The 57109-nt window shown below is 72.1% G+C and carries 52 protein-coding genes (1 of these 52 only partly in view); 31 read left to right on the top strand and 21 right to left on the bottom strand.

Going from position 1 to position 57109, the window contains the following annotated elements; translation table 11 throughout:
* Positions 1 to 242 carry the start of an acylneuraminate cytidylyltransferase gene (locus BM076_RS11510; protein ID WP_093713341.1) on the bottom strand. It extends 967 nt beyond the left edge of the window, so 242 of the gene's 1209 nt are visible here — the first part of the coding sequence; the start codon lies at positions 240 to 242; its stop codon lies beyond the left edge, outside the window.
* Between the two features lie 367 nt (positions 243 to 609).
* Positions 610 to 1917, bottom strand: a complete 1308-nt coding sequence (locus BM076_RS11505) for a DUF6716 putative glycosyltransferase (RefSeq protein WP_245795971.1) — start codon at positions 1915 to 1917, stop codon at positions 610 to 612.
* Between the two features lie 212 nt (positions 1918 to 2129).
* On the opposite strand from BM076_RS11505, the gene BM076_RS11500 reads away from it, so the two are divergent.
* The 3 genes from BM076_RS11500 to BM076_RS35640 all read left to right on the top strand — a co-directional run bounded on the left by BM076_RS11500 (position 2130) and on the right by BM076_RS35640 (position 4945).
* Complete coding sequence (locus BM076_RS11500; protein ID WP_093713340.1) at positions 2130 to 3275, top strand: glycosyltransferase family 2 protein; 1146 nt, start codon at positions 2130 to 2132, stop codon at positions 3273 to 3275.
* Positions 3275 to 4642 (top strand): polysialyltransferase family glycosyltransferase, encoded by a 1368-nt coding sequence (locus BM076_RS11495; RefSeq protein ID WP_093713339.1) that lies wholly within the window; start codon positions 3275 to 3277, stop codon positions 4640 to 4642. The genes BM076_RS11500 and BM076_RS11495 overlap by 1 nt, the downstream gene beginning before the upstream one ends.
* A 153-nt stretch (positions 4643 to 4795) precedes the next feature.
* Positions 4796 to 4945, top strand: coding sequence for an SCO1431 family membrane protein (locus BM076_RS35640; protein WP_245795969.1), 150 nt, complete (start codon positions 4796 to 4798; stop codon positions 4943 to 4945).
* A gap of 48 nt (positions 4946 to 4993) precedes the next feature.
* Here the strand turns inward: BM076_RS35640 and BM076_RS11490 are convergent, their stop codons facing one another.
* Positions 4994 to 6574, bottom strand: a complete 1581-nt coding sequence (locus tag BM076_RS11490) for an acyl-CoA mutase large subunit family protein (RefSeq protein WP_093713338.1) — start codon at positions 6572 to 6574, stop codon at positions 4994 to 4996.
* Positions 6575 to 6798: 224 nt separating this feature from the next.
* Between BM076_RS11490 and BM076_RS11485 the strand changes: the two genes are divergently transcribed.
* Positions 6799 to 7719 (top strand): L,D-transpeptidase family protein, encoded by a 921-nt coding sequence (locus BM076_RS11485; protein WP_093713337.1) that lies wholly within the window; start codon positions 6799 to 6801, stop codon positions 7717 to 7719.
* 890 nt (positions 7720 to 8609) lie between these two features.
* Here BM076_RS11485 and BM076_RS11480 read toward each other — a convergent pair.
* Positions 8610 to 9287 carry an RNA polymerase sigma factor gene (locus tag BM076_RS11480; protein WP_245795968.1) on the bottom strand — a complete coding sequence of 226 codons (678 nt, stop codon included), beginning with the start codon at positions 9285 to 9287 and terminating at the stop codon, positions 8610 to 8612.
* Between the two features lie 160 nt (positions 9288 to 9447).
* Between BM076_RS11480 and BM076_RS11475 the strand changes: the two genes are divergently transcribed.
* From BM076_RS11475 to BM076_RS11450, 6 genes are all read left to right on the top strand, one after another.
* Entirely contained in the window at positions 9448 to 10248 is an 801-nt protein-coding gene (locus tag BM076_RS11475; RefSeq protein WP_177246409.1) for a DUF4253 domain-containing protein, read from the top strand.
* 200 nt (positions 10249 to 10448) lie between these two features.
* The gene (locus tag BM076_RS11470; protein ID WP_093713334.1) at positions 10449 to 11039 is read left to right on the top strand and encodes a 2-oxo-4-hydroxy-4-carboxy-5-ureidoimidazoline decarboxylase; all 591 of its coding nucleotides are present in this window, start codon (positions 10449 to 10451) and stop codon (positions 11037 to 11039) included.
* 59 nt (positions 11040 to 11098) lie between these two features.
* Complete coding sequence (gene sdhC / locus BM076_RS11465) at positions 11099 to 11479, top strand: succinate dehydrogenase, cytochrome b556 subunit (RefSeq protein ID WP_093713333.1); 381 nt, start codon at positions 11099 to 11101, stop codon at positions 11477 to 11479.
* 5 nt (positions 11480 to 11484) lie between these two features.
* Complete coding sequence (locus BM076_RS11460; protein WP_093713332.1) at positions 11485 to 11967, top strand: succinate dehydrogenase hydrophobic membrane anchor subunit; 483 nt, start codon at positions 11485 to 11487, stop codon at positions 11965 to 11967.
* 27 nt (positions 11968 to 11994) lie between these two features.
* Positions 11995 to 13749 (top strand): succinate dehydrogenase flavoprotein subunit, encoded by a 1755-nt coding sequence (sdhA, locus tag BM076_RS11455; RefSeq protein ID WP_093713331.1) that lies wholly within the window; start codon positions 11995 to 11997, stop codon positions 13747 to 13749.
* Entirely contained in the window at positions 13749 to 14522 is a 774-nt protein-coding gene (locus BM076_RS11450; RefSeq protein WP_093713330.1) for a succinate dehydrogenase iron-sulfur subunit, read from the top strand. Before sdhA ends, BM076_RS11450 begins: the two co-directional genes overlap by 1 nt.
* A gap of 115 nt (positions 14523 to 14637) precedes the next feature.
* On the opposite strand, the gene BM076_RS11445 is transcribed toward BM076_RS11450, so the two are convergent.
* Together BM076_RS11445 and BM076_RS11440 are read right to left on the bottom strand one after the other, a co-directional pair.
* Positions 14638 to 15480, bottom strand: a complete 843-nt coding sequence (locus tag BM076_RS11445; RefSeq protein WP_093713329.1) for a carboxymuconolactone decarboxylase family protein — start codon at positions 15478 to 15480, stop codon at positions 14638 to 14640.
* Between the two features lie 50 nt (positions 15481 to 15530).
* Entirely contained in the window at positions 15531 to 16067 is a 537-nt protein-coding gene (locus tag BM076_RS11440) for a MarR family winged helix-turn-helix transcriptional regulator (RefSeq protein ID WP_093713328.1), read from the bottom strand.
* 88 nt (positions 16068 to 16155) lie between these two features.
* On the opposite strand from BM076_RS11440, the gene BM076_RS11435 reads away from it, so the two are divergent.
* Positions 16156 to 17466 carry an MFS transporter gene (locus tag BM076_RS11435; RefSeq protein ID WP_093713327.1) on the top strand — a complete coding sequence of 437 codons (1311 nt, stop codon included), beginning with the start codon at positions 16156 to 16158 and terminating at the stop codon, positions 17464 to 17466.
* 53 nt (positions 17467 to 17519) lie between these two features.
* On the opposite strand, the gene BM076_RS11430 is transcribed toward BM076_RS11435, so the two are convergent.
* Both BM076_RS11430 and BM076_RS11425 read right to left on the bottom strand, forming a co-directional pair.
* Entirely contained in the window at positions 17520 to 19178 is a 1659-nt protein-coding gene (locus BM076_RS11430) for a sensor histidine kinase (protein ID WP_245795966.1), read from the bottom strand.
* Positions 19175 to 19909 carry a response regulator transcription factor gene (locus BM076_RS11425; RefSeq protein WP_093713326.1) on the bottom strand — a complete coding sequence of 245 codons (735 nt, stop codon included), beginning with the start codon at positions 19907 to 19909 and terminating at the stop codon, positions 19175 to 19177. Before BM076_RS11425 ends, BM076_RS11430 begins: the two co-directional genes overlap by 4 nt.
* A gap of 151 nt (positions 19910 to 20060) precedes the next feature.
* On the opposite strand from BM076_RS11425, the gene BM076_RS11420 reads away from it, so the two are divergent.
* The 4 genes from BM076_RS11420 (at position 20061) to BM076_RS11405 (ending at position 24888) form a co-directional block, all read left to right on the top strand.
* Complete coding sequence (locus tag BM076_RS11420; protein WP_093713325.1) at positions 20061 to 22835, top strand: MMPL family transporter; 2775 nt, start codon at positions 20061 to 20063, stop codon at positions 22833 to 22835.
* Between the two features lie 179 nt (positions 22836 to 23014).
* A complete protein-coding gene (locus BM076_RS11415) occupies positions 23015 to 23425 on the top strand; it encodes a hypothetical protein (RefSeq protein WP_093713324.1) in 411 nt (136 codons plus the stop codon).
* Positions 23426 to 23429: 4 nt separating this feature from the next.
* Positions 23430 to 24086, top strand: a complete 657-nt coding sequence (locus BM076_RS11410; RefSeq protein ID WP_093713323.1) for a thiol-disulfide oxidoreductase DCC family protein — start codon at positions 23430 to 23432, stop codon at positions 24084 to 24086.
* Positions 24087 to 24096: 10 nt separating this feature from the next.
* Complete coding sequence (locus BM076_RS11405) at positions 24097 to 24888, top strand: TetR/AcrR family transcriptional regulator (RefSeq protein WP_177246408.1); 792 nt, start codon at positions 24097 to 24099, stop codon at positions 24886 to 24888.
* Between the two features lie 18 nt (positions 24889 to 24906).
* Here BM076_RS11405 and BM076_RS11400 read toward each other — a convergent pair whose 3' ends face one another.
* A complete protein-coding gene (locus BM076_RS11400) occupies positions 24907 to 25212 on the bottom strand; it encodes an SCO4848 family membrane protein (RefSeq protein ID WP_093713321.1) in 306 nt (101 codons plus the stop codon).
* A 125-nt stretch (positions 25213 to 25337) separates the two neighbouring features.
* On the opposite strand from BM076_RS11400, the gene BM076_RS11395 reads away from it, so the two are divergent.
* A complete protein-coding gene (locus BM076_RS11395; RefSeq protein WP_093713320.1) occupies positions 25338 to 26693 on the top strand; it encodes a D-alanyl-D-alanine carboxypeptidase family protein in 1356 nt (451 codons plus the stop codon).
* Here the strand turns inward: BM076_RS11395 and BM076_RS11390 are convergent.
* Genes BM076_RS11390 through BM076_RS11375 form a run of 4 tightly spaced genes read right to left on the bottom strand, consistent with a single transcriptional unit; the run spans position 26575 to position 29647 of the window.
* The gene (locus BM076_RS11390) at positions 26575 to 27597 is read right to left on the bottom strand and encodes a YihY/virulence factor BrkB family protein (protein ID WP_143120552.1); all 1023 of its coding nucleotides are present in this window, start codon (positions 27595 to 27597) and stop codon (positions 26575 to 26577) included. The genes BM076_RS11395 and BM076_RS11390 overlap by 119 nt on opposite strands.
* Before the next feature lie 9 nt (positions 27598 to 27606).
* On the bottom strand, positions 27607 to 28053 hold the full coding sequence (locus BM076_RS11385; protein WP_093713319.1) for a GtrA family protein: 447 nt from the start codon (positions 28051 to 28053) through the stop codon (positions 27607 to 27609).
* Complete coding sequence (locus BM076_RS11380) at positions 28050 to 29117, bottom strand: decaprenyl-phosphate phosphoribosyltransferase (RefSeq protein WP_093713318.1); 1068 nt, start codon at positions 29115 to 29117, stop codon at positions 28050 to 28052. The genes BM076_RS11385 and BM076_RS11380 overlap by 4 nt, the downstream gene beginning before the upstream one ends.
* Positions 29114 to 29647: a phosphatase PAP2 family protein gene (locus BM076_RS11375; protein WP_093713317.1), complete on the bottom strand. Its 534-nt coding sequence runs from the start codon at positions 29645 to 29647 to the stop codon at positions 29114 to 29116. Before BM076_RS11375 ends, BM076_RS11380 begins: the two co-directional genes overlap by 4 nt.
* Before the next feature lie 211 nt (positions 29648 to 29858).
* Between BM076_RS11375 and BM076_RS11370 the strand changes: the two genes are divergently transcribed.
* From BM076_RS11370 to BM076_RS11360, 3 genes are all read left to right on the top strand, one after another.
* Positions 29859 to 31265, top strand: coding sequence for an FAD-binding oxidoreductase (locus tag BM076_RS11370; protein WP_093713316.1), 1407 nt, complete (start codon positions 29859 to 29861; stop codon positions 31263 to 31265).
* Between the two features lie 17 nt (positions 31266 to 31282).
* The gene (locus tag BM076_RS11365; protein WP_093713315.1) at positions 31283 to 32038 is read left to right on the top strand and encodes a decaprenylphospho-beta-D-erythro-pentofuranosid-2-ulose 2-reductase; all 756 of its coding nucleotides are present in this window, start codon (positions 31283 to 31285) and stop codon (positions 32036 to 32038) included.
* 386 nt (positions 32039 to 32424) lie between these two features.
* On the top strand, positions 32425 to 33771 hold the full coding sequence (locus tag BM076_RS11360) for an SGNH/GDSL hydrolase family protein (protein ID WP_143120551.1): 1347 nt from the start codon (positions 32425 to 32427) through the stop codon (positions 33769 to 33771).
* On the opposite strand, the gene BM076_RS11355 is transcribed toward BM076_RS11360, so the two are convergent.
* Both BM076_RS11355 and BM076_RS11350 read right to left on the bottom strand, forming a co-directional pair.
* On the bottom strand, positions 33710 to 34597 hold the full coding sequence (locus tag BM076_RS11355; RefSeq protein ID WP_093713403.1) for a DMT family protein: 888 nt from the start codon (positions 34595 to 34597) through the stop codon (positions 33710 to 33712). The genes BM076_RS11360 and BM076_RS11355 overlap by 62 nt on opposite strands.
* A gap of 21 nt (positions 34598 to 34618) precedes the next feature.
* On the bottom strand, positions 34619 to 35899 hold the full coding sequence (locus BM076_RS11350) for an FAD-dependent oxidoreductase (RefSeq protein WP_093713313.1): 1281 nt from the start codon (positions 35897 to 35899) through the stop codon (positions 34619 to 34621).
* A 69-nt stretch (positions 35900 to 35968) separates the two neighbouring features.
* Between BM076_RS11350 and BM076_RS11345 the strand changes: the two genes are divergently transcribed.
* Positions 35969 to 36592 (top strand): TetR/AcrR family transcriptional regulator C-terminal domain-containing protein, encoded by a 624-nt coding sequence (locus BM076_RS11345; RefSeq protein ID WP_093713312.1) that lies wholly within the window; start codon positions 35969 to 35971, stop codon positions 36590 to 36592.
* A gap of 94 nt (positions 36593 to 36686) precedes the next feature.
* On the opposite strand, the gene rocD is transcribed toward BM076_RS11345, so the two are convergent.
* Positions 36687 to 37877: an ornithine--oxo-acid transaminase gene (gene rocD, locus BM076_RS11340; protein ID WP_093713402.1), complete on the bottom strand. Its 1191-nt coding sequence runs from the start codon at positions 37875 to 37877 to the stop codon at positions 36687 to 36689.
* Between the two features lie 305 nt (positions 37878 to 38182).
* Here rocD and trpS point away from each other — a divergent pair, with 305 nt between their 5' ends.
* Together trpS and BM076_RS11330 are read left to right on the top strand one after the other, a co-directional pair.
* The gene (trpS, locus tag BM076_RS11335; protein WP_093713401.1) at positions 38183 to 39196 is read left to right on the top strand and encodes a tryptophan--tRNA ligase; all 1014 of its coding nucleotides are present in this window, start codon (positions 38183 to 38185) and stop codon (positions 39194 to 39196) included.
* Between the two features lie 83 nt (positions 39197 to 39279).
* The gene (locus tag BM076_RS11330; protein WP_093713311.1) at positions 39280 to 39852 is read left to right on the top strand and encodes a 2'-5' RNA ligase family protein; all 573 of its coding nucleotides are present in this window, start codon (positions 39280 to 39282) and stop codon (positions 39850 to 39852) included.
* Positions 39853 to 39883: 31 nt separating this feature from the next.
* Here the strand turns inward: BM076_RS11330 and dmpI are convergent, their stop codons facing one another.
* On the bottom strand, positions 39884 to 40066 hold the full coding sequence (gene dmpI / locus BM076_RS11325) for a 4-oxalocrotonate tautomerase DmpI (RefSeq protein WP_093713310.1): 183 nt from the start codon (positions 40064 to 40066) through the stop codon (positions 39884 to 39886).
* A gap of 147 nt (positions 40067 to 40213) precedes the next feature.
* On the opposite strand from dmpI, the gene BM076_RS11320 reads away from it, so the two are divergent.
* Complete coding sequence (locus BM076_RS11320; protein WP_093713309.1) at positions 40214 to 41101, top strand: LysR family transcriptional regulator; 888 nt, start codon at positions 40214 to 40216, stop codon at positions 41099 to 41101.
* 31 nt (positions 41102 to 41132) lie between these two features.
* On the opposite strand, the gene pdxR is transcribed toward BM076_RS11320, so the two are convergent.
* Positions 41133 to 42599 (bottom strand): MocR-like pyridoxine biosynthesis transcription factor PdxR, encoded by a 1467-nt coding sequence (gene pdxR / locus BM076_RS11315; protein WP_093713308.1) that lies wholly within the window; start codon positions 42597 to 42599, stop codon positions 41133 to 41135.
* 50 nt (positions 42600 to 42649) lie between these two features.
* On the opposite strand from pdxR, the gene BM076_RS11310 reads away from it, so the two are divergent.
* Positions 42650 to 43141, top strand: coding sequence for a carboxymuconolactone decarboxylase family protein (locus tag BM076_RS11310; protein WP_093713307.1), 492 nt, complete (start codon positions 42650 to 42652; stop codon positions 43139 to 43141).
* Positions 43142 to 43207: 66 nt separating this feature from the next.
* On the opposite strand, the gene BM076_RS11305 is transcribed toward BM076_RS11310, so the two are convergent.
* A complete protein-coding gene (locus tag BM076_RS11305; RefSeq protein WP_245795964.1) occupies positions 43208 to 44284 on the bottom strand; it encodes a glycoside hydrolase family 130 protein in 1077 nt (358 codons plus the stop codon).
* 209 nt (positions 44285 to 44493) lie between these two features.
* On the opposite strand from BM076_RS11305, the gene BM076_RS11300 reads away from it, so the two are divergent.
* The 5 genes from BM076_RS11300 (at position 44494) to BM076_RS11280 (ending at position 52116) form a co-directional block, all read left to right on the top strand.
* Positions 44494 to 45543, top strand: coding sequence for a LacI family DNA-binding transcriptional regulator (locus BM076_RS11300; protein ID WP_093713305.1), 1050 nt, complete (start codon positions 44494 to 44496; stop codon positions 45541 to 45543).
* The gene (locus tag BM076_RS11295) at positions 45527 to 46528 is read left to right on the top strand and encodes an ABC transporter permease (RefSeq protein ID WP_093713304.1); all 1002 of its coding nucleotides are present in this window, start codon (positions 45527 to 45529) and stop codon (positions 46526 to 46528) included. The genes BM076_RS11300 and BM076_RS11295 overlap by 17 nt, the downstream gene beginning before the upstream one ends.
* Positions 46529 to 46546: 18 nt before the next feature.
* Positions 46547 to 47434, top strand: a complete 888-nt coding sequence (locus tag BM076_RS11290; protein WP_093713303.1) for a carbohydrate ABC transporter permease — start codon at positions 46547 to 46549, stop codon at positions 47432 to 47434.
* Between the two features lie 95 nt (positions 47435 to 47529).
* Positions 47530 to 49101, top strand: coding sequence for an ABC transporter substrate-binding protein (locus BM076_RS11285; RefSeq protein ID WP_093713302.1), 1572 nt, complete (start codon positions 47530 to 47532; stop codon positions 49099 to 49101).
* 60 nt (positions 49102 to 49161) lie between these two features.
* On the top strand, positions 49162 to 52116 hold the full coding sequence (locus BM076_RS11280) for a polysaccharide lyase family 8 super-sandwich domain-containing protein (protein WP_093713301.1): 2955 nt from the start codon (positions 49162 to 49164) through the stop codon (positions 52114 to 52116).
* A gap of 79 nt (positions 52117 to 52195) precedes the next feature.
* On the opposite strand, the gene BM076_RS11275 is transcribed toward BM076_RS11280, so the two are convergent.
* Both BM076_RS11275 and BM076_RS11270 read right to left on the bottom strand, forming a co-directional pair.
* Positions 52196 to 52411 carry a DUF397 domain-containing protein gene (locus tag BM076_RS11275; RefSeq protein ID WP_093713300.1) on the bottom strand — a complete coding sequence of 72 codons (216 nt, stop codon included), beginning with the start codon at positions 52409 to 52411 and terminating at the stop codon, positions 52196 to 52198.
* Positions 52408 to 53220, bottom strand: a complete 813-nt coding sequence (locus BM076_RS11270; protein ID WP_093713299.1) for a helix-turn-helix domain-containing protein — start codon at positions 53218 to 53220, stop codon at positions 52408 to 52410. The genes BM076_RS11275 and BM076_RS11270 overlap by 4 nt, the downstream gene beginning before the upstream one ends.
* A 215-nt stretch (positions 53221 to 53435) precedes the next feature.
* On the opposite strand from BM076_RS11270, the gene BM076_RS36565 reads away from it, so the two are divergent.
* Positions 53436 to 53873: an ATP-binding protein gene (locus tag BM076_RS36565; RefSeq protein WP_093713298.1), complete on the top strand. Its 438-nt coding sequence runs from the start codon at positions 53436 to 53438 to the stop codon at positions 53871 to 53873.
* A 109-nt stretch (positions 53874 to 53982) separates the two neighbouring features.
* Positions 53983 to 57109 (top strand): tetratricopeptide repeat protein (locus BM076_RS37970; RefSeq protein WP_177246407.1); only part of this gene is annotated, 3127 nt, incomplete at its 3' end.

Genomic DNA, 57109 nt, shown 5'->3' with positions numbered 1-57109 from the left:
GCCGCCGGGCGCAGCACGACTTCCGCGCCGGCGGCGCGGGCGACTTCCGCGATGGCGGGGTCGTCGGTGGAGACGACCACCGCCGTGACGCGGGCCGCCTCCGTGCAGGCCGCTACGGCGCGGGCCACCAGCGGTACGCCGCTCACCGGGGCGAGGTTCTTCCCGGGTACGCCCTTGGAACCCCCGCGGGCGGGGATCACCGCCAGGACGCTTCCAGCGGGGGTAAGTGAGGGGTCGGTCATGAGGTGGCTCCTGTCGTCTTCCGGGCCTCCGGGCCCCTTGCGGCTCCTCCGCGGAGGAGGGCGCCCGCGCTGCGCATGCGGAGTACGTGCACCCCAGGGGCGCTGGGGGCACCCCCAGCGGTAGCTGGGGGAGGAACTGCGCGCTCAGCCCGCGCGGGGCTGCGGCTGACAAACCGCCCCCAGTGGGGCAGACGCTGTTGTTTTTGCGACCACCGGCCGGTGGGGGCTGAGCGCGCAGTTCCCCGCGCCCCTGAAAGACCTCGGTCACCCCCCGACGCAGAGGCGAGGCACAGGGGGCGCGCCCCTGGAAGACCTGGGGCACCCTTCGGCGGAAGGGCGAGGTAGACGGGCGGGCCCAGCGGCGGCGTCATAGCTGGCCCCAGCGGCGGATGGTGGGGGCTACGCGCTGGACGCCCTGCCGGTAGGCGGTGCGGGCGGAGTTGCGGACGAAGTCGCGGACGGCGCGGCGGACGGGGCCGGGGTCGCGGGGGGCGAGGCCGCCGGCGGGCTCGCCCTTGGGGTCGAGGCCGTGGCGGGCGAGGACGCCGGGGAGGTAACCGGGCGCGGTGCGCAGGGTGTAGTAGGGGGCGATCCGCGGGAGTTCGGGCTCGGCGAGCAGGGACTGGACGCGGGCGCGCAGGGCCGCGTACGGCGCGAGCGCGGCGACACCGTGGGCGGCGGTCCAGTCGGGATGGGCGCGCGGCACGTACCCGTCGTCCAGCTCGTCCCACGAGGCGAAGCAGCCGGAGCCGAGGAAGTGGTGGTTGCCGAGCGACTCGCGGATGCCGAGGTCGGTGAGGACGGCGGTCGGGATGCCGCGGTGCAGGGATTCGAGCGCGGCGGTCGAACTGACCGTCACCAGCAGGTCGGTACGGTCCAGGACCTCGGCCATGTTGCCGTAGACCAGGGAGAGGTTGTCCGGCGGGTCGAGGGCGGCGACCAGCTTCTGGTACGGGTGCTCCTCGATGTGCGTGGTGTGCTCGCCGGGCTTGCTGCGGAGTTTCACCAGGACCGCGCGCTCGGGGTGCTGCCGCGCGTGGTCGACGGTGCGGCGCAGCAGGTGGATGCGGTCCGCGCGGCCCTCGGGCGCGGACGGCTGCACGGCGAAGGTGACGGTGAACGGCCGCTCCGTGTCCGCCCTGTGGGGCCGGTACGGCTCGCCGCCGAGGAAGGGCAGCGCCGTCTCGACGATGCTCGCCGTGGGGTGGCCGACGCCTTCGTAGACGTCCCTGAACCGCCGTGCGTCGTCGGCGCTGTTGGCGAGGACGACATCGGCGCCGGCCCGCAGCAGCAGACCGTCGGCGAGCTTCTCGTAGACGACGCCGACGTAGCCGGTGACGACCAACGGCCGCCGCGGGCGGCCCTGCCAGGCCCGGGCGAAGCCGTGCAGGAGGGCCTGGACGGTGCCGCCGACGCAGGAGACGACGACCACGTCGCAGCTCTCCTCGTCGATCCTGGCCAGCATCTCGGCCGCGGTCAGCTCCGCCATGGAGTCCGCGGGGATGCCGAGTTCGGCCAGCTGACGGGGCGTCGGCGTGGCCCGGCCGCGCAGCAGGCGCGCGTCGAGACGGGCATCCGGGTCGATCCGGCGCGCGGTCAGCGCACCCCACTTCCACCGGGTGTCCGAATCGGCGATCACAGTGACCCGCAAAGGGCCGGGATTGCGTTTTGGCACGGACCGACCCTAGGAAGCGGCTGGGTTCATCGCGCCAATTCGCGGCCAACAGCAGGTAAACAGCGGAACGCGAGTTAGCCACCCACCCCGCCTGGCCAGGGAGTTCGGCGATCTTCCCGAATTGCCGCGCCACCGGTTGGCCATCTTCCGTTTACCCAGATGTACGCTCGACGCAAAGCAAAAGGACAGTCAAACGCCCTAAGGTACGGCGAGTGGTCAAGCTCTCCGTTATCGTGCCCTTTTTCAATGTGCAGCAATACGCACTGGATACCCTGCGCAGCCTGCGGGCGAATGCCTCGCCCGACTACGAGTTCGTGCTGGTGGACGACTGCTCCACCGACCGGACTCCGGCGATCCTGGAGCAGGCCCTGGACTCCGTACCGGGCGCCAGACTCGTCCGGCACGAGAAGAACGGGGGCCTGGCCACCGCGCGCAACACCGGTATCGACGCGGCACGCGGCGAGTACCTGACCTTCCTCGACGGCGACGACTGGTACGGGCCCGGCTATCTGCCGCGGCTGCTCGGGGCGATCACCGACCTGGGCACCGACTTCGTCCGCGTCGACCACGTCCAGTGCACCGGCTCCACCCGCAACATCATCCGGGTGCCGCACGGCCGCCGCGGCACGGTGCTCAAGGCCCGCGACGCGATCCTGCCCGCCGACCGCTCCACCTCGGTGGACTACCCGTACGCCTGGGCCGGGATCTACCACCGGCGGCTGGTGGACCGCGGGCTGCTGCACTTCCCCGACGGGCTGCGCACCGCGGAGGACCGGCCGTGGATCTGGCGGCTGCACCGCGAGGCGGACACCTTCGCGGTCGCCGCGGACCTGATGGGGATCTTCTACCGGCGCGGGGTGTCCACCTCGCTCACCCAGATCGGCGACGTCCGGCAGCTGGACTTCATCCGCAGCTTCGACCAGGTGATCGCCGAGACCGCGCGGGACCGGGACGCGGACGCGTTCATGCCGAAGGCGGTCCGCACCTACTGCGCGATCATCGCCCACCACCTGAACAACCTGGAGCGCTTCGAACCGGCCGTGGCCCGCCGCCTGAAGGCGATGAGCGCCGCCGCGCTGCGCAAGCTGCCGCAGGACGTGCTCACCGAGGCGCTGGACTCGATGGACCTGGAGCGCAGCGTGAAGCTGCGCCGGCTGCGCCGCCGACCGGGCCGCGCCGAGGACACCGCGGCCGTGCCCGCGCACCCGCCCGCCCCGCGGCCGGGGCGCGCGGCCGTGGGCCCGGACGCGGCGGACGCCGACGCGGCCGACCCGGCCGCCGACAATCTCGACGCCCTGGACGATCCCGAGTCCCTGGACGATCTCGACGCACGCGACAACGAGGGAGAGGTCGCGTGATGGCGCGCCGTACCCAGCTTTTCCTGGCGTCCACGCTCTACGGCGCCGCCACCCTGGCCGCCGCCCTGGACGCCGGCTCCTTCTCCCCGGCCGACCGCCGGCTGCTGGTGGTCTGCAACAACTCGGCCATCCCGGAGATCACCCCGCCGCTGGACGAGTCCCCCGGCTTCGCCGCGCTGCGCTCCCGCTTCGACCGGCTGGTCTCCTGGAACGAGGCCATCCACCCGATGCACCCCAGCGGCTGGCAGCCGCGCGCCGACGACGTGCCGATCTGGGAGCGCTACGTCCGCAGCCTGTGGGACCTCGGCGACGACAGCGTCGAGCTGGTCGTGGAGTCGATCCAGGTGCAGCCGGCGCTCGCGGTGGCGGCCGTCTTCCAGACCGCGCCGATCACCGTCTACGCCGACGGCCTGATGTCGTACGGCCCGACCCGCAACAAGCTGGGCGCGCTGGTGGACACCAGGATCGACCGGCTGCTGCACCTGGACCTGGTGCCGGGGCTGCGTCCGCTGCTGCTCAGCGAGCACGGCGTGGCGTCAGAGGTGGTGCCGTCCGAGGAGTTCACCAAGGTGCTCGCGGAGCTGGCCGAGTCCTCGCTGGCCGCGGGCGGCGACGATCTGGCGGGGGTGCCGGAGGGCGCCGCGCTGCTGCTCGGCCAGTACCTGTCGGCGCTCGGCCTGATCTCCCCGGCCGAGGAGGAGGAGCTGCACCTGTCGATGGTGCGCGGCGCGGCGAAGCTCGGGCACACCGAGATCGTCTTCAAGCCGCACCCCACCGCGCCGGCCGACTGGACGGAGCCGCTGAAGGCGGAGGCCGAGCGGCTGGGCGCGCGCTTCACGGTGCTCAACACCCCGGCGCTGGCGGAGGTGCTCTACCAGAAGTCGCGCCCGGCGCTGGTGGTCGGCTGCTTCTCCACGGCGCTGCTGACCGCGTCGGCCTTCTACGGCATCCCGGTGGCCCGTACCGGCACCGAGCTGCTGCTCGGCCGGCTCACCCCGTACCAGAACAGCAACCGCGTCCCGGTGACGATCGTGCACGCGCTCGTACCGGACCTGGCGGACACCGCCGCCGTACGGGCGTGGCAGCCGCCGTCGCCGGAGCGGGTGGCGGCCGAGCTGACGCCGCTGGTGCGGACGGTGGGCTTCTGCATGCAGCCGGTCGCGTACCCGAAGCTGCGGCCGGAGGCGGAGGCGTATCTGAGCCGGCACCTGTCGGCGCGGACCTGGCCGTACTTCAAGCGGCGGCGGCTGACCTCGCTGGGGCTGCCGGGCGCGGTCCCGGCGCGGCTGGCGTTCGTGCCGCGCAATCCGACGGTGCGGCGGGTGGCGCGCCGGGCGCGGGCGCTGAAGAAGGCCACGATGGGGTGACTCCGACGCCTCGGGCCGCGATGGGTCGCGGTGAGTTCGGTCACGATCGCCGCCGGTGAGGCTTTTGTCCCTTTACCGGCGGCGCGGGACAGCGCATCGTGGAGGCTTCCCCGGGGGCCCCAGCGCCGTACACGCACGATGAGGACTGACGCCGTGAGCGATTTCGCCGCACCCCGCCCGCACACCGAGCCCGTGACGGGCACCGGCGGGCCCAAGGACCGCAAGCACCTCGTCGAGCAGATCGCGGGCTGGACGCTCACGGTCGTGGTCGCGATGCTGATCGTCCAGCTGCACCTGATGTGACCGCCGGTCCGGGACCGCAGAGCCCCGGACCCACCTGCCGGAGGAGCCTCAGAAGGCGTCGGACGGGACGTAGGTGCCCCAGACCTCGCGCAGCGCGTTGCAGACCTCGCCGACCGTGGCGCGGGCCCGCAGCGCCTCCTTCATCGGGTAGAGCACGTTGTCACTGCCCTGCGCGGCCTTCTGGAGCGCTGCCAGCGCCGCGTCGACGGCCGGCTGGTCGCGGCGGGCGCGCAGTTCGGCGAGCCGGGCCGCCTGCTGGGCCTCGATGGCCGGGTCCACCCGCAGCGGCTCGTACGGCTCCTCCTCGTCGAGCTGGTAGCGGTTGACGCCGACCACGACGCGCTCGCCCGAGTCGGTCTGGAGCGCGATCCGGTACGCCGAGCGCTCGATCTCCTGCTTCTGGAAGCCGTGCTCGATCGCGGCGACCGCGCCGCCCAGCTCCTCGACCTTGTCCATCAGCGCCAGCGCCGCCGCCTCGACGTCGTCGGTGAGCTTCTCCACCACGTACGAACCGGCGAACGGGTCGACGGTCGCGGTGACGTCCGTCTCGTAGGCCAGCACCTGCTGGGTGCGCAGTGCGAGGCGGGCGGACTTGTCGGTGGGCAGCGCGATGGCCTCGTCGAAGGAGTTGGTGTGCAGCGACTGGGTGCCGCCGAGCACCGCCGCCAGGCCCTGGACTGCGACCCGCACCAGATTGACCTCGGGCTGCTGCGCGGTGAGTTGCACGCCTGCGGTCTGGGTGTGGAAGCGCAGCATCTGCGACTTGGGGTTCTTCGCGCCGAACTTCTCGCGCATCACGCGCGCCCAGATCCGCCGGGCGGCGCGGAATTTCGCGACCTCCTCCAGGATCGTGGTGCGGGAGACGAAGAAGAAGGACAGCCGGGGCGCGAAGTCGTCCACGTCCATCCCGGCCGCGACGGCGGTGCGCACGTACTCGATGCCGTCGGCGAGCGTGAAGGCGATCTCCTGCGCGGGCGAGGCGCCGGCCTCGGCCATGTGGTAGCCGGAGATCGAGATGGTGTTCCACTTCGGGATCTCGCGGCGGCAGTAGCCGAAGATGTCCGCGATCAGCCGCAGGCTGGGCTTGGGCGGGAAGATGTACGTGCCGCGGGCGATGTACTCCTTCAGCACGTCGTTCTGCACCGTGCCGGTCAGCGCGGACGCCTCGATGCCCTGCTCCTCGGCGACCAGCTGGTACATCAGCAGCAGCAGGGCGGCCGGGGCGTTGATCGTCATCGAGGTGGAGACCTGGTCCAGCGGGATGCCGTCGAAGAGGACCTTCATGTCCTCGACCGAGTCGATCGCCACGCCGACCTTGCCGACCTCGCCGTGCGCGATCACCGCGTCGGAGTCGTGGCCCATCTGGGTGGGCAGGTCGAAGGCGACCGACAGGCCCATCGTGCCGTTGGCGATCAGGCCCTTGTAGCGGGTGTTGGACTCGGCGGCGGTGCCGAAGCCGGCGTACTGCCGCATCGTCCACGGACGCCCGGTGTACATCGACTTGTAGACACCGCGGGTGTACGGGTAGGCGCCGGGTTCGCCCAGCTGCTCGGCCGGATCCCAGCCCTCCAACACGCCCGGCCCGTACACCGGCTCGATCGGCAGTCCCGACTCCGACTCGCGTGTCATGCTCACGCCTCCGCAATGGTCATTACTGGCGGGTAATCAGCTCCCCCAGACACGGACTGTAGTGGCGGCCGTGCGTGCCGTGGAGAGCGACCGGCTGGGACCTTCCTCACAGTCACCTGGCCGTGCTCACAGTCTTCCCCCAGGTTGCCGCAACCGCGCGGCCGGGAATCGGTGTCTAGGGAGGAACAGACCGATGCTTCAGGGTGACCCAGGGGGATGAAGAGATGAAGGCCATACGCGGCAGATCACCGGTGGCGGTGACCGTGGCGACCGTCACGGCGGCGCTGTCCGCCGCCGTCCTGGTCGGCTGCGGACCGCAGTCGTCCGACGCGGCGGGCAAGGGGAAGGCGACGGCGACAGCGTCGCGGACCACCACGGCGGCGCCGTCGCCGAGCGCGACGACCGGCGGACCGACCACCCAGGCCCCGGCCACCACCGCCCCGCCGACCACCACCGCGCCCACCACGGCGGCCCCGACGACGACGGCACCGGCCACGACCAAGCCGCCCGTCCCCGTCGTGGTCTCCTACGGCGAGACCAGCGCCAAGGTGCGCGAACTCCAGGCCCGGCTCGCCCAGCTCCACCTCTTCAGCCAGTCCCCGACCGGCTTCTACGGCGCCGTCACCCAGCACTCGGTCAGCGACTTCCAGGAGCGGCACGGGCTGACCGTCACCGGCAGGGTCACCGAGGCCACCTGGACCAAGCTGCGGGCGCTGACCCGCACGCCGACCCACAAGGAGCTGTACCCGGTCGCCAAGCCGCAGCCCGCGGGCAAGCTGGACGCACGCTGCATGACCGGCCGCGCCATGTGCGTGAGCAAGACCTCGCGCACCCTGTCGTGGGTGGTGGACGGCAAGGTGCTCGCCACGATGGACGTCCGCTTCGGGTCGCAGTACACCCCGACCCGGGAGGGGCTCTTCCACGTCAGCTTCAAGAGCCGTGACCACGTCTCGACGATCTACCACACGGCCATGCCGTACGCGATGTTCTTCAGCGGCGGCCAGGCGGTGCACTACTCGTCGGACTTCGCCGCCCGCGGTTACGCGGGGGCGTCCCACGGCTGTGTGAACGTCCGGGACAAGGCGGCGATCGCCGCGCTGTTCGACCAGGTCAAGGTCGGCGACAAGGTCGTCGTCTACTGGTGAGGCGCGGCGCCGCCGTCCCCGGATGGAGCGGGCGCGGCCGGGCAGGGGGAATGCGCCCGGCCGCGCCCTGTGCGCGGACCCCGATACGGGGAGAACCTGGGTCCACAGGACCGATGACCAGTCGGTCCACTTCCTACAGCGCACCGGCCCGCGGAAGTGTCACCTGCCGCGCCCGCGGCCACCCCGCCTGGCGTGCCCCTTTTCCCATTCCGTGCCGCAATGCACCCGATGCGCGCCCGCCGTGCGGCACCTTCCCCACGACCTCCGGTGCCCCCGGTCGTGCCCGTTCCGGGCAGCGGGTACGGGCGGGGCGGTACGTACGGACGGGGCCGTCGATACGGTGGCGCCGCTCCTGCGGACGCGGGAGGCACGGGAATCGTCGGAGGTCTCGCCCGGCGTGGGCGGCGTACTCGGTACGGCGCCCACGGTCGCGGCGGGCGGCCTGACCCCCGGTCCCTCGCCGCCCACGGCGTACCTGCCGCCGGCCACCGCGACGGCCACCCCGGCAACGGCGAGCGCGGCCCCGACCGCAGCCGACACCCGCCGACCCCGCTTCTTGCGGAGAACGGTTCCTCCAGCTACCGCTGGGGGAGGAACTGCGCGGGCAACCCCCACCGGCCCGGTGGTCGCGAAACCAACAGCACCCGCCCCTTCGGGGCGGCTTGTACGGAAAGCGGCGACAGCCGCTGCCTCACGCGCCGGATCAGCGCCCGAAACGGGCGCCGCGGCGGCGGACAGCAACCGCGCCAGCCGCGCCGCACTCATCAGCGCCCGCCCGTCCGGCGGCGCCGGACACCCACCGGAGACGAGCGCTTCGGCGGCCTCGGCGTCGAGCCAGTCCACGGCGACACCGCCGCCGAGATCCCGCCCCGCCCCGCGGCGCACCCGCATCACACGGCCTCGGAGGCAGAGGCAGGAGCGGGCGCCGAGGCAGCGGAAGAAGCGGAAGCAGCCGCCGAGAAGGCCACGCCGACATGGTCGGCGTCCCCCGCGGGATCGCGAAAAGCCGCGTCCTGCTCAAGGAGTTCGGCCAGCCGCCGCAGCCCGCGGTGGGTGGCCATCCGGACGGACCCGGCCCGTTTGCCGAGGACACGGGCGGCGCTGGTGGAGTCGAGCCCCATGACGACGCGGAGCAGGACGGCTTCGGCCTGCTCGCGCGGCAGCGCCGCTATCGCGGCGAGCGCGCGGTCGGTGGCGACCGCGTCGAGCGCCTCACCGGCGGTGTCGGCCCGGTCGGGCAGCTGCACGAGTTCGTCGACGCCGGCCCCGGAGACCGGCCGCCGGGCGCGCGCCCTGATGTGGTCGAGCGCCCGGTTGCGGGCTATCCGCGCGGCCCAGCCGCGCACGGAGTCGCCCGCGCCGCGGAAGTTGGGCAGGTCGCGGGCGATCTGCAGCCACGCCTCGGAGGCGACGTCCTCGGCGTCCACCGGACCGACCAGGCTGCGCACGTATTGCAGCAACTGCGGCTGTACGGCGCGGTACACCACGCGGAACGCGGCCTCGTCGCCGCGCTGCGCCCCGGCTACCGCGGTCTCCAGGTCCACCTCTGGCCCCACCCCCTCGAACACTGGCCCCATCCTGCCTCATGTGGGAGCGGTGACACTTTTGAACGTGGATACGCCGTACAAGACGGCGGCCGGGGACGCTCCTGTGGGGGGAGGCGGCCCCCGGCCGTCGTCAACTCCCCCCATGCAGGTGCTTCATGAAAAGCCGTTGAGGAGTCCTCCGATGTCATTGGACCGTCTCCTCGACGGGCTCCCGGGCGGGCTGCCGCCCGGACGGCTGATTCCCGGCTCCTCCCCCGGTCTGTGGCTGAGCGACGAACCCGTGGTCGCCCCCGGCCGGTTGTGGGCCCGCTACCAGGCACAGCAGTGGCGTACGGGCTGGCTGCCGGTGCTGATGGCCTGGCCGTGCGCCGACGGCGCCGGGCACACCGCCGAGGAGATCGACGCCGTGGACGCGGGCGCGTCGCTGCGCGAGGCGTGGTCGTCGTACCAGGAGGCGCGTTCGCTGCGGCCGCCGCACCCGGCGATCGACGAGGTGTGGCCGGACGAGACGGCCGCCCTGCTGGCCGCCGACCCGGGCCCGCCCTTCACCCGCTTCCCCGGTCTGGCCGCCGCGGCGGACCCGCACCCCGGCCCGGCGCCCGACGCGGTGGCCCGCGCGGCCGTCGGCCAGATGCTGCACTACTTCACCACCCGTTTCATCGCGCACATCGCGCTGGTCCGCGCCGGGCGCACCGCCGACATCCCGGCGCTCGCGGGCTGGCAGACCGAGGCGCCGGCGCTGGACCTGTCGGCGCTGCTGCGCACCTGGGAGGACCGGTTCGGCGCCCGGGTGATCGGCTTCGAGGGCTCGTCGGTCTTCGTGTCGGTGGCCTCGCCGCCGCTGTCCTCGGCGCACGCCGCGCACGTCGCCCTGGAACACGTACTGACCGGCGCGTCCAATCTCAATGACGGCACCTTCCCCTTCCCCGACTACGCCGAGGCGCTGCGCGGCGAGCGGCTGTGGTCGTTCTGGTGGGACTGACGTCACCCGACAGACGTCACCCGACAACTGACGCCACCCGGCACCGACCGTCGATCAACGTCAACACCCGACCGCCACCCTTCCCGTACGGGTGAAGTTCAAGCGGCCGACCGGACACCTCGGGCCCGGGCGTAACCGAGTGCCCCTACAGTGGGCGCCATCCCCTGCCGTACCCGCCGTATCCCTCCAGGAGCCCCGCGCTGTCCAGTGACACCCCGCCCAAGGGGCTGTACCTGCTCAACCAGGCCCCCTCCCTGGCCGCGGAGGCGGCGCTGCGCACCTGCTGCGGCAGCCACCGCTGGGCCCGCCGGATGGCCGCGCACCGCCCGTACCCCACGGTCGAGGCGCTGCTTGCCGCGGCCGACGAGGCGGCGTACGACCTGACGTCCGGAGATCTGGCCGAGGCGCTGGCCGGCGAGGCCACCACCGCGCTGCCCGACCGCGGCGGTCTGGCCGTGCACACCGCGCTGCGCGCGGCGAACGCGGCGTACGAAGCGAAGTTCGGCCATGTCTTCGTGCTCGCGCTGACCGGTCTCGACGACCCGGACGACCCGGCGGCGGTGCTCGACCAGACGCTGGCGAGCCTGCGCGAGCGGCTCGGGCACGACGAGGACGAGGAGTCGGTGGCGACGGCGGAGCAGCTGCGCCGGATCTGCCGTGACCGGCTGCGACGCCTGGCGGATTCACCCGACCGTGCGGGATCGATCACACCTGGCCTACCCCGCGGTACGGAGCCGACATCGCGTCGCTACGATGGCCGGGGCCGGTGGACCGTACCCGGCCGGGCGTGACCGACTAGCAAGGAAGCGACAGCCGGCACCCCTCGCCCCGCTCCCGGAGGGTTTTTTCCGTGCCGGCTGGAACGCTGTACCGCGGCCGGGAAGGCATGTGGTCGTGGGTGGCTCATCGAGTCACCGGTGTCCTCATCTTCTTCTTCCTGTTCGTCCATGTCCTCGACACCGCCCTCGTACGGGTCTCCCCCGAGGATTACGACAAGGTCGTCGCGACCTACAAGACCCCGATCGTCAGCCTGCTGGAGTACGGCCTCGTCGCCGCGATCCTCTTCCACGCGCTGAACGGACTGCGGATCATCGCCGTCGACTACTGGACCAAGGGCCCGCGCTACCAGAAGCAGATGCTCTGGACGGTGCTCGGCCTGTGGGTCCTGCTCATGGTCGGCGCGATCTACCCCGTCCTCGGCCACGCCGCACGAGTCCTGTTCGGGAGCTGACCCACATGTCGACCGATACCTCCCCCGTGGACGCCGTCGAGCTGACCGGCTCCAGCGTCACGTACGGCCCGGACAACCCGGCCCCGGTCATCGAGCCGCCGCGGGCCCGCACCAAGCGGACCCCGCGCGCCACCCGGACCAACTTCGAGCTGTACGGCTGGCTGTTCATGCGGCTGTCCGGCGTGGTGCTCGTGGTGCTGGTCCTCGGCCACCTGCTGATCCAGCTGGTGCTGGACGGCGGCGTCACCAAGGTCGGCTTCGCCTTCGTCGCGGGCCGCTGGGCCTCGCCGTTCTGGCAGGGCTGGGACCTGGTGATGCTGTGGCTGGCCATGCTGCACGGCGGCAACGGCCTGCGGACCGTCATCAACGACTACGCCGAGCAGGCGAACACCCGCTTCTGGCTGAAGACGCTGCTGTTCACCGCTGTGGCGTTCACCATCGTGCTCGGGTCGCTGGTGATCTTCACCTTCGACCCGAACATCCGCTAGGCCAGGGCAGGACAGGGAAGCGACCCCATGCAGATCCACAAGTACGACACCGTCATCGTCGGCGCGGGCGGCGCCGGTATGCGCGCGGCCATCGAGGCCACCAAGCGCAGCCGCACCGCCGTCCTGACCAAGCTCTACCCGACCAGGTCCCACACCGGCGCGGCACAGGGCGGCATGGCCGCCGCCCTGGCCAACGTCGAGGAGGACAACTGGGAGTGGCACACCTTCGACACGATCAAGGGCGGTGACTACCTGGTCGACCAGGACGCCGCCGAGATCCTGGCGAAGGAGGCCATCGACGCGGTCCTGGACCTGGAGAAGATGGGCCTGCCGTTCAACCGGACGCCCGAGGGCCGGATCGACCAGCGCCGCTTCGGCGGCCACACCCGCAACCACGGCGAGGCCGCGGTGCGCCGCGCCTGCTACGCCGCGGACCGCACCGGCCACATGATCCTCCAGACGCTGTACCAGAACTGTGTCAAGGAGGGCGTGGAGTTCTTCAACGAGTTCTACGTCCTTGACCAGCTGCTGGTCGAGGTCGACGGCGTCAAGCGGTCGGCGGGCGTGGTCGCGTACGAGCTGGCCACCGGCGAGATCCACGTCTTCCAGGCGAAGGCCGTGATCTACGCGTCCGGCGGCACCGGCAAGTTCTTCAAGGTGACGTCCAACGCGCACACCCTGACCGGTGACGGCCAGGCCGCGGTCTACCGGCGCGGACTGCCGCTGGAGGACATGGAGTTCTTCCAGTTCCACCCGACGGGCATCTGGCGGATGGGCATCCTGCTGACGGAGGGCGCCCGCGGTGAGGGCGGCATCCTCCGCAACAAGGACGGCGAGCGCTTCATGGAGAAGTACGCGCCGGTCATGAAGGACCTGGCCTCGCGCGACGTCGTCTCCCGGGCGATCTACACCGAGATCCGTGAGGGCCGCGGCTGCGGTCCCGAGGGTGACCACGTCTACCTGGACCTCACCCACCTGCCGCCGGAGCAGCTGGACGCGAAGCTGCCGGACATCACCGAGTTCGCGCGCACGTACCTGGGCATCGAGCCGTACACCGACCCGATCCCGATCCAGCCGACCGCGCACTACGCGATGGGCGGCATCCCGACCAACGTCCAGGGCGAGGTGCTCAGCGACAACAGCACCGTCGTGCCCGGTCTGTACGCGGCCGGCGAGGTGGCCTGCGTGTCGGTGCACGGCGCGAACCGGCTCGGCACCAACTCGCTGCTGGACATCAACGTCTTCGGCCGCCGTTCGGGCATCGCCGCCGCCGAGTACGCGCACGCCAACGACTTCGTGCCGCTGCCGGAGGACCCGGCCTCGCTGGTCGAGGAGCAGGTGGAGCGGCTGCGCGACTCCAACGGCACCGAGCGGGTGTCGGTGATCCGCACCGAGCTGCAGGAGTGCATGGACGCCAATGTGATGGTGTTCCGCACCGAGCAGACCATCAAGACGGCCGTCGAGAAGATCGGCGAGCTGCGCGAGCGGTACCGGAACGTGGCGATCCAGGACAAGGGCAAGCGGTTCAACACCGACCTGCTGGAGGCCGTCGAGCTGGGCAATCTGCTCGACCTGGCCGAGGTCATGGCGGTGTCCGCGCTGGCCCGCAAGGAGTCGCGCGGCGGTCACTACCGCGAGGACTACCCGAACCGCGACGACGTGAACTTCATGCGGCACACGATGGCCTACCGCGAGGTGGACGCGACCGGCGTCGAGTCGATCCGCCTCGACTACAAGCCGGTCGTGCAGACCCGCTACCAGCCGATGGAGCGTAAGTACTGATGAGCACCCCGACGCTCGACAAGCACTCGGCGGCCCTGGATGCCGCCGAGGTGACCGATGCGCACCTGATCACGATCACGCTGCGGATCCGCCGGTTCAACCCGGAGGTCTCCGCGGACCCGGAGTGGGTCGACTACCAGCTGCCGATCGACCCGAAGGAGCGCGTCCTGGACGCGCTGCACAAGGTCAAGTGGGAGATCGACGGTTCGCTGACCTTCCGCCGGTCGTGCGCGCACGGGGTCTGCGGCTCCGACGCGATGCGGATCAACGGCAAGAACCGGCTGGCCTGCAAGACCCTGATCAAGGACATCAACCCGGACAAGCCGATCACGGTCGAGGCGATCAAGGGCCTGACCGTGCTGAAGGACCTCGTGGTCGACATGGACCCGTTCTTCCAGGCGTACCGGGACGTGATGCCCTTCCTGATCACCAAGGGCAACGAGCCGACCCGGGAGCGCCTGCAGTCCGCCGCGGACCGCGAGCGCTTCGACGACACCACCAAGTGCATCCTGTGCGCCGCGTGCACCTCGTCCTGCCCGGTCTTCTGGAACGACGGCCAGTACTTCGGCCCGGCCGCCATCGTCAACGCGCACCGTTTCATCTTCGACTCGCGCGACGAGGCGGGCGAGCAGCGCCTGGAGATCCTGAACGACAAGGACGGCGTCTGGCGCTGCCGCACCACCTTCAACTGCACGGACGCCTGCCCGCGCGGCATCGAGGTGACCAAGGCCATCCAGGAAGTGAAGCGGGCGCTGATCACCCGCCGCTTCTGATTCCCCGTCCCGTACGGCCGAAGGGCCCGCCCGGCACCGATGGTGCCGGGCGGGCCCTTTCGTATCCGTGCGGGTACGTACCCGCTAGGTACCCGCTACGTACCCGCGGGTCCGCTCAGGGGGTCTCGGCGAAGATCTCGCGGGCGGCCGTCAGGCCGTTGAGGGCGGCGGGGAAGCCGGCGTAGCCGGCCATCTGGGTGAGGGTTTCGACGACTTCGGTGCGGGTGCCGCCGACGTTGAGGAAGGCGCGGATGTGGACGCGGAGTTGGGGGGCCGCGGTGCCGAGGGCGGTGCACATGGCGATGCTGGCCAGTTCGCGGGTGGGCAGGTCGAGGCCGGTGCGGGTGTAGACGTCGCCGAAGACGTACTCGACCAGGTAGCGGCCGAGGTCGGGGGCGATGTCGTCGAGGGAGGCGACGACGTGGACGCCTTCGGGGCCGTCGACGGCGCGCAGGGCGTCCAGGCCGCGCTGGTAGCGGTCGCCGTCGACCGCTTCCTTGACGACGGGGTCGTCGTCGGCGGGGTGGGCGGCGAAGACCTCGCGGGCGGCGGCGAGGGCGTTGAGGGCGGCGGGGAAGCCCGCGTAGACGCTGGTGTGGATGAAGGTCTCGACGATCTCGCGCCGGGTGCAGCCGACGTTGAGGGCGCCCGCGATGTGGAAGCGCAGTTGGGGCGCGGCGTTGCCGAGGGCGGCCAGCGCGGCGACGGTGGCGATCTGTCGCTGCCGCGGGGTGAGGCCGGGGCGGGACCAGATGTCGCCGTAGCCGAAGGCGACGGTGAAGCGGGCCAGGTCGGGCGCGATGTCGGAGATCGCGTCGAGGATGGCGGAGCTCTCGCCGCCGGTGACCTGGCGGAGGGCGGCGAGGCCGCGGGCGTAGCGCGCCTCCTCCGTCTCGGAGGTGGTGGGCACAGGGTTCGCGGTGCTGTCGGTGCTGGCAGTGCTGTCGGCGTGCGTCATGGACAAGACGCTAGGGGTTGGAGTCGGCTCCAACGCAAGTGCCGTCCCGTTCAGCCGTCCGCGCCGCCCTTGGCCGGCTTTTCCTGACCCTCGGGACCGGCCTCCGCCGCCAGCATCACCTTCCGCAGCAGGTCCGACAGCGTGCGCCGCTCGCGCGGTGTGAGCACGCCCAGCAGCCGGATCTCCTCCCGCCCCTGCACCTCCATCGCGCCGAGCCACGCCTCCCGCCCGGCGGCGGTGAGTTGGACGTCGACCCGGCGCCGGTCGGCGGCCGACGGCGTACGGCGGACGAAGCCGCGCCGCTCCAGGGCGTCCAGCCGGCCGGTGATGGAGGCGGGGGCCATCTTGAGGTCGGCGGCGAGTTCGGAGGGGACGGCGCTGCCGCCGCGCCCGGCGAGCGTGTGCAGCGTGTCGTACTCGTGCTTGTGCAGCCCGTGGTCGACGAGCGAGCGCTGCTTGACGGTACGCAGGTGATAGGTGAGCAGCATGGCCCGGGTGGCGGCGCCCTCGATGTCGGGGTCGAGGTCGGGCAGTACGGGCTGCCAGCGGGCGACATGGCCGTCGGTCCAGTCGTGCGGGGTGGGCATGGTCCCGATCCTATGCCCCGGGCGAAAAATACGACGGTGCCGAAATATTCGTTGACGAAAGATTCGGCGCCGAAATACCGTACGACCCGTGACCACCACACCACCGCCGGGCACGACGCCAGGACCCGCCGCCGGCAAGCGCCGACACCCGCTGCGGCAACGCCCGTTCCGGCTGCTCTTCGTCGGCCGCACCCTGTCCGCGCTGGGCGACGCCGTCGTCCCCGCCGCCCTCGCCATCGCGATCACCGACGCGACCGGCTCGGCGTCCGCGCTCGCCGTCGTACTGGGCTGCGCCATGGTGCCGCGGCTCCTGCTGCTGCCGGTCGGCGGCGTGATCGCCGACCGCTTCGACGCGCGCAAGGTCGCACTCGTCACCGACCTCGTCCGCTGCGTCACCCAGGTCTTCGTCGGCCTCGAACTCATCGGCTCCGACCCGAGCATCCTGCTGCTCGCCCTCGCCGAGACCGTCGGCGGCACCGCCTCCGCCTTCTCCATCCCGACCGCCGCGCCGCTGGTCGCGGGCACCGTCGAGGAGGACGGCCTGCTGAGCGCCAACTCCCTGATGGCGTCCGCCCAGAACGCCACCCGGCTCGGCGGCCCGGCCCTCGCCGGACTGCTGATCTTCACCGCGGGGCCCGGCTGGGCGTTCCTGCTGGACGCCGCGTCCTTCGCCGCGAGCGCCGCGCTGCTCACCGTCGTCCGGGTGCGCCGCACCCCGATCCCGCACCGCTCGATGCGCGCCGACCTCGTCCAGGGCTGGACCGAGGTGCGCGGCCGGGACTGGTACTGGACCAGCCTGATCGCGCACGCCACCTGGAACGGCGCCGCAGCCGTGCTCGCCACCCTCGGCCCGCTGATCGTGCACGACCGCAAGGGCGGCAACGGCATGTGGGTGGTCATGCTGGAGGCCGGTTCCGTCGGTCTGCTGGTCGGCTCGCTGCTCGCCGCCCGCGCCCGGCTGCGCCGCCCGGTCCTCACCGGCAATCTCGCGCTGACCAGTTACGCGCTGCCGCTGGTCCTGCTCGCCGCGGGCGCGCCCGCCTGGACGCTGATCGCCTCCTACGGCCTGGCGCTCGGCGCCCTCGGCTTCTTCAACCCGGTCTGGGAGTCCTACGTCTTCGCCTCCGTCCCGGCCGGCGTGCTGGCCCGCGTCACCTCCTACGACTGGCTGCTGTCGCTGGCCGCCATGCCCGTCGGCTACGCCCTCGCCCCGCTCGCCTCGCACGCCCTCGGCCCGGCCGTACCGCTGTACGTGGCCGCCGCCCTGGTCGCCGCGCTCTGCCTCGGCACCGCTGCCGTACCGGGGGTGCGGCACGCGACGACGGACGGTACGGCGGCGGCAGAGGGTACGACGGCGGCAGAGGCCGTGCCCGAGGACACGACCCCGGCCGCCGTCTGACGCCTCGCGGGGGCGACGCCTCGCGGGGCCCGTCAACGGGCGCGCCCACGACGTCAGGTGGTGGCGGGGAGGGCGGCTCCCGAGGTGCTCGCCGAGGCGATCTCCGGCACCGCCGGCACGGTCGGCAGCGTCACGCACACCGTCAGGCCGCGGCCCGGCGCCGTGTCCAGGGCGACCGTGCCGCGGTGGGCGCGGACGACGGCCTGCACGATGGACATGCCCAGGCCCGCGCCGCCGGTGTCGCGGGAGCGTTCGGGGTCGGCGCGGAAGAAGCGGTCGAAGACCCGGGCGGCGTCCTCCTCGCCGAGCCCGGGGCCCGAGTCGGTGATCCGCAGCAGCAACCGGCCGCCGCGTTCGGCGACTTCGATGCTGACCGGTGAGCGCGGCGGGGTGTGCACCCGGACGTTGCTCAGCAGATTGCCGACGACCTGCCGCAGCGCGGCCTCGTCGCCCAGCGCCTCGGGCAGCGGCCCGCCGTCGGCGGCGCGTTCGGGGATCATCAGCGTCAGCGGGCGTTCCGGCTGCTGTGCGGCGAGGTCGGCGGCGGCGTCCCTGACCAGCCGGGGCAGGTCGACGGCGCAGTGCGGCAGCGGCGGCCGGTCGTCGAGCCGTGCCAGCGCGAGGAGTTCGTCGACCAGGCGGCTCATCCGCAGCGTCTCCGAGGAGACCCGGCTCAGCGCCCGGTCCTTCTCCGCCGGGTCGAGCATGTCCTTCTCGTACAGCTGGAGATAGCCGCGCACCGAGGCCAGCGGGGTGCGCAGTTCGTGCGAGGCGTCGGCGAGGAAGCGGCGCAACTGCGTGGTGGCGCGCTCGGATTCGGTGACGGCGGTCTCGATCTGCTGGAGCATCGCGTTGAGCGCGCTGCTGAGCTGTTCGACCTCGCTTGAGCCGTGCCGCGCGGTGCCGATCCGCCGCCCGAGGTCGCCCTCGGCGATCGCGGACGCGGTCGCCACCATGTCCTCCAGCGGGCTCAGCCGGCGCCGGGCGGCGGTCAGTGAGCCGGTCGCCAGCAGCGCGAGCAGCACCACGCCGACCACGGACTCCACGATCAGCAGATTGCCGATCGCGTGCTTGACGCCGCTGAGCCGGATGCCCTTGACGACGATGGTGCCGTCGGACAGCCGCAGCGCGACCACCCGGTACTCCATGTGCCCGGTCTTCACCGTCTTCGCGCCGCCGCCGCGGGCCAGTCCCGCGGCGTCCGGGATCGCGTCGGCCAGCCGCCGCTGCTCCGCGCTGACCGGCATGGTGCCGTCCTGGCAGACCGCCGCGGGCTCGCCGTGCTTGTCGAGCAGCACGAACAGATCCTGCTGGAAGGCCACCGCGACCGCCGAACTGCCCTGCCCGGTCTGCGCGTTGGGGCCGCTCTGCAGCAGGTCGGCGAGCTGGCACAGCTGCCGCAGGGTGTCCGCGCTGATCACCGTCCGCGCCAGCGACTTCTGCGAGCCCTTGAGCGAGTCGTCGATCTCGCCGACCAGCACCATGTACGTGGCCGCGATGCTCGCGCAGGCGGCGAGCAGCAGGCCGACGGCGAGGAAGGTGACATTGGCGATGGTGAAGCGGCCGCGCAGCGAGTGCGGGCGCGGCCAGAAACCGCACTTGGTGGCCGCCGACTTGAAGGCGGGCGCGGTGCGGGCCGGCGCCCGGAAGGCGCGGGACGCGAAGCCGCGGGCCGCGAACGCCCGTGCCCTGCCGAGGAGTTCACGCCTCACCGCGCGCCCCCGCCCGTGTCCGGCTCCGGCGCGCGCAGCCCGTAGCCGATGCCGCGCCGGGTCTCGATCAGCGGCGGCCCGAGCCGGTCGAGCTTGCGCCGCAGGTACGAGATGTAGGTCTCCACGACGGTGGACGAGACGGCCGTGTCGTACCGCCACACGTGCTGGAGCAGGTGCTCCTTGGTGACGATCCGCCCGGCGTTGCGCAGCAGGTGCCGCAGCAGGTTGTACTCGGTCGGGGTGAGTTCGACCGGCTGCCCGCTGCGGCGCACGCTGTACGTGCTCTCGTCCATCTCCAGGTCGCCGTGGCGCAGGACGCGGGTCGCGGCGCTCTCCCGGCGCCGGGTGCGGCGCAGCACCGCGTGCACCCGGGCCACCACCTCGTCGACCCCGAACGGCTTGGTGATGTAGTCGTCGCCGCCGAGCGCGAGCCCGGCCACCACGTCGCGCGGCGCGTCCCGGGCGGTGACGAAGATGATCGCCAGGTCGTCGGCGTCGTCCGCGCCTTCGGCGGCCCGCTCCTCGCGCAGCGCGCGGCAGACCTCCCAGCCGTTGCCGTCCGGCAGCATCACGTCAAGCAGCACCAGGTCGGGCCGGTGCTCGCGCGCGGCGGCCAGTGCCTCGCGCCCGGTGGCGGCGCTGTGCACCGTGAAGCCGTTGTATTTCAGGGTGATGCGGAGAACGTCCGCGATACCCGGTTCGTCCTCCACGATGAGCACGGTGGCGTCCATGCCCCCAGTATCCGCACTCCCCGTACCGCCGCCCGAGGGCCGGAACCTTGGAGTTCCTTGAGAGAAGCCGGATCGGCTTGGCGGTCGGCCGGAGGGCCACCGAGGCTGAGGACACTCGTTGGTCAAGCCGTCGGCAGGACCTGGCTCGTTGATGGGGGATGTGATCGTGGCGACTGTGGCTCGTTGGTGCTTCCGGCACAAATGGTGGGTGATGTCGGTCTGGCTGGCGGCGCTGCTGATCGTCGGCGCCGCGGGCAACGCGCTCGGCTCCGCGTACTCCAACGCCTTCTCGCTCAAGGGCACCGAGTCCAGCAAGGTCCTCGACCTGATGGACCAAGTAGTGCCGGAGCGGGCCGGCGAGGCGGACACCGTGGTGTGGCACGTCGACTCCGGTACGGTGCGCGACGCTTCGGTGCGGCAGCGGATCGACCCGGCGCTCGCGAAGATCGCGAAGCAGAAGGACGTCGGCCAGGTCGTCAGCCCGTACGACAAGGCCGGCGCCGCGCAGATCAGCAAGGACGGCCGCACGGCGTACGCGACGGTGACGTACACCAAGCTCGGTGGCGACCTGTCCAACGACCAGGCGCAGTTGCTGATCGACACCGCGCACGCGGCCGCCGCCAAGGGCCTGCAGGTCGAGGTCGGCGGCAACAAGCCGGCGCAGGCCGAGCAGCCGCTGCCGGGTCTCGCCGAGGGTGTCGGTATCGCGGCGGCCGGTGTGGTGCTCTTCCTGGCGCTGGGTTCGCTGTTCGGCATGCTGCTGCCGATCGTCACCGCGCTGTTCGGCATCGGCATCTCGTCGTCGGCGATCATCATCCTCAGCCACGGCATGGACGTGGCGGACTTCTCCCCGCAGTTGGCGACGCTGGTCGGCCTCGGTGTCGGCATCGACTACGCGCTGTTCATCGTGACCCGGCACCGCAGAGGCATCCTGCGCGGCAAGAGCCCGGAGGACGCGGCGGTCACCGCGCTCAACACCTCGGGCCGGGCCGTGCTGTTCGCGGGCGGCACGGTCTGCATCGCGCTGCTGGGCATGTTCACGCTGCGGCTGACCTTCCTCAACGGTGTCGCGGTCGCCGCCGCGCTGACCGTCGTCATCACGATCGCCGCGGCGGTCACGCTGCTGCCCGCGCTGCTGGGCCTGCTCGGCATGCGGGTGCTCAGCCGCCGCCAGCGCCGCGCCTTCGCGGCCAACGGGCCGCAGCCGGAGGTCGCCACGGGTGCGGCGGCCCGCTGGTCGTCCTTCCTGGAGCGGCACCCGCGCAGCCTCGCGGTGGTGGCCGTCGCCGTGATGGCCACGCTGGCGATCCCCGCGCTGGGCCTGCGGCTCGGCTCCTCCGACCAGGGCAACAACCCGACGACGACCACCACGCGCAAGGCGTACGACATGCTGGCTGGGGGCACCTCCCGGGACGGAGCCTCCGGGGGAGGATTCGGCCCCGGTTTCAACGGGCCGCTGACCATCCTCGCCGAGGTGCCGACCGCCTCCGACAGGGCCGCGTTCGACCGCCTGGTCACCACGCTGAAGAGCACCGACGGCATCGCGTACGCCGCCGCCCTGCCGATGAAGCCGGGCGACAAGGTGGCCTTCGTCCAGGCGGTGCCGACCACCTCCCCGCAGGACAAGGCGACGTCCGACCTGATCGACCACCTGCGCGACGACGTGGTGCCCGCCGCCGAGAAGGGCAGCACGATGCGGGCGTACGTCGGCGGCCAGACGGCGATCTTCGAGGACTTCGCGACCGTCCTGTTCAACAAGCTGCCGCTGTTCATCGGCGTGATCATCGTGCTGGGCTTCCTGCTCCTGCTGGTCGCCTTCCGCAGCCTGGTGGTGCCGCTGACGGCCGCCGCGATGAATCTGATCGCGGCGGCGGCCTCCTTCGGTCTGCTGGTGGCGTGCTTCCAGTGGGGCTGGGGCGGCGCGCTCGCCGGGCGCGAGGGGCCGATCGACGCCTTCCTGCCGGTCATCATGCTGTCGCTGCTGTTCGGCCTGTCCATGGACTACCAGGTGTTCCTGGTCAGCCGGATGCACGAGGAGTGGGTGCACACCAAGGACAACGCGCGGGCGGTACGGGTCGGCCTCGCCGAGACCAGCCGGGTGATCAACTCGGCGGCCGTCATCATGATCTGCGTCTTCGGTGCCTTCGTGCTCAGCGGCGAGCGGGTGCTCGCGATGTTCGGCATCGGGCTCGCGGGGGCGGTGGCGCTGGACGCGTTCATCCTGCGGACGGTGCTGGTGCCGTCGCTGATGCACATGTTCGGCACCGCCAACTGGTGGCTGCCGGCGTGGCTGGACAAGCGGCTGCCGCACCTGGCGGTGGAGCCGGCCGACGACGAGGCTCCCGCCCCGGGCGGCGGCGCGCCGGCGGGGACGCTGGTCGCGGCCGGCGCCGGGACCGCGATCGTGGCGGGGCCCGCGGTGCGCGGACGGGTGACGGGCGCGGCCGGGCTGCCGGTGCCGCGCTCGGAGCTGACGCTGATCGCCGCGGACGGCCGTCAGGTGGGGCGCGCGGCGGCGGACGACGAGGGCGCCTTCCTGATGGCGACGCCGGGCGCGGGCTCGTACGTCCTGGTCGCCAACGCGGCCGGGCACCACCCGCAGACGGCGAGCGTGCTCACCTCGGACCGGCCGGTGGACTGTGACCTCCGCCTCACCGGTACGGGTTCGCTGGCCGGTACGGTGCGGCGCGCGGACGGGCAGCCGGTGGAGGACGCGCGGGTCGTGCTGCACGACGCGGACGGCCACGAGGTGACCGAGACGCGGACCGGGAAGGACGGGGCGTACGCCTTCGGCAATCTCTATCCCGGCCGCTACACCCTGCTGACCATGGGGTATCCGCCCTTCCCCGCGACGGTCCGGGTCTCGGACGACGGTGAGGACGGGGACGGGGACGTGGATCTCGAACTGAGTTACTCCCAGGACTGAGCGACGCCGCTCCCCCGGCGGGCGCTCTTCTTCAAGGGCCCGGTTCCGACGTGTGTCGGAACCGGGCCCTTCTGTGTGCGCCGCGGGGCGCCGCAGCCGACCTTGAACATGTTCAAAAGCGGGTCTAGAGTCATCACGTCACCAAGTTTGAACACGTTCAGTTTGGGAGGGACCCCGCCATGGACCTGAGCGTCCTCGCGTATGTCGTCTATCTGGTCATCAGCATCGGACTGACCGTCTGGGTGGCCCGCACCCTCAGCAGCAACGGCCGGATCTTTCTGTCCGACGTGCTGCACGGCGACGAGAAGCTGGCCGACGCCGTCAACCACCTGCTGGTGGTCGGCTTCTACCTCGTGAACCTCGGCTTCGTCGCCCTCTACCTGAAGTCCGCCGACCCGGTCGACAACACCCGCGGCCTGTTCGAGGCGCTCTCGGTCAAGCTCGGCGTCGTCCTGCTGGTGCTCGGCGTGATGCACCTGGGCAATGTGTACGTGCTCAACAGGATCCGGCGGCGCGGGCTGCTGGAGCGCGAGCAGTTCCCGCCGGTCGACAGCGACGGCTGGACCGGACCGACCCCCGCAGGCGTGTGACGCCATGACCCGCCTCACGCAGAGCGCGGCGACCGCCCGCGCGGACAAGCGGCTCGCGAGCCCCCCGCGTCCCGTCCGGCTGCCCGTACGGCGGCTGACCGTGCTGTACGACCCCGCCTGCCGGCTGTGCGCCTTCGTCCGGGACTGGCTCGTACGCCAGCGGCAGCTGGTCAGGCTCGACATGGTGCCGGTCGGCTCGCCCGAGGCGATGCGCCGCTTCCCCGAGCTCGACCACGCGGCGACCTCCCGCGAGATCACCGTCGTCGGCGACTCCGGGCAGCTCTACCGGGGCGATTCCGCCTGGGTGGTGTGCCTGTGGGCGCTCGCCGACCACCGCGCCCTCTCGCACACCCTCACCACCCCGGCGGGCCGCAGGCTCGCCCGCGCGTCGGTGCTGACCGCGGCCAAGTACCGGGAGAGCAAGCAGCGGTCGCAGACGCCGGGCTGGTTCCCGGCCGCCGCGGGTGTCCCCGTCGCGCCGCCGCGCGGGACCGCCGCCGCACGCGATGTGCCGGGCTGGACGTACGACAGGGCGACCGGCTGGACGCAGAGCGGGACGGTCGCAGAACCGCCCGGGCCCGGCCGGCCGTACGACGGGAACGGAGGGTGGCAGCGGGCCGCGGAAGGCGAGTGCGCCGACGGCTGCGGGACGGGCGGATAGGCTCACCCGGGTGGAGGACGCGAAGAACCAGTCGGCGGCGCGGGCCACGGGTTCGGCGACGGAGCCGGGCCTCGGCCTCGCCGACGAACTGCCCGGCGGCCGGGCCCGCCCGAAGACCGGCAAGAGCGAGCAGACCCGCGCGGTGATCCTGGAGACCGCGATGCGGCTGTTCCAGGAGCGCGGCTACGACAAGACGACGATGCGCGCCATCGCCCAGGAGGCGGGCGTCTCGGTCGGCAACGCGTACTACTACTTCGAGTCCAAGGAATTCCTGATCCAGGGGTTCTACGACCGGATGACGCACGACCACGCCGAGGACGCCACCGTCCGGATGCGCGGGGTGAAGGACTTCTCCGACCGGCTGGAGATCGCGCTGATCTCCTGGCTGGACACGGCGGCCGAATACCACGAATTCGCCGCCCAGTTCTTCCGTACGGCCGCCGACCCGGACAGCTCGCTGAGCCCGTTCTCGAACGAGTCGCACCCGGCCCGCGCCACCGCCGTCGCCCTCTTCCGCGAGGTCCTCGACGGCTCCGACCTGGCCCCCAAGCTCGACGCGGAACTCGCCGAACTCCTCCCCGACCTGCTCTGGCTGCACCTCATGGTCGTCGTCCTCTACTGGGTCTTCGACCGCACCCCGGACACCGAGCGCACCCGCGAATTCGTCCGCCGCTCCACCCCGGTCGCCGCCCGCGTCCTCGGCCTCTCCCGCTACCGCGTCTTCCGCCCCATCGTCCGCGACGCCAAATCCCTCATCCAGGACTTCATCCTCCCCACCATCGGCCGCACCGCGGTCAAGTAGCCGACGCCCGGGAAGCGCTCAGCGCTGGTGCTCGGGGAGCGCCTGGTCAGGGGCGGGCCGGGCGGGGACGGCGGGGTGGGACTCCTGGCGGAGGGCGCGGAGGCTGCGGGCGCCCAGGGCGGCGATCGCCGTGCCCAGGAGGAAGGAGACGACCGCCAGGGTGAGGTGGATCCAGAAGTAGGCGGTCGGGGAGCCGTGGTCGCCGTGGTGGAAGGCGAGGCCGCTGGTGTCCTTCCAGAGGTTCTTCACGAAGGTGATCCAGACGATCCAGGACCACACACCGAAAGCGACCAGGAACCACGAGACGCGCCGACTGAGCTTCATGCGTCCCAGTATGTGCGGGGCGCCTCAGGGGTTCCGTCGCGGGGGCGTGCCGTTTGTCACGGCGAAGGGGCCGCCCCCGGGGGCGCGAACATTTGGGCGGGCCCTGTACGTTTCTGCGGGTGCCCATGCCTACGACCGCCGCGCGCCACCGCGCGCCGCACCGTTCCGCCCTGGCCGTCTGCGCCGTGTCAGCCGCCGCCGCGCTGCTGTCCGGCACCGCCCTGACGGGGGTCGCGAGCGCCGCGCCCGCCGACACCAAGGGCCCGCGCAGACCGCCCGAGCACCTGTCGACGGTGGGCGGCGACCGGCTGGGCGTGCCGGGCACACAGGTGGACCGCACACCGGGCGTGCCCGCGCTGCCCGCGAAGCTGACGGCGAAGTCCTGGGTGGTCGCGGACGCCGAGACCGGCGCGATCCTCGCCGAGAACAACGCGCACTGGAAGCTCCCCCCGGCCAGCACCCTGAAGATGCTCTTCGCCGACACGGTCCTGCCGAAATTCCCGAAGACGCAGGTCCGCAAGGTGCTGCCGAGCGACCTCCAGGGCATGGGCGAGGGCAGCAGCCTGGTCGGCATCAAGGAGAACCTCACCTACACCGTGCACGACCTGTGGCTCGGCGTCTTCCTGCGGTCGGGCAACGACGCCGTACACGTGCTGTCCGCCATGAACGGCGGCGTCCCCAAGACCGTCGCGGACATGAACGCCCAGGCCAAGGAGTTGCAGGCGGGCGACACCCATGTGGTCACACCCGACGGCTACGACGAGCCCGGCCAGGTCAGCAGCGCGTACGACCTGACGCTCTTCGCCCGCCAGGGCCTGCGCAACGCCGACTTCCGCGAATACTGCTCGACGGTCAGCGCGCAGTTCCCCGGCGAGTGGAAGAGCAGCAAGGACAAGAAGACCGGGAAGACCACCAAGAAGCGCGAGACCTTCGGCATCCAGAACACCAACCGGCTGCTCAGCGGCGACTACGACCTCAACCGCTACCCCGGCATAGCCGGCGTCAAGAACGGCAACACCACCAACGCGGGCGCCACCTTCACCGGTGTCGCCCAGCGCGGCGGCCGTACCCTGCTGGTCACCGTCATGACCCCGGCCATGAACGAGCACGACCTCGTCTACCGCGAGGCCGCCAAGCTGCTGGACTGGGGCTTCAAGGCCGCGCCCACCGCCAAGCCGGTCGGCACCCTGGTGCCGCCGCTGAGCGAACTGCCGCCGCCCAGCGCGAGCCCGAAGCCGAAGAGCACGGCGCCCGGCGGCCCGGCCGCCGCGTCGGCCGCGGCCACCACCGGCTCGTCCACCGACGGACTGTGGACGGCGCTGGGCGTGGCGGGCGGCACCGCCGTGGTCCTGGCGGCGGCCGTCATCGTGATACGGCGGCGCCGCCCGTTGCCGTCCCCGGGTGGGAGCCCCGTCCCCGGCCTGTCGCAGGGCCGGAGCCGCCGTCAGCGGTCCCGGCGCCGCCGTCTTCCGAAGGACTGACCTCGTCGTCCTCCGAAGGGCCGGCCTTCCCGGCGGCCGTCTCCTCCTCCGGCGGCGCGTGGACCGGCGTCGCCGTCCAGGCCGCGCAGTACAGCAGCAGCTTCGCCATGAAGTTGAACCAGATCAGCAGGGCGACCGGCGTACCGAAGGCGCCGTACACGTTCTTGCCCGCCACACCCTGGAGATAGCCGCTGAGCAGCAGCTTCAGCAGCTCGAAGCCGACCGCGCCGATCAGCGCCGCCACGATCACCGAGCGGCGCGGCGGCTCCACGCCCGGCAGCAGCGTCAGCACATAGGTCAGGATCAGGAAGTCGGCGAGCACCGCGATGCAGAAGCCGACGGCGGTCAGCAGGACGCGGCCGGGGCCGTGGTCGGCGAGCCCTGCCTTGTCCGCCGTCCAGTCCACCGCGGCGGTCGCGAAGCCGGAGGCGGCCAGCGAGACGAGGACGGCGCCGCCGAGGCCGAGCAGGATGCCGCCGTCGATCAGTTTGGCCATGACGGGGTTGCGCTCTTCGTCGTCCTTGTCCCACACCGCCCGCATGCAGTCGCGGACCGAGGCGACCCAGCCGATGCCGGTGAACAGCAGGGTGACACCGGCGATGACACCGATGGTGCCCGCGTTGGCGACCAGGCCGTTGATGTCGATCTGGTCGGCGATGCCGGGGATCTGTTCGGCGATCTTGTCCTGGAGCTTGTCGAGCTGGTGCTGCGACAGCAGCGCGGCGCCGATCGCGGCGATCAGCGCGAGCAGCGGGAACAGCGACAGGAAGCTGGTGAAGGTCACCGCGGCGGCCAGCCGCGTCCAGTGCACGGTCTGGAGGTGCGCGAAGGCGCGCCACGCGTGCGTACGCATCGCCGCGGCGATGCGCGGTCCGATCCACGGCAGCTTCGTCAGCCAGTCCATAACGCCCGATTACCCCTCTCCGGCCTGCGCAGTCGCGCGGAACACGAAATTCCGCGTGCCCCAGAACCGCAGGGCCGTGGCCAGCGCCATGCCGACCCCGGCACCCGACACGACGTCCGCCCGCGCCCCGGTGAAGCCGAGCACGTAGTGCGATACCCCCAGACACGCCAACTGCACCAGCGCGCCCGCCACGTTCACGGCGAAGAACACCCCGTACTGCCGTGCCCTTCCGACCCCCGCGGCACGTCCGCGGTAGGTCCCGAGCGCGTTCCCCAGGTAGGCCACCGTGCAGCCGGCCAGGAAGGACAGCGCCTTCGCGCCGAGCGGCCCGAAGCCGCCCGGACCCCGCAGCCAGATGAAAAGGCCCAGGTCGGCGGCGTACGCGGCGCCGCCGGCGACGGCGAAGCCGAGGATCTCGTGCAGCAGCCGCCGGTCCCGCGCGGCGCGCGTCCTCATCGGTTGACCACCGCGAGGACGTACAGCACCGCCCAGGCCAGGGCGATGGTGAGCAGGGCGCGGTCGCGGAGGATGACGTCCTCGGGGGCGCCCGCGGAGCCGGCGTCGGCGAAGACGGCGTAGCGCAGCACGGAGAGGATGAAGGGGACCATGGACAGCTGGCGCCAGGGCAGCCAGCCGTGCGGGGAGGCACCGGTCTCCATGGACCACAGGCAGTACGCCAGGACGGCGCCGCCGGCCGCGAGCTGCCAGACGAAACGCAGATAGCCGGTGGTGTACTCGCCGAGCAGGGCGCGGGAGGCGGCCAGGCCGACGGGGGCCTCCGGCTGCGATCCGGCGCCGGTTCCTTCCGGCTGCGGCGCGCCGCTGGGTCCGTCCGGCTGCGGCCCCACGGTGGGGGCGGTCCGCTCGGCGAGCCGGGACATCAGGACAAGTTCGGAGTAGCGCTTGGCGGCGACCATGAACAGCGCCCCGAAGCCCGAGGTGATCAGGAACCAGCGCGACAGGTCGATGCCGAGGGCGAGCCCGCCGGCCATGGCGCGCATGAGGAAGCCGGTGGTGACGATGACGAGGTCGACCACGAGAACGTGCTTGAGCCGGACGCAGTAGGCGAGCTGCATGATCACATAGCCCGCGAGCAGCGCCGCGGTGTCGGTGTCGCACAGCACCCCGGCGGCGGCTGGCGCCAGGACGGCGAGCGCGCCGCCCGCGGCGTACGCGACCGGCACCGGCACCTGCCCGCTGGCCACCGGGCGGCCGCACTTGACGGGGTGGGCGCGGTCGGCCTCGGCGTCCCGGGCGTCGTTGATCAGGTAGACCGCGGCCGAGCAGCCGGTGAACAGCACGAAGACGAGGCCGAGCTGGACCACGGCGTGGGCGGACAGCAGGTGCCCGGCGGCCAGCGGCGCGGCCAGCACCAGGACGTTCTTGACCCACTGCCGTGGCCTGGCGGTCCGCACCAGTCCGGCGGCCAGCCCCCGTACGGAGTGCGTGCCGGGATACGTGCCGGCCGGGGACACCGCGGCCGGTACGTCGTCGATGAGGGCGGCGCTGCGTTCCGTCATGCCGGCCGCCCCCCGCGCATCGCCCAGCTCCGGCCGAGCCGGGCCGTCGCGGCGCCCAGCAGCGCGCCGCAGGCCACGTCGCTCGGGTAGTGGACGCCGACGACCAGCCGCGACACGCACATGGCGGCGGCCAGCGGCGGCAGCGGCGCGCGCGGCAGCAGGGTGCCGAAGGCGACGACGGCCGCCGCGGCGGAGGTGGCGTGCGAGCTGGGGAAGCTGTGCCGTCCGGCGGTCCGCACCAGCGGTTCTGCGCCCGGCAGCACCGGCCGGGGGCGGCGGACGACCCTTTTGACGCCCATGCTCACCGCGTGCGCCGTCCCGACCAGGGCGGTGGCGCGCAGCCAGGCGCCGCGCCGCGCGGGGTCGGCGCAGGCACCGGCCGCACCGGCGGCCAGCCACACCGCGCCGTGCTCCCCCGCCCAGGACAGCGCCCGGGCGGCGCCCGCGACATACGGATCGGTGCCGCACCGGCGCAGCACGGCGAGCAGATGGTGGTCCGCGCGTTCCGCGGCGGAGTCGGGATAACGCACCGGTGGGTTCTCCCTCGCAGCGACAGCTCGTGACCCGGGTGCGAGGACGTACGACGTGTCGGGCAATTTGTCGGTTCATCACACTCAGGCCCCGGATGCTTACCGTGCGCCACGGCTCCTCACGCACCACCACTCACCCTTTTCAGTGAGAAAAGCCGCATAACACCCATGACGGGTCATAAGGACTCACCCGGGCGATACGGTCACGGGCATGTCCGTACCCTCCGCGACGACCGGCCCCGGCACCGGCGGGACCGGCACGGTCCGCAGCCGCGTCGCCCCCGTCACCGGCTGGGGCCGCACCGCCCCGACCACCGCCCGGGTGCTCCGCCCGGCCTCGTACGACGAGGTGGTGACGGCGGTCAGGGACTGCGACGGCCGCGGCGCCATCGCGCGCGGCCTGGGCCGGGCCTACGGGGACGCCGCGCAGAACGCCGGCGGCGCCGTCCTGGACATGACCGGCCTGGACCGCGTCCACGAGATCGACGCGGTCAACGGCCTGGTGGTGTGCGACGCGGGCGTCTCCCTGCACCGCCTGATGGAGGTGCTGCTGCCGCTCGGCTGGTTCGTACCCGTCACCCCCGGCACCCGCTACGTGACGGTCGGCGGCGCGATCGGCGCCGACATCCACGGCAAGAACCACCACGGCTCCGGCTCCTTCACCCGGCACGTGCGCGCGCTCGAACTGCTCACCGGCGACGGCGAGACCCGGCTGGTCACCCCCGAGGACGAGCCCGACCTGTTCTGGGCGACGGCCGGCGGTATGGGCCTGACCGGCATCGTGCTGGCCGCCACCATCCAGCTGCTGCCGGTCGAGACCTCGCTGATGACGGTGGACACCGAACGCGCCGCCGACCTCGACGACCTGATGGCCCGGCTGACCGCGGGCGACGACCGCTACCGCTATTCGGTGGCCTGGATCGACCTGCTCGCGCGCGGTACGAAGACCGGCCGCGCCGTCCTGACCCGCGGCGACCACGCCCCGCTGGACGCGCTGCCCGCCAGGGCCCGCACCGCCCCGCTCGCCTTCCGCCCCGGCCGGCTGCCCGCCGCCCCGCGCTTCGTCCCCGAGGGGCTGCTCGGCCGCACCACCGTGGGCCTGTTCAACGAATTCTGGTACCGCAAGGCGCCGCGCGAACGGCGCGGCGAACTCCAGCGGATCGCCACCTTCTTCCACCCGCTGGACGGCCTCCCGCACTGGAACCGGATCTACGGGCGCAGCGGCTTCGTCCAGTACCAGTTCGTCGTCGGCCACGGCCAGGAGGAGACGCTGCGGCGGATCGTGCGGCGGCTGAGCACCCGCGGCTGCCCGTCCTTCCTCGCCGTGCTCAAGAGGTTCGGCGAGGGCGACCCCGGCTGGCTGTCCTTCCCCATGGCCGGCTGGACCCTCGCCCTGGACATCCCGGCCGCGATGCCGGGGCTCGGCGCCTTCCTCGACGAGCTGGACGAGGAGGTGGCCGGCGCGGGCGGCCGGGTCTACCTCGCCAAGGACTCCCGGCTGCGGCCCGAACTGCTCGCCCGGATGTACCCGCGCCTCGACGACTTCCGCACGCTGCGCGCCCTGTACGACCCGCGCGGCGCGATCACCTCCGACCTCGCCCGCCGCCTGGCGGTCTGACCCTCCAGGAGCCTTCCGTGAAAGACGCCTTCGGCGCTCCCCAGTCCCTGCTGATCCTCGGCGGCACCTCGGAGATCGGGCTCGCCACCGCCCGCCGGCTGATCGCCCGCCGCACCCGTACCGTCTTCCTCGCCGGCCGGCCCTCCGAGGCCCTCGACACCGCGGCGGAGGGGCTGCGCGCGCTCGGCGCCGATGTGCACACCGTGCCCTTCGACGCACTCGACCCCGCGTCGCACGAGGTGACCCTCGGCAAGGTCTTCGCCGAGGGCGACGTCGACATGGTGCTGCTCGCCTTCGGGGTCCTGGGCGACCAGGCCCGCGACGAGCAGGAGCCGCTCTCCGCCGTGCACGTCGCCCAGGTCAACTACACCGGGGCGGTCTCGGCCTCCCTGGTGTGCGCCACCGCCCTGCAGAACCAGGGGCACGGTTCCTTCGTCGTGCTGTCCTCCGTCGCCGGGGAGCGCGCCCGGCGCGTCAACTTCATCTACGGCAGCAGCAAGGCCGGGCTCGACGCCTTCGCCCAGGGCCTCGGCGACGCTCTCCACGGTGCCGGGGTCCATGTCATGGTCGTACGGCCCGGATTCGTCCGGACCCGCATGACCGCCGGTCTTCCCGAGGCGCCCCTCGCCACGACCCCGGAGGCGGTGGCCGCCGCCATCGAGTCCGGGCTCCGGCGGCGCGCCGAGACCGTCTGGGTCCCGGGGACCCTCCGCGTCGTCATGTCCGCCCTACGGCATGCGCCGCGCCCCCTCTTCCGCCGCCTCCCCGTCTGACCCGCACCTCCGCGGAGGTGGGCGCGTGATCCCCTGTCGGGGGTGCGTGAGGTCTCCTGCGGAGTGCGGTGAGTCAGGTCTTTTAGGGGCGCGGGGAACTGCGCGGCCCGCCCCCACCGGCCCGGTGGTCGCAAAAACAACAGCGTCTGCCCCGCTGGGGGCGGTTTTTCGTCTGAAGGCGCGCGCTGGCTGGGCGCGCAGTTCCCCGCGCCCCTGATGGACCTGGTCCTCCGCAGAGTGCGGGCACAGGGACCGCGCCCCTAAAAGACCTGACTCACCGCCCTCCGCAGGAGGGGAGCGGGAGTTGGGACGAGGGTCACCTGGTGGTGGCGGAACCGTCACGGACGTGACCTAGCGTGGGCCGCGCGACGGACAAGGGAGGCCGGATGATGGTGCGGCGCACCGAGGGAAAGGCCCGGGCCCTCCCGATCGTCGCCTTCCTCCTCGTAGTGGCCTCGGTGTTCGCGACAGCGGCCCTCTCGGGCCGGAGCGGAGACCAGGACGCGCGCCCCGCCCACCGCAAGGTGCGGGCGGCGCGCCCGCAGACCCGCGTCGGCGCATGGTCGGCGGCCCTCGCCGGAGGCGGCACCGCCGTGGTGGACCGGACCATCCGGATGGTGGTCCACCCGACGATCGGCGGCGCCGCCATCCGGGTGCGCCTGTCGAACCGCTACGGCGCGAAGCCGGTGAAGATCGGCGCCGTGGACGTCGCCCTCCAGAAGAGCGGCGGGGACGCCGTCCCGGGCACGCACCACGCGGCCACCTTCGGCGGCACAGCGGTGCGCGGCACCACGCTCCCCGCGGGCGCGGACATCGCGACCGACCCGCTGCCGATGTCGGTGACCGCGGATCAGAATCTGCTGGTCAGCGTGTACTTCCCGGGGAACACCGGCCCGACGCCCCGGCACTGGCTGGCCTCGGAGATCACGTACTGCTCGACACCGGGCAACCACAGCGCCGACGACACGGCGGCGGCGTATCCGGTGACGGACGGGGTCTGGTACTACCTGGACGGCCTGGACGTGGCGGCGGCCGGCGCCCGCGGCACCCTGGTCGCCCTCGGCGACTCGATCACGGACGGCGCGCGGTCGACGGTCTCGGGCAACACGCGGTGGCCGGATCTGCTGGCGGCCCGACTGCGGGAGCGGCCGGGCGGTTCGCCGTACGGCGTGGTGAACGCCGGCCTGAGCGGCAACCGGCTGCTGACCGACAACGGGACGCGGTACGGGGTGAGCGGCCTGCACCGGTTCGGCCACGACGTACTGGGGCAGCCGGGCGTGTCGGCGGTCATCGTCCTGGAGGGCATCAACGACATCAGCGTGAACCGCGGCCCGCGCGGCCCGCGCGGCCCGCTCGCGGCACGCGACCTGATCAACGGCTACCGCACCCTGATCGGCCGGGCGCACGCGGCGGGCGTACGGATCTACGGGGCGACGCTGCTGCCGTACGGGGGCTCGCTGCCGTACACGGCGGCGGGCGAGGCGATCAGGACGTACGTCAACCACTGGATGCGCACCAGCGGCGCCTTCGACGGTGTCTTCGACCTGGACGCGGCCACCCGCGACCCGGCGGACCCGCACCGGCTGGCGCCCGCGTACGACAGCGGCGACCACCTGCACCCCAAGGACGCGGGCTACCGGGCGATGGCCGCCGCGATCGACCTGGACACGCTCACTTCGGGCTCGTCGGCACCCGGGCGGCTGCCGCCGCCGGGGACTCCCCGGGCGGGCTGAGTTCGCCGAAGCGGGCCAGCGCGAGGGCGCCGGCGACGGCGAGCGCGAAACCCGCGACGGCGACCGGGGCCCAGCCGGAGCGGGTGCGGTCGCCGAGGGCGAGGACGCCGACGAGCGCGGGCCCGACCGTCTCGCCGATCACCATGCCCGCGGTGGCGGCGGTCACCGAGCCGCGCTGGAGGGCCGAGGTGAGCAGCAGGAAGGCGGCGGCGCCGCCGATGAGCAGGCCGTAGACGGCCGGATCGGCGAGCAGCGCGCCCGGCGTCATGCCGTCGATCGCCCGGACGGCGACCTCGACGACACCGAAGCCGAGGCCCGCGCCCAGGCCCAGGCCGGCCGCGCGGGAGCGTTCGGGGAGGCGGCCCGCCGCCGTGCCCGCGGCCAGTACGGCGAGGGCGGCGGCCAGCGTGCCCCAGCGCAGCGCGTCGCCACCGTGGTCGTCGCCCGCACCCTCGCTGCCCGAGGACAGGCCGAGCAGGGCGAGGCCGCCGCACACCGCGGCGACGGCCCACCATTCGCGCGCCGAGAGCCGGGTGCCGAGCAGCCGGGCGGCCGTCACCGCGGTCACCGCGAGGCTGGCGGCGAGGGCGGCGCCGACCGCGTAGATGGGCAGCGACCGCAGCGCGACCAGCTCCAGCGCGAAGCCGACGCCGTCCAGGCCGAGGCCCGCCACGTACCGCCACTCGCGCAGCGCCCGTACGAGCAGCCGCGCGTCGACGCCGGAACCGCCGGCCCCTTCGGCAGGATCGGCGGCCGCCCGCGCGGCCACCGCCTGGAGCACCGAGGCCACCCCGAAGGCGACCGCCGCACCGAGCGCACACACCATCCCCACAAGCACGCCCCGACTCTAGGGCGTCACGGCCTGCTCCCCCGCACGCGAAAGGCGGTCGTCGTCGCCGTGTTCGCCGTAGTCGGGGAGCTGCCAGTCGCCGCCGCGGTCCTCGGGGGAGAGGCGGGCGACGAGGTCGGGGACGCGCAGGGCGCAGGCCAGGGCGGTGACGGACAGGAAGGCGTCGATGGCCCACCGGTGCTCGGGCAGGCCGAGCTTGAGCAGGCGCGGCCTGACCGTGGCCTGGACGCGGTCGACGAACGGCCGCAGCGTCGTGTCGTACGCGGCCAGCGCCGCCGGCAGGTCGCCGGGCCTGCGGTTGATCTCGCCGGCCAGCACATAGGCGCCGACCAGACCGCCGGAGACGCCCATGCCGCTGTACGGGGAGGCGCAGTGGGCGGCGTCGCCGACGAGTGCCACCCGTCCCTTCGACCACTGGTCCGTGCGGACCTGTACGACCTCCTGGGAGTAGAAGCTCTCGGTGTCCGCCATGCCGTCGAGGAAGCGGTCGGTCTGCCAGCCCGCGCCGCGGAAGCGCCCGGCCCAGAACTCCTTCTGCCGCCCGACGGACTCGCGGTGCACCGCCGACGCCTCGGCGGAGTCCTCGCGCAGCACGAAGTAGACCTGCGTCCGCTCCGGGTGGTGGCTCCTGCGCATGATCATCCGGCCGCCGGGCGCCTGGTAGGTGTCCCGGATGTCGCCGTCGGAGGCGATCCGCGGCACGAACCAGTACGCCATGTGGATGCCGACCCTGCGGTACGGCTCGGGCGCCCCGGCCGGCCGCAGCGCGCGGCGGGTCCGCGAGCCCTGCCCGTCGGCGCCGACCAGCAGGTCGTACGTGCCGCCGCGGCCGTCGGCGAAGCGCGCGACGACCTGCTCGCCGGTGTCCTCGAAGCGCTCCACGGAGGTGCCGAAGACGTACTCCACGTCGTCCTTGGTGGCGTCGTGCAGGATCCGTACGAGGTCGCCGCGCATGATCTCGTACTCGGAGGTGAGCGACTGCCGCCCCCGGCCCGAGGTGTTGGCCATGATCGTGGCGCGCGCCTTGCCGCGGGCGTCGACGAAGGCGACGCCCTTCTCGTCGACGAGCCGGTCGCGGACGGCGTCGAGCAGGCCCATCCGGCGGACCGCCTCGATGCCCTGGCCGCGCAGGTCGACCTGGGCGCCGGTCGCGCGCAGCGCCGGGAAGCGCTCCACGACGGTGACGCGGTGGCCGCCGCGGGCGAGCCAGTGGGCCAGCGCCTGGCCGGCGATGCCGCCGCCGCAGATCAGGATCTTCAGTGGTTCGGCTGCCGCCATCGTTCCCACCCGCAATCTATCGGTGATAGGTTCCTTTTCAGCGTCACCTATCGGCGATAGATTGTCAACGTGGCCAAAGTGAACCGTGAGACCGTCATCGCCGAAGCGCTCGACCTGCTGGACGAGGTCGGGCTCGACGCCGTGAGCACGCGGCAGCTCGCCAAGCGGCTGGGCGTCGAACAGCCCTCGCTCTACTGGCATTTCGGCAACAAGAAGGAACTGCTCGGCGCCATGGCCGAAGCGGCGATGGCGCCGCACGCCACCGCACCGCTGCCGGAGCCCGGCGACGACTGGCGGGAGTGGTTCCTGGAGAACACCCGCAGCTTCCGGCGCACCCTGCTGCTGCGCCGCGACGGCGCCCGGCTGCACGCGGGCAGCAGCCCGGGGCCCGCCGATCTCGGGCGGGTCGCCCGGAAAATGGACTTCCTGGCCGCGGCCGGGCTGCCCGAGCGGCCCGCGCGGATGGCGATGCTGGCCGCGAGCCGCTTCACCGTGGGCAGTGTGCTGGAGGAGCAGGCGGAGGCGGGGAGTGCGGCGGGTCCGGCCGGCGCGGGCGGTTCAGGGGGCGCGGCCGGTTCAGGGGGCGGCGCGGGGCGCTCATCCGATATTCCGTCGATCGACCACGACGAGGCGTTCGAGGCCGGGCTCGCGCTCATCGCGGACGGCCTGGCGCTGGCGGCGGAGCGGCGCTAGGGCGTGTCCGCGGGGCCCCGGGCGCCGCTCGCCCGGGGCCCGTGAAGGCCCGTGAAGGCCCGTGAAGGCCCGTGAAGGCCGTGGAGGATCCGGATCAGCCGGCCAGGACGGTCCTGAGCTGTTCCAGGGCCCAGTCCAGGTCCTCCTTGGAGATGGTCAGCGGCGGCGCCAGCCGGATGGTGCTGCCGTGGGTGTCCTTGGCCAGGACGCCGCGCGCCATCAGGCGTTCGGAGATCTCGCGGCCGGTGCCGAGCGCCGGATTGATGTCGACACCCGCCCACAGGCCGCGCCCGCGCACCTCGGCGACCGCGCCGGACCCGTCGCCGGCCAGCACCGCCAGCTCGCGGTGCAGGTGGTCGCCCAGTTCGGCGGCGCGCTGCTGGTACTCCCCCGTGCTCAGCATCGCGATGACCTCAAGGCCCACCGCGCAGGCCAGCGGATTTCCGCCGAAGGTGGACCCGTGCTCGCCCGGCCGGAAGACGCCGAGCACCTCGCGGGAGGAGACCACCGCCGAGACGGGGACGACGCCGCCGCCGAGCGCCTTGCCGAGCACGTACATGTCCGGCACGACGCCCTCGTGCTCGCAGGCGAAGGTGCGGCCGGTCCTGCCGAGCCCGGACTGGATCTCGTCGGCGACGAAGAGCACCCCGCGCTCGGCGGTGATCCGGCGCACCCCGGCCAGATAGCCCGGCGGCGGCACGAGGACGCCCGCCTCGCCCTGGATCGGCTCCAGCAGAACGGCCACCGTCTCGTCGTCGACGGCCGCCTCCAGCGCGGCGAGGTCGCCGTAAGGGACGACCTCGAAGCCCGGGGTGTACGGGCCGAAGTCGGCGCGTGCCTCGGGGTCGGTGGAGAAGCTGATGATCGTGGTGGTGCGGCCGTGGAAATTGCCGTCCGCGACGACGATCTTCGCCCGGCCGTCCGGTACGCCCTTGACCCGGTAGCCCCACTTGCGCGCCGTCTTGACGGCGGTCTCGACCGCCTCGGCGCCGGTGTTCATCGGCAGCACCATCTCCATGCCGCACAGCTCGGCCAGCCGCGTGCAGAAGTCCGCGAAGCGGTCGTGGTGGAAGGCGCGCGAGGTGAGGGTGACCCGGTCAAGCTGCGCCTTGGCGGCGGCGATCAGGCGGGGGTTGGCGTGCCCGAAGTTGAGCGCCGAGTAGCCGGCCAGCATGTCGAGGTAGCGGCGGCCCGCCACGTCGGTCATCCACGCGCCCTCGGCCGAGGCGACGACGACGGGCAGCGGGTGGTAGTTGTGCGCGCTGTGCGCCTCGGTGGCGGCGATCTGGTCGGCGCCGGGGCCGGCTGGGCCGGACTCGGGGCCGGTGGCACCGTCGGCACCGGAAGTGATGGTGGTCACGTGCGTACTCCGTTCGTTGTACGTCGGAGGCCAGGGCTCGGGGCGGGGTGACGCCCCTTTCTATCGTCGCTCGCCGCGATCACGGCGAAACCTCACCGTGCCGCCGCGAACGGCGCCATAGGTGTGCCGTATGTGCGCCGTCACACCTCCGTACCGGCGGGGTACCCGGTTGTCCACAGGGTCGGACCGGGGGTATGGGAGGGGTGCCATGACCTGAGAGAATGGTGGGCATGGCCACTGATCGCCCGCGCGCGCTGTCCGGTATCCAGCCCACCGCCGGTTCGTTCCACCTGGGGAATTACCTGGGGGCGATCCGTCAGTACGTGGCGCTCCAGGAGTCGCACGACGCCTTCTACATGGTCGTCGACCTGCACGCGATCACCGTGCCGCAGGACCCGGCCGAGCTGCGGGCCAACACGCGGCTGGCCGCCGCCCAGCTGCTGGCCGCCGGTCTCGACCCGGACCGCTGCACGCTCTTCATCCAGAGCCACGTCCCCGAGCACGCCCAGCTCGGCTGGGTGATGAACTGCCTGACCGGCTTCGGCGAGGCGTCCCGGATGACGCAGTTCAAGGACAAGTCGGCCAAGCAGGGCGCGGACCGCACCACGGTCGGCCTGTTCACGTACCCGATCCTCCAGGTCGCCGACATCCTGCTCTACCAGGCGGACGCGGTGCCGGTCGGCGAGGACCAGCGGCAGCACATCGAGCTGACCCGGGACCTGGCCGAGCGCTTCAACAGCCGCTTCGGCCCGACCTTCACCCTGCCGGCGCCGCACATCGTGCGCGAGGTCGCCAAGATCTACGACCTCCAGGACCCGACGGCCAAGATGAGCAAGTCGGCGCCGTCGCCGAAGGGCCTGGTGAATCTGCTGGACGACCCGAAGGTGTCGGCGAAGAAGTTCCGCGGCGCCGTGACGGACACCGATACGGTCATCCGGTACGACGAAAAGGACAAGCCCGGCATCAGTAACCTGCTCACGATTCACTCCGCCCTCACCGGTACCGGAATTCCGGAACTGGAGGAGCGGTACGAGGGCAAGGGCTACGGTGCGCTGAAGACCGACCTCGCGGAGATCTTCGTGGAGTGGGTCACACCGTTCCGCGAGCGTACGCAGGAGTATTTGGGGGACCCGGAGACGTTGGACTCTGTACTGGCGAAGGGCGCGGAGAAGGCGCGTACCGTCGCAGCGGAGACACTCGCCGGCGCGTACGACCGGATCGGGTTCCTGCCCGCCAAGCACTGAGCCGCGGGGCCGCACGACAGACGACATCCCGACAGCAGTACGCAGCATGACCATGTGACCGACCGGGGAAAGGGGTGAGCGCAGTGGAGACCACCACGATCGGCGTGTCCATCGCGGTCCCGGAGCCGTACGGGCGCCTGCTCCAGGAGCGGCGGGCCGGCTTCGGCGATCCGGCGGCCTACGCCATCCCCACCCATGTCACGCTGCTGCCGCCCACCGAGGTCGACTGCGGCGACCTCCCCGCGCTGCGCCGCCACCTCGCGCAGGTCGCCGCCGACGGCCGCCCCTTCCCGATGCGGCTGCACGGCACCGACACCTTCCGCCCGCTGTCCGCCGTGGTCTACGTACGGCTCACCGAGGGAGCCGCGGACTGCGGGCGGCTCCAGGAACAGGTTCGTTCGGGCCCCGTGTCCCGCGAGCTGCAGTTCCCGTACCACCCGCACGTCACGGTCGCCCACGACATCGCCGAGCCCGCGATGGACCGCGCCCAGGCCGAGCTGGCGTCCTTCTCCGCCGCCTGGACGGCGCTCAGCTTCGCGCTGTACGAGCAGGGCGGCGACGGGGTGTGGCGCAAGATGCGCGAGTACCCCTTCGGCCGGGAGGGCTTCTCGGCCCTCCCCCAGCAGCAGGGCGTGCGCGCGGCGACGCGGCTCTGACGCTTCTCCGCCGCGCTCCTCCTTGTCGGCCCTACTTGTCGGCGGCGAGCCGGCCGCCGACGCCGAAGCTGTCGGCGGGGGTCTCCTCGATGAAGACCATGACGGTCTCGGCCGGGATCTTGTAGGTGTCGACGAAGGCGTCGGTGATCTTCCTGATCAGCTCGCGCTTGAGTTCGACGTCGCGCGGGCCCTGCTGAACGGTCACGGCGGGCATGTCTGCCTCCTGCTTTCGTGAGGGTGCCGGGTGCTTCCTGACGAGGAACAGTCCATCGCGTGGGCGGCCGCCGACCAAGGAGCAGTCCGCTCGTACACTCATCAGGAATCGTGATCAATGAGGGTCCTGGCGGGGCGGGGGGAACGGATGGAGCTGCGGCAGGTCCGGTATTTCCTGGCGGTGGCGGAGGAGCTGCACTTCGGGCGGGCCGCGGAACGCCTGCACATCGTGCAGCCGACGGTCAGCCAGCAGGTGCGCAAGCTGGAGCGGGAGCTGGGCCTCGACCTCTTCGACCGCACGACGCGTACGGTGACGCTCACCGCCGCCGGGCACGCCTTCCTGCCCCGGGCGCGGGCGGTCCTCGCCGCCGAGGAGGCGGCCCTGGAGGCCATGGCCGAGCTGCGCGCCGACCAGCTGGTGACGCTGCGGATCGGCACCAACGCCGGGCTCGGCGCCCGCCTCGAACAGCTCCTGGCCGACCTCGCCGAGGACGCCCCGCACCTGACCGTCGAGCTGCACAGCGCCCCGCCCGGGCCGCGCCTGCAACGTGTCCGCGACGGCGAACTGGACGCCGCCTTCGTGCGCGGCATCACCGAGAGCCCGGGGCTCGACCTCGTCCCCGTCTGGCGCGACGAACTCGTCGTCGCCCTCCCGGCCTCGCACCCGCTGGCCGCCCGCGAGCACGTCGCCCTCGCCGACCTCGCCGATCTCCCGCTGCGAATCGCGCCCCGCGCCGCCAACCCCCACCTGGTCGACCTGATCACCACCGCCTGCCACGCGGCCGGCTTCACCCCCCGCACCGGCCCCGCCTTCACCACCGACCAGGACACCCTCGCGGCCATCGGCACCGGCAAACCCACCTGGACCGTCTTCTACGCCGCCAAGGCCGCCATCCTCCCCACCACCCGCACCGTCTTCCGCCCCTTTCCCCCACCACCCCCCGCCCTCCAAACCTCTCTGGCCCTCCGCCCCACCACCTCCACCCGCCGCCTGGCGCCCCTGCTGGCGGCATGCCGGAAGCAAGGCGACGCGTAGCCGCGCTCCTTCCCGGCACCCGGCGGTCGCACTAGGCGCGGGCCAGGACGTCGCAGAGGCGGTCCAGGGCGCCGGTGAAGGCGTGGTCGGGCGGGGTGGCGTAGCCGATGACCAGGGCGGGTGGGGTGGTGGGTGGGGCGCCGTAGACGGGGAGGCCGCTGAGGGCGAGGCCGGCGGCGCGGGCGCGGGTGACGACGGCGGACAACGGGCCCGTCTCCGGGGGGAGTTGGAGGACGGCGTGCAGGCCGGCGGCGATGCCGGAGACGTGGACGTGGGGGGCGCGGGCCGCGAGGGCGGCGACGAGGCGGTCGCGGCGGCGCCGGTAGTGCTGGCGCATCCGGCGCACATGCCGGTCGTACGCGCCGGAGCTGAGGAATTCGGCGAGGGTCAGCTGGTCGAGGACGGGCGAGTGGTGGTCGGCGAGCCGCTTCTCGCGGACCACCGCGTCCAGCAGGTGCGGCGGCACCGCGAGCCAGGCCAGCCGCAGCCCCGGCGCGAGGCTCTTGCTCGCGGTGCCCGCGTACACGACGTGGTCGGGCGCGAGCCCCTGGAGGGCGCCGACCGGCTGCCGGTCGTAGCGGAATTCGCCGTCGTAGTCGTCCTCGACGATCAGCGCGCCGGAGCCCCGCGCCCAGCCGGTGACGGCGGTCCTGCGGCCGGGCGAGAGCGGCACCCCGGTCGGGAACTGGTGCGCCGGCGTCAGCAGCGCCGCCTGCACACCCGCCAGGTGCTCGACGCGCGCCCCGTCCCCGTCGACCTCCAGCGGTACGGTCTCCAGGCCGGCCGTCCGCAGCAGGGTGCGCGTGTCCGGGAAGCCCAGCGCCTCGACGGCGATCCGGCGCGCCCCGCGCCCGTACAGCGCCCGCGCCAGCAGCCCGACCCCTTGCACGTACCCCGTGCAGATCACCAGGTGGTCGGGGTCGGTGCGGACCCCGCGGACCCGGGCGAGATACGCGGTGAGGGCTTCGCGCAGCTCGGGCCGGCCCCGGGGGTCGGTGTAGCCGAACGCCTCGTTGGGCGCCGCGGCCAGTGCCCGGCGCGCGGCGGCCGACCAGGCGGCGCGCGGGAAGGACGACAGGTCGGGCGAGCCGGGCCAGAGGCTGTACGGCAGCCCGGTCGCCGCGTCCGGCACCAGCTCGGCGGGCGCGATCGGCGGTGGCGGGGCGTCGGCGGGCCGCGCGGTGACCTTGGCCGCCGTCGCCACCGGCCGCGGCGCGACCCGGGTCCCCGAGCCCTGCCGCGCCGTCAGCCACCCCTCGGCGACGAGCTGCGCGTACGCGTCCGCCACGGTGTTGCGGGCCAGCCCCAGGTCCCGGGCCAGGACACGGCTGGACGGCAGCCGGGTGCCGGCGCCGAGCCGGCCGTCGCGCACGGCCTCGCGCAGGGCGTGTTCGAGCCCGGCCCTGGCCCCGCCGCCGGCTGCCGCGCGGGCGGCGGCCAGGTCGAGCAGCAGGTCGTAGTCGGCGGCGTGCCCGTCGCGAGTGGCCCAGTCGTCCATGGCGCAAGTGGACCACAAGGCGGTGCCACTTCGCCCGTACGGTGAAAGGCATGACAACGATCGACGCCACCGCCACCACCGACGCCCCCGTGCCCGCCCCCGCGCCCCGGATCAACCTCCGCGAGAAGGCCCCGGACTTCTACGCCGCCATGGGCGCCCTCGACAAGGCCGCCGCCGCGGGCCTGGACCCGGTGGTCCGCGAACTCGTCCGCATCCGCGTCTCCCAGCTCAACGGCTGCGCCTACTGCGTCGACAAGCACAGCGCCGACGCCCGCGCCCTCGGCCTGACCGAACAGAAGATCACCGGCCTCACCGTCTGGCGCGAGACCCCCTTCTTCACCGCCCGCGAGCGCGCCGCCCTCGCCCTCGCCGAGGCCGTCACCCGCCTCGGCGACCACGGCGTCCCCGACGCGACGTACGACGAGGCCGCCGCGCTCTTCGACGCCGAGGAGTTCCCGCGCCTGCTGGCGATGTGCGTCACGATGAACGCCTGGAACCGGATCGGCGTGACCTGCCGCCTCTCCCCGGCCCTGCGCCACTGACGCCCGTCCCGTACACACGTACGCCTGCACACGGACGCCCACACGCACACGCGCGGCTCACGCGCCTCACGCGACCGTGAGCCGCGCGACCCCGATCTTGTCGTCGGCCATGCCGAAGTAGAGATCGGCGGCGCCGTCCCCCCGCGGGTCGATCGCCGTCGGGAACACCACCTCGGGCACGATGCCGTTGCGCTCCTCCGAGGTCGCGGGCTCCAGCAGCGGCGCCGCGGTCCGCCACCGCACATCGGTGACGTCGTCGTGCGCCAGCAGCATCGCGCCGGCCGCGTACCGGATGCCGGGCTGCGGCCATTCGTAGCTGAGCCGGCCCGCGACCCCGTGGTAGATCAGCAGCCACCCGGCGTCGGTGCGCAGCGGCGCCGGGCCCGCCCCGATCTTGACGTTCTCCCAGGGCTGTTCCGGCCCGGCGACGAAGCGGTGCTGCCCGAAGCGCGCCAGGCGCGCGGGCGAGCCCGCGACCTCCTCGACCGGCGCGTAGGAGACCCAGACGGACTGCCGTGTCTCGGCGACGCCGCGCGGCGGTACCGCGCCCGCCGAGGACCGGATCGCCCACAGGTCGAAGGACGGCCGGTGCAGCAGCGCGAAGGCGGGCCGCCCGTCGGGCGCCGTCACCGGCTCGGGGAACAGCACGGCGTCCTTGTTCGGGTAGAGGTTGAAGTCCGTCTCATAGCGGTCCTCGTACTCGAAGAGCACCGGCCCGCGCCGCCGCCAGGCCGTCAGATCGGTCGAGGTGGCGAGCCCGATGCGGGGGCCGAGCGGGCCGTACGCGGTGTACGTCATCGCCCACACGCCCAGCTCGTCGAGGCGGGTGATCCGCGGGTCCTCCACGCCGGCGGTCTGCGTGTCGCGCTCCCACCCGCCGGTCGGTTCGAGGACGACGCCCAGCCGCTCGACGCCGTACGGCCGCCCCTGCCCGTCGAAGAGCACGCGGGCCCGCGCTATTCGGGAGTAATTCCCTTCCGCCACGATGCGCGGAAACAGGTAGGTGTGCCCGTCGGGGCCCCGGGTGACCGCCGGGTTGAGGACGCCCAGTTTCTCCTGCGGATTGTCGGGATCGGCGCGCATGACGACGCCGATGCGCTCCAGCGAGATCCTGGGGGCGTATTCCGGCTCCGGCGTAATCAATGAATCTCCTTCGGCAATCGCTCCTGCCAGGGCGGCACGCACCAGCATGCGCGAGCCCCTCAACGCCCCACAAGAGCCTCGTTGTTCATGAACGCTCACTGCCCGGTCGGAGTCCTGACCAGCCTATTGACACGGCCGATGGGCCTTCGTAACGTCACCGGCACCACGCAGCCATGACTTGCTCATGAACGGGACGCACTGGGGACGCAATGGCAACCACACGCGATGTCGCACGCCTGGCGATGGTTTCGGCGGGCACCGTTTCGCGCGTTCTGAATCACAGCGACAACGTCGACGAGGCACTGCGCGAACGGGTCCGCAAAGCGGCCGATCAACTCGGATACCGCCTTCCGCCGCGCCGGAATTCGGCCGCCGATGTGCGCTCGATCGGATTCCTGCTGTCGAATGCGTATCTGCGCAATCGCGAAGATCTGATGACCCCTTTCTGGGCCCGGATCCTGCACGGCGCGGAGGAGGAAGCGGCGCGGCACGCCGTCGCCCTGCACTACCGCACGATCGGCCCGGACAGGGCCGAGGTGCGCAGGAATCTGCGGTCGGCGGGGCTGGACGCGGTGATGCTGGTCGGCTCCGCGACCGAGGACGTGCTGGAGGCCGTCCTGGCGCTGGACGTGCCGACGGCGCTGGTGGACTTCACGTCCCAGCACCACGCACTGCCCGCCGTGCTCTCCGACGGCCTCGACGGCGGGCAGGTGGCCGTCGAGCACCTGCTGGCCCGCGGGCACCGGCGGATCGCCTTCGTGGGCGGGCCGATGTCCGACCCCGAGGCGGGCATCCGGTCCGTTCCCGCCCTGCAACACCGCTACCTGGGCTACCGGATCGCGCTGGCCGCCGCCGGCGTCCGGCTCGACCCGGCGCTCGTGGCCGCCTGCGACCTCCAGCCCGAAGGGGTCACCGAGGCCACCGAAGCCCTGCTGGAACGGACCGACTTCACCGCCATGTTCTGCGCCAACGACCAGACGGCGGTGGCCGCGATGCGGGTGCTGGGCCGGCGCGGCGTCCGGGTGCCGCAGGACGTGTCGGTCATCGGCTTCGACGACGACCTCGCCGCGCACAGCATCCCGGCGCTGACCACGATGAGCGTGCCCAAGGAGGCGATGGGCCGGCTCGGGGTGCGCCGGCTGCTCCACGCCCCGGACGGGCCGGACGAACAGCCGTACACCATCACGCTTCCGGTCGAACTCGTCGCACGAGATTCGGTCGCCGACCGTACCGAGGACAGCCATGCTCCGCGTCACTGACCGCGTGCCGGACACACCGTCCGAGGCGCCCCCGGCCTCCCCGCGCAAGACGTCCCGCGGCGCCGTACGAGGCCGCCGCCGGGTGCACGGGCGCGCCGCGCTCCTCCTGCTCGCGCTGCCCGCCACCGCGTTCTTCGCGGTCTTCAGCTACGCCCCGCTGGCCGGTCTCGCCGTCGCGTTCAAGAACTTCTCGATCTCCGACGGCGTGTTCGGCAGCCCGTGGAACGGCCTGGACAACTTCCGCTTCTTCTTCGACTCCGGCGACGCCAAGCGCATCCTGTGGAACACCCTGTCGCTGAACGTCCTGTTCATCGCCGCGACGACGGTGTGCGCGCTGGGCCTCGCGGTGATGATCAACGAGATCCGCTTCCGCTACCTGCGCAAATTCCTGCAGTCGTCGGTGTTCCTGCCGTACTTCATCTCGCCGGTCGTGGTCAGCATCATGCTGCAGGGACTGCTCGCCGGCGTCGGCGGCCAGGGCGGCGCGGTCAACAAGATGCTGAACATCTTCGCGCTGCCGAGCGTGAGTTGGTACTCCGAGCCCGGCGCCTGGCCGTGGATCCTCACCGTCGTCAAGGTCTGGCAGATGTCCGGCTACCTGTCGGTGATCTACCTGGCGGCGATCACCGCGATCCCGGTCGAGGTGTACGAGGCGGCGGCGATCGACGGCGCGTCGCGGTGGCGGATGGCGCTGCGGATCACCGTGCCGCTGCTGGCGCCCACGACGGTGACGCTGCTCATGCTGAGCGTCGGCCGGATCTTCTACGGCGACTTCGGGACGATCTACGCGATCATCGGCGACAACGGCACGCTCTTCTCCACCACCGACGTCATCGACACCTATGTCTTCCGGTCGCTGCGCCAGAACGGCGACTTCGGGATGACCGCGGCCATCGGCCTCTTCCAGTCCGTCGTCGGCCTGGTCTTCGTCCTCGTCACCACCTTCGTGGCCCGCCGCTTCGGCCGCGACACCAGGGTCTTCTAGACCGGGAGCTGAGCACCGATGACTCTCACCGACACCCCGCCGCGGCGCCGTCGCACGGTGGAACCGTTCGCCGTGGCCAGCCTCGTGGTCGTCTCCGGCTTCGCCCTGTTCTGCCTGCTGCCGATCTGGATGGTGATCGCCTCGTCGTTCACCGACGAGTCCCGGCTCGTGCGGTCCGGCTACAGCTTCTTCCCGACGAAGTTCTCCCTCGCCTCCTACCGGTCGATCTTCACCGAGTCCGCGATCCGGGACGCCTACGTCTCCAGCCTGTTCATCACCGTCGTCGGCACGGCGGTCGCCCTCACCGCGACCACCGGCATGGCGTGGGTGATCTCCCGCCGGGTGCCCCGGATCAGCGCGTTCTTCGGCACGCTCACCTATCTGCCGATGCTCTTCGTGGGCGGCCTGGTCCCCTTCTACATCCTGGTGACGCAGTACCTGCACCTGGAGAACACCTACTGGGCGGTGATCCTGCCCATGGCGGTCTCCCCGTTCCTGGTGTTCATCGAGGCCGCGTTCTTCCGGCAGATACCCGAGGAGATCCTGGAGTCGGCCCGGATGGACGGAGCCGGCGAACTGCGCACCTTCGTACGGATCGTGCTGCCGCTGTCCAAGCCGATCCTCGCCGTCGTCGGGCTCTTCTACGCCACCGCGTTCTGGAACGAGTGGTTCATCCCGCTGCTGTTCATCACCGACGAGCACAAATTCCCGCTCCAACTGCTGCTGCAGAACCTCATCGGCAACGTCAACGCCGCCCAGGCCCTGCAGACCGGCTCCGCCGCCGCGCCCGTGTACCAGCTGCGCATGGCCCTCACCGTCGTCACCGTCGGCCCGATCCTGCTGGCGTACCCCTTCGCGCAGCGCTACTTCGTCCGCGGTCTCACCCTGGGCGCCACCAAGGGCTGACCCCGCCCGCCAGGACACCGGGACCCCGGGCCGCGAAGGGCCCGATCGGTCCCGAAGGACTTCACGAACTCCAAGGACCCGCAAGGAGATTCACCATGCCCCGACCGACGATGCCCCGTCGCGCCTTCCTCAGATCCTCGGCCGCGCTGACCGCCCTCGGTACGGCGTCGGCGGTGTTCGGCCTCGACGCGTGCAGCAGCGGCAGCGGTTCGTCCGCGGACCGGCTCGTGATGCTGCTGCCCGGCGACATACCCGTCGGCTGGGACGCGATCCGCGGCGCCGTGAACGACCGGCTCAAGGCCGATCTCGGCTTCACCATCGACGCCCAGTTCATCTCCTGGACGAACTACTCCAACCAGGAGCTGCTCAAATTCACCTCGGGCGAGCGCTTCGACCAGGCGCTGGAGGCCCGTTGGCTGCACCTGGACCAGCTGCTGTCCAGCGGCTCGCTGCGGCCGATGGACGGCTACTTCGCCGACAAGGCGCACCCGCACCTGGACGCCACCGTCTCGGCGAAGGCCCGCGCGTCCGTGACGTACAAGGGCCATCAGTACGCGGTGCCGCAGGTGAACTACGCCAGCGCCATCACCGGCATGGTGATCCGCCAGGACCTCGCCGAGAAGTACGGCATCGGGTCGGTCGAGACCTACGAGGACTTCGAACGGTATCTGTACGCGGTCAAGCAGCACGACCGCGGCCTCATCCCGTTCGGCCTGGACAACGGCTACGTCAACAACACCGTGACGCCGCAGCCGACCGGCCTGTTCAACGCCCATTCGTGGGAGGACCCGAGCCAGTTCTTCCAGGCGGCGGGCAGCAACGCGGGCATCTTCGCGATGGACCCGAGGGCGGGCACGACGGGCAGTTCGCGCCCGCGCCCCTTCTGGGAGGCCCCGGGCGTCGTGGAGACCCTGCACCGGATCCGCAAGTACAACCAGGACGGCATCCTCAACAAGGACGTGCTCAACGCCGATGTCAGCAGTGTGCGGGGGCTGTTCGGGCAGGGCCGCTACGCCGCGACCGTCGGCAACACCGACGGTCTGACCACCACGACCTTCGGGGCCGTCGCGTCCGCGGTGCACGGGGCCGCGATAGCGCAGGTGGTGCCGTTCGCCAAGGGCACCGCTGCCCGCCCGGCCGCGACCTTCCAGGCGTCCAACAATGTGGTGATCAACAAGAATTCGGCCCACGCCGACATGGTCATGAAGCTCCAGGACTGGGTCTCGGTCAAGGAGAACCACGACCTCGTCTCGTACGGGATCGAGGGCAAGGACTGGAAGGCGCACGGCGACAGCGAGTTCGAGACCCTGAGCAAGTACGTCTTCCCGGGCTTCGCGCTGTGCTGGCGGATCAGCCTGGAGCGCACCCCCGTGGGCATGGTGGACAGCGAACGCACCTGGTTCGGCTGGGCCAAGGACTACGGCCACTTCACGACCGACCCGTTCACCAGCTTCTACTTCGACCAGACCCCGGTGAAGACGAACATCAGCCAGCTCGCCTCGGCCTACAACCAGTACGGCAAGCCGCTGTTCGCCGGGACCGTCGACGTCGCCTCCGGGCTGTCCAAGCTCCAGAGCGCCTTCGAGCACGCGGGCCTGGACAAGGTCCTCGACCAGTTGCAGACGCAGGCCGACGCGTATCTCGCCGCCGCCAAGAGCGCGCGCTGACAACGTTTCCTTCGGACTTCGGACTTCGGACATCGGAAAGCGGAAGAGAGGAGTCTCGTCGTGGCCGTATCGCGCCGGGTCTTTCTGGGCAGCACGTCGGGCGCGGCACTCGCCGCGTTCCTCACCGCGGGCGGCCCGCTGGGCCGCCTCCCGTCGGCCGTCGCGAAGCCCGCCGGCCCCGTCGGCCCCACCGACACCGCCGGCGACCTCGCCGCCGTCCGCTCCACCCTGAGCGGCATCTACCTCGCCCACGACTGGCTCGACGACGGCACCACCGCCCGCGTCGAGTGGACGTACCAGAGCCAGGCCCCGGCCTACCTGGCCGCGCTGCGCGCCGACGGCTCCTGGGCCGACGTGGACTACGCCGCCACCAACAGCGCGGCCAATGGCGCCGCCTGGTCGCCGTACCGCGCGCTGGACCGGATGCAGGCCATGGCCGCCGCCTACGCCAATCCGGCCGGCCCGCGCCATCTGGACGCGGCGCTGCTGGCCGGCGTGGAGAAGGCGCTCGGCTACTGGTTCCAGGCCGGGCCGACCAGCGTCAACTGGTGGGAGACCGGCATCGGCATCCAGCTCCGGCTCGGCCGGATCGGCGTGCTGTTGTACGGGCACCTCGCCGCCGACCGCATGAGCGGCATCGTCGGCACGCTCCAGAGCAGTTCCTCGGGCACCGGCGAGAACGCCGTCTGGTACGCGCAGAACGTCGTCTTCCGCGGCCTGCTGACCCCCGACCCCGCGCTCGTGACGGCCGGACGCGACGCCATGGCCACCGCGATCCTGCTCAGCACGGGCGACGGCATCCAGTCCGACCTCAGCTACCACCAGCACGGCGAACAGCTCTACTCGGCCGGTTACGGCCGCACCATGCTCACTGACGTCGCGCAGTGGCTGTACGTGCTGCGGCCCACGTCCTTCGCCTTCAGCCCGATATCCGTGCACGACTACACCGGTTGGGTGCTGGACGGCACCCGCTGGATGATCAACGGCGACCACGCCGAGTTCAACGTCTTCCTCAATCCCGCGCCGCGCTACGCCAGCAACGCCGAACGCGTCCTGGAATCACTGGAGTTGCTGGACTCGGCGGTGCCCGACCAGGCCGCCCGCTTCGACCAGCTCGGCAAGAACATCCGCCTCCAGAGCCCCGACACCGGTCTGACCGGCCACAAATACTTCTGGCGCTCGGACTTCGCCGCCCACAAGCGGCCCGGCTGGGGCGTCACCGTCAAGATGGTCTCGGCGCGCACCATCGGCTCCGAATGGCGGTCCTCCAACGCCAAGAACCTCAACTACCTGTACTGGGTGCCCTTCGGCACCACCTTCATCGCCCGCAGGGGCGACGAGTACCGCAACATCTTCCCGGTGTGGGACTGGTCCAGGCTGCCCGGCGCCACCAACCCCGCCGTCGTGGTCCCGCTCAACGCGAGCGACCCGTACAAGCAGTCCACCACCTTCGTCGGCGGCGTCGACAACGGCCTGTACGGCGCCGCCGCCCTGGACATGAACAAGTACGGCACGACCGCCCGCAAGGGGTACTTCTGCTTCGACGACGAATTCGTCGCGCTCGGCGCCGGCATCACCTCCACCGACCCGCACCCGGTGGTCACGACGCTCAACCAGACGCGGCGAGTGGGCCCGGTCGTCGCGGCGGGCACCACCGTCGCACCGGGCAACACCCTGACCCGTACCGGGAATTGGGCCTACCACGACGGCACCGGCTACGCCTTCTTCGAGCCGGTCGCCATGACCGTCAAGAACGCGACCGTCACCGGCTCCTGGGCCGACATCGCCACCGGCCAGGACCCCACCCCGGTCACCGAGGACGTCTTCGGCATCTGGCTCGACCACGGCACCGCGCCCAGCGGCGCCACGTACGCCTACGTCGTACGGCCCGGCGTCGACCAGGGCCAGGCCACCGCCTACGCCCAGCACCTGCCGGTCCGCGTCCTCGCCAACTCCCCGTCCCTGCAAGGCGTACGGCACGACGGCCTCGGCATCGCCCAACTGCTCTTCTACGCGGCCGGCACCGCCGCCGTCCGCGACGGCGTCACCCTCGCCGTCGACCGGCCCTGCATGGTCATCCTCGACGAATCCGGGGCGGGCGCCCCCGTCGTCACCGTCTCCGCGCCGCAGGCGCCCGGCGTCACCGTCAACGTCGTCCTCACCGTGCGCGGCACGGTCACGCGCGGCGCCGTCACCCTCCCCGACGGCGACCGCCAGGGCGTCTCCCTGACCCTCGGCGCCCCGGCGGACGACGTCGCCCTGCGCCGCCCCGTCCTCACCTCCTCCGACCACGACACGTCCGTCGGCGCCCACTTCCTGACCGACGGCAACCCCAACACCCGCTGGAGCTCGGCCTATACGGACTCCCAGTGGGCGATGGTCGACCTGCTCACGCCGCAGCTGATCGACGGCGTCACGCTGCGCTGGGAGACCGCCTACGCCACGGCGTACACCGTCGAGACCTCCGCCGACGGGCAGACCTGGCGGACCGTCCACACGACCACCACCGGCACGGGCGGCACCCAGAAGCTGACCTTCGCCACCCACCCGGCCCGCTTCGTCCGCCTCGCCCTCACCAAGCGCCGCACCGCGTGGGGCTACTCCCTGTGGGGCCTCGAAGTCCACGCCGCCACCGACCTCGCCCAGGGCAAGCCCACCACCGCCTCCTCCACCCACGCCGCCGAACTCGCCCCCGGCAACGCCACCGACGGCCTCGCCACCACCCGCTGGGGCTCCGACTACAGCGACCCCCAATGGCTCCAGGTCGACCTCGGCGCCCCCACCGCCATCGGCACCGTCCAGCTCCACTGGGAAACCGCCAGCGCCCGCGCCTACAAGCTCCAGCTCTCGAACGACGCCACCCACTGGACCGACCTCCACACCACGACCACCGGCCCCGGCGGCGTCGAAACCCTCCCGGTCACCGGCACCGGCCGCTACCTCCGCATGTACGGCACCCAGCGCAACACGCCCTACGGCTACTCCCTCTTCGCCTTCGAGGTGTACGGCGCGTAGCCGCCCCTACGGCACGCGGCCTCGCCGCTCTCACGGAGAGCGGCGAGGCCGCGTGCCGTACCGAATGTGCTGACTGCCGTCAAACGGCGCCGAATTCGCCGTCGCGGACAGCGCCGAGGAAGGCGTTCCACGCCTCGGCGGGGAAGACCAGGGCGGGGCCCTGGGGGTCCTTGGAGTCACGCACCGGCAGGATGCCGGCGAAGCCGGGAGCGACCTCGACGCAGGCACCGCCGTTGCCCTCGCTGTAGCTGCTCTTGATCCACGCCGCTGCGGTGAGATCAGGGGTGGTGCTCATCGGCTGTACTCCTTCATCACGTCATGGATGAACGCCAGCGACTCGTCCGGGGGCATCGCGGCGGCTCGCAGACGATCGTACTTCTCCTTCGCTTCGGCGACGACGGCCGCCGCTTCCTCCACATGTCCTTGGTTCAGCGTCTCCGTGTACAGCACGTCCGGCCCGTGTTTCCGGGTCAGCAGGATGAACGGAACGCCTCCCGCCGGAGTGCCCATGTGAAACGGCGTCACCTGGATGACGACGTGCGGGCTCTCGGCCTCGGCAAGGAGGACGGCCATTTGAGCTGCCATGACGGACCGGCCACCGGTGACCGTACGCAGTACCGCCTCGTGCAGGACGGCCCAACGCAGCGGCGGGTCGGCTCGATCGAGCGCCTCGCGGCGCGCGAGCCGGTTCTCCACTTTGGCCGCGATCGCCTCGGCCTCGTCCCGAGGATTGGCCTGCCGGAAAACGGCCTCTGCGTACTCCCGCGTCTGGAGCGTGCCGGTGAGCGTCACCGGCGAATAGTCCAGGATCTGCGTCGCCTCGCGCTCCAGGTTCACGTACGGGATGAACCACCCCGGGTGGCCGCGTTCGGCAACGCGCGCACGCAGGCGGCCGAACGACCCCGGCGTACCGAAGACGCTGTCGCACGCATCGGCGAACTGGGCCGACGCGAGAAGCTTGCCGCCCTCGACCCGTGTCACGTACGGCCGCTCGTAGCCCGTCCGCTCAGCGACTTGAGCCTGCGTCAGACCCTGTTGCTCGCGGGCGAATCTGACCTCCTGGCCGAAGTACGCCGCCCCGTCCTGCTGGCCGTTTCCGCTCATCCGTTCGCCAACTCCTCTCCGACCGACCGAGGTTCGGATGCGCTTGGAACCACGTTTCGTCTGGTGGACGACCCGCGTGGGGCGCAACCCTGGTGAGGACAGAGAGGAAGCTCGTGTTCAGCGCCACTGGACGAGCATCCGCGATTACCCACCGCTATCGCACAAATCCTATGAGTAGCATATGTTGTGCGGGGCCGGAACCAGGAAGGTCAGCCATGGCAGCAGCAGCCCCGGCGCAACCCCTCGACCAGACCGTCGTCTCGCGCTGGCCGTCCGCGGCCCGGCACGTACCGGAGGCCCGGCACCACCTACGGGCCACCCTCAGCCGCTGGGGACAGCTCGAACTGGCCGACGCCGCCTGCGTCGTGCTCTCCGAGCTGATGACCAACTCCCTGAAGTACGCCAAGGAGCGCGGCCGCCACATCGAGACCCGCTTCGTCCGCCTCCGCGACTCCACCGGCCGCCCCGCCGGTCTCCGCCTCGAGGTCCACGACGCCGACCGCGCCCACCCCGTCCTCCACTCCCCCACCCCCGACTCCGAGTCCGGCCGCGGCCTCCCCCTCGTCGACGCCATCACCGCCGGCCGCTGGGGCACCGCCTCCCGCGACGGCATCGGCAAACTCGTCTGGGCCGAAATCACCGACTGTGCCTGATCTTTGGGTACGGATGTCACGAAACGTCTATCGTCTCTATCTCACTGCGTGAGCGTTGCGGTGATGATCGGGGGCGGGGCGGATGGCGGAACAGCGCGTGGAGCAACCCGTGGAACGGCTGCTGGTCGACTTACGGGACGACGGGCTCGTCCAGGTCTCGTCCTGGCCGGCGGGGGAACGGCTTCCGCGGCCCGTGGGTGATCCGGTGCCTCTGGTCTGGCCGCTGCCGGATGAGGAACTGGTCGACCTGCGCTGGTACTTGGAGCGGTATCTGCGGCTGCCGACCGCCGTGTACGGCGAGCGCGGGGAGCGGGTGGCGGCCGAACTGCCGCGCTGGGGCGAGGCGATCTTCTCGTCCGTGTTCGGTGACGGTCCCGCGCGGGAGGCGTACACGGCGGCCCGTGCGCGAGGTGGGCCGGTGGAGATCACCCTGCTCTCGAAGTCGCCGGAGCAACTGGGGCGGCCGTGGGAGCTGATGGCCGCCCCCGGGCGCGGGGTGCCCGTCGCGCTCGACGGTGTGGCCCTCACCCGCTCCTTGCAGAGCGGCGGCATGGCGGAGGTCTTCGACGCTCCCGGTACGCGGCTGCGGGTGCTGATGGTGATCTCCCGGCCGGGCGGGACGGACGACGTGGGCTATCAGATGATCGCCCGGCCGTTGCTGCGGCGGCTCGAAGCGGTGCGGGGCAAGGTGGAGTTGGTGGTGCTGCGGCCGCCGACGCTGAAGCGGCTGCGCGAGGTGCTGGCGGACGCGCGGGCGGCCGGAGAGCCGTTCCAGGTCGTGCACTTCGACGGGCACGGCGTCTTCGGCATGACGCCGGCCGCTTCGGGTCCCGGCGGCTGGGGCACGCACATGTACGCGGGGCCAGGACCGCAGGGGATGCTCGCCTTCGAAAAGCCCGGTGGGGGCAGCGACTTGGTCGAGGCGGGCCGGGTCGCCCAAGTCCTCGCCGAGGCGAAGGTGCCGCTCGTCGTCCTCAACGCCTGCCAGTCGGCGCAGGTCGGCGCCCAGGTAGAGGCGTCCGTCGCGACGCGGCTGCTCGCCGAGGGGTGCGCGAGCGTGGTGGCGATGGCGTACAGCGTGTACGCGGTCGCCGCCGCCGAATTCATGACCGCCTTCTACGAGCGGCTGTTCGCCGGCGAACCGGTCACCGACGCGGTGCGCGCGGGGCGCGCGCAACTGGTCCTCAATGCCCTGCGGCCGTCGCTCAAGGGGATGCTGCCGCTCGCGGACTGGATGATCCCGGTCCTCTACACACGCGGCGAGACCCGCTTCCCCGAGCTGCGCTCCGCCCGGGAGTCCGGGGACATCGGCGCCATCCTCACACGGATCCGGGAAGCGTCCGAGGGCGGGGCCGACCGGGGCCGTGATCTGGAACCGGTCGGCGAATTCGTCGGCCGCGACGCCGACTTCTATACGTTGGACGTCGCGGCCCGGCTCCAGCACGTCGTGGTGGTCCACGGGCCCGGCGGGACCGGCAAGAGCGAGCTGGCCAAGGCGTTCGGCCGCTGGTGGCGCGACACCGGCGGCGTCGAACAGCCCGAGCTGGTGCTCTGGCACTCCTTCGAACCCGGGGTCGCGTCCTTCGGCCTGGACGGCGTCGTCACCAGCATCGGCCTGCGCGTCTTCGGCCCGGATTTCGCCGTCCTGGACACGGAGCAACGGCAGTCCGCCGTCGAGGAGTTGCTCGCCGAGCACCGACTGCTGCTGCTCTGGGACAACTTCGAGTCCGTCCGGGAGATGCCCGATCCGGGGCGGGCGACGCCGCCCTTGTCCGCGTCCGAGCAGGACCGGATGCGGGCCTTTCTCGCGCGGGTCGCGGCGCGGAGCAAGAGCGCGATCGTCATCACGAGCCGCACCCCGGAAGCCTGGCTCGGCGCCGCCATCCGCCGCGTCCCCCTCGCGGGCCTGACCCGCGACGACGCCACCGCCTACGCCGAACAACTCCTGGCCCCGTACCCGGACGCCCACCGCCACCGCCAGAGCCCGGCCTTCGCCGACCTCATGGACTGGCTCGACGGCCACCCCCTGAGCATGAAGCTCACCCTCCCCCGCCTCTCAACGACCACGGCCCGCCACCTCCTGGACGCCCTCCAGGGCCTCACCGCCCTCCCGGATGACGACGACGCCGACGACCGCCACACCTCCCTGGCCGCGAGCATCGCCTACTCCTTCCAGCACCTGTCCGCAGACGACCAACAGTCCCTCACCATCCTGAGCCTGTTCCACGACATCGCGGACGCTGACGTTCTCGGCATTTTTTCGGGTATTGAGGAGGTGCCGGAGCGTTTTCGCGGTCGAAGCGTTGCCCAGTGGACGGGGCTGCTGGGCCGTGCGGCACGCCTGGGGCTTGTGACCCCGCTCGGCGGAGGTATGTTCCGCCTCCACCCCGCCCTGCCAGCCCACCTGACCACACACTGGATCACCCTCACACCCGACACCCACACCGAAGAGCACACCGCCGCACTGCGGGCCCTCGTGTCGGCTTTCGCGGCCTTCAGCGTGTGGCTGAAACGCCAGATCAGCGGCGGCGACGCCCAGCTCGCGTTCGCCCTGGTCGCCTACCAGCAGCGGATGCTCGGAGCCATGCTCGGCCACGCCCTGACCAGCCACCAGTGGGAAGAAGCCGGAGCGATCATCCGGCCTCTGAACGACTACTGGGACGCACAGGGCCTCACGCAGGAAGCGCAGTCCTGGACCGACCGCATCCGCACCGCCACCGAACCACCCGACGGCACCCCGCCCGACCTGAACACGCCCGCCGGCAGCCTGTGGATGTTCGTCACCGGAGCACAGGCGAACCGGCAGCATGCGGCCGGACAGCTCGACCGCGCCGAAACCACCTACCAGACCATTCTCCGCGCCCTACTCCAGCAGAAAAGCAGCCCGTACCAGCGCGCCAGCATCGCCTTTATCTACCACCAGTTCGGCATGGTCGCCCAGGCTCGGGGACGGCTGGAGGAGGCCGAAGACTGGTACCGGCAGTCCCTCACCATCGAAGAAGACCTCGGCAACCGCCCCGGCATGGCCATCACCTACCACCAGCTCGGCTGGCTCGCCCAGGCTCGGGGACGGCTGGAGGAGGCCGAAGACTGGTACCGGCAGTCCCTCACCATCAGCGAAGACCTCGGCAACCGCCCCCACATGGCCAGCACCTACCACCAGCTCGGCATCACCGCCCAGGCCCGGGGGCGGCTGGAGCAAGCCGAAGACTGGTACCGGCAGTCCCTCACCATCA

This window comes from Actinacidiphila alni, from assembly GCF_900112845.1.
In the GTDB taxonomy this organism is placed as follows: domain Bacteria; phylum Actinomycetota; class Actinomycetes; order Streptomycetales; family Streptomycetaceae; genus Actinacidiphila; species Actinacidiphila alni.
Note: the sequence above shows the minus strand (reverse complement) of the source record. Positions and strands in the feature narration are given on the sequence as shown.

Coding starts and splice junctions, on each gene's coding strand:
- BM076_RS11495 (WP_093713339.1), top strand. CDS start 3,275: ATGGCGCGCCGTACCCAGCTTTTCCTGGCGTCCACGCTCTACGGCGCC.
- BM076_RS11490 (WP_093713338.1), bottom strand. CDS start 6,574: ATGACACGCGAGTCGGAGTCGGGACTGCCGATCGAGCCGGTGTACGGG.
- BM076_RS11485 (WP_093713337.1), top strand. CDS start 6,799: ATGAAGGCCATACGCGGCAGATCACCGGTGGCGGTGACCGTGGCGACC.
- BM076_RS11475 (WP_177246409.1), top strand. CDS start 9,448: ATGTCATTGGACCGTCTCCTCGACGGGCTCCCGGGCGGGCTGCCGCCC.
- BM076_RS11460 (WP_093713332.1), top strand. CDS start 11,485: ATGTCGACCGATACCTCCCCCGTGGACGCCGTCGAGCTGACCGGCTCC.
- sdhA (WP_093713331.1), top strand. CDS start 11,995: ATGCAGATCCACAAGTACGACACCGTCATCGTCGGCGCGGGCGGCGCC.
- BM076_RS11450 (WP_093713330.1), top strand. CDS start 13,749: ATGAGCACCCCGACGCTCGACAAGCACTCGGCGGCCCTGGATGCCGCC.
- BM076_RS11445 (WP_093713329.1), bottom strand. CDS start 15,480: ATGACGCACGCCGACAGCACTGCCAGCACCGACAGCACCGCGAACCCT.
- BM076_RS11440 (WP_093713328.1), bottom strand. CDS start 16,067: ATGCCCACCCCGCACGACTGGACCGACGGCCATGTCGCCCGCTGGCAG.
- BM076_RS11425 (WP_093713326.1), bottom strand. CDS start 19,909: ATGGACGCCACCGTGCTCATCGTGGAGGACGAACCGGGTATCGCGGAC.
- BM076_RS11420 (WP_093713325.1), top strand. CDS start 20,061: ATGGGGGATGTGATCGTGGCGACTGTGGCTCGTTGGTGCTTCCGGCAC.
- BM076_RS11415 (WP_093713324.1), top strand. CDS start 23,015: ATGGACCTGAGCGTCCTCGCGTATGTCGTCTATCTGGTCATCAGCATC.
- BM076_RS11410 (WP_093713323.1), top strand. CDS start 23,430: ATGACCCGCCTCACGCAGAGCGCGGCGACCGCCCGCGCGGACAAGCGG.
- BM076_RS11400 (WP_093713321.1), bottom strand. CDS start 25,212: ATGAAGCTCAGTCGGCGCGTCTCGTGGTTCCTGGTCGCTTTCGGTGTG.
- BM076_RS11395 (WP_093713320.1), top strand. CDS start 25,338: ATGCCTACGACCGCCGCGCGCCACCGCGCGCCGCACCGTTCCGCCCTG.
- BM076_RS11390 (WP_143120552.1), bottom strand. CDS start 27,597: ATGGACTGGCTGACGAAGCTGCCGTGGATCGGACCGCGCATCGCCGCG.
- BM076_RS11385 (WP_093713319.1), bottom strand. CDS start 28,053: ATGAGGACGCGCGCCGCGCGGGACCGGCGGCTGCTGCACGAGATCCTC.
- BM076_RS11380 (WP_093713318.1), bottom strand. CDS start 29,117: ATGACGGAACGCAGCGCCGCCCTCATCGACGACGTACCGGCCGCGGTG.
- BM076_RS11370 (WP_093713316.1), top strand. CDS start 29,859: ATGTCCGTACCCTCCGCGACGACCGGCCCCGGCACCGGCGGGACCGGC.
- BM076_RS11360 (WP_143120551.1), top strand. CDS start 32,425: ATGATGGTGCGGCGCACCGAGGGAAAGGCCCGGGCCCTCCCGATCGTC.
- BM076_RS11355 (WP_093713403.1), bottom strand. CDS start 34,597: ATGGTGTGTGCGCTCGGTGCGGCGGTCGCCTTCGGGGTGGCCTCGGTG.
- BM076_RS11350 (WP_093713313.1), bottom strand. CDS start 35,899: ATGGCGGCAGCCGAACCACTGAAGATCCTGATCTGCGGCGGCGGCATC.
- trpS (WP_093713401.1), top strand. CDS start 38,183: ATGGCCACTGATCGCCCGCGCGCGCTGTCCGGTATCCAGCCCACCGCC.
- dmpI (WP_093713310.1), bottom strand. CDS start 40,066: ATGCCCGCCGTGACCGTTCAGCAGGGCCCGCGCGACGTCGAACTCAAG.
- BM076_RS11320 (WP_093713309.1), top strand. CDS start 40,214: ATGGAGCTGCGGCAGGTCCGGTATTTCCTGGCGGTGGCGGAGGAGCTG.
- pdxR (WP_093713308.1), bottom strand. CDS start 42,599: ATGGACGACTGGGCCACTCGCGACGGGCACGCCGCCGACTACGACCTG.
- BM076_RS11310 (WP_093713307.1), top strand. CDS start 42,650: ATGACAACGATCGACGCCACCGCCACCACCGACGCCCCCGTGCCCGCC.
- BM076_RS11300 (WP_093713305.1), top strand. CDS start 44,494: ATGGCAACCACACGCGATGTCGCACGCCTGGCGATGGTTTCGGCGGGC.
- BM076_RS11295 (WP_093713304.1), top strand. CDS start 45,527: ATGCTCCGCGTCACTGACCGCGTGCCGGACACACCGTCCGAGGCGCCC.
- BM076_RS11290 (WP_093713303.1), top strand. CDS start 46,547: ATGACTCTCACCGACACCCCGCCGCGGCGCCGTCGCACGGTGGAACCG.
- BM076_RS11285 (WP_093713302.1), top strand. CDS start 47,530: ATGCCCCGACCGACGATGCCCCGTCGCGCCTTCCTCAGATCCTCGGCC.
- BM076_RS11275 (WP_093713300.1), bottom strand. CDS start 52,411: ATGAGCACCACCCCTGATCTCACCGCAGCGGCGTGGATCAAGAGCAGC.
- BM076_RS11270 (WP_093713299.1), bottom strand. CDS start 53,220: ATGAGCGGAAACGGCCAGCAGGACGGGGCGGCGTACTTCGGCCAGGAG.
- BM076_RS36565 (WP_093713298.1), top strand. CDS start 53,436: ATGGCAGCAGCAGCCCCGGCGCAACCCCTCGACCAGACCGTCGTCTCG.